Raw genomic sequence first — 56,015 nt, 5'->3', positions numbered from 1 at the left:
GGTCGAGGGTGTGCCGGAGTCGGTGCGCGCCAGTGCCGGGCGCAGCGCGCGGCCGACGCCCTTGAAGCAGGCCTCGACCATGTGATGCGTGTTTTCGCCAGTGACCTGCACGTGGATCGCGGCCCGCAGGGTCTGCGAAAGCGACGCGAAGAAGTGCGTGACCATTTCGGTGTGCAGGCCGCCAACCGATTCGCGTGGAAACTCGCCCTTGATCACGCAGGCCGGTCGACCGGAAAGATCGATGGAAACCTGTGCCACGGCTTCGTCCATGGGCAGCACAAAGCCGTAGCGACCGATGCCGGAACGATCGGACAGTGCCTGGTCCAGAGCGCTGCCCAGGGCCAGGGCGCAGTCTTCCACCGTGTGGTGTTCATCGACTTCCAGATCGCCGCTGCACTTCATCTCCAGGGCAAAACCGCCGTGGGCGGCGATCTGTTCGAGCATGTGGTCGAAAAAGCCGATGCCGGTGCTGATGTTCACCGGGCGGGTCTGGTCGAGATTGACTGAAACATCGATGGCGGTTTCGCGCGTCGTGCGCGAGACGTGGCCGCGCCGGTCGCTGTCGAGAATGGCGCGCACGATTTCGTCCCAGGACTGGCCCAGGGGGCCGACCCGGTATCCGGGCAGGCCCATGTTGGCCGCCAGTTCCAGGTCGGTCTCGCGGTCGCCGACCACGGCCGAGCGCTGACGATCCAGCGTGGGATCGGCCAGGTAGTCGAGCAACATGCCGATGCCGGGCTTGCGCGTGGGTGCGTTGTCCTCGGGCCGGGTCGGGTCGATGTGCTCGGCGTCGAACTCGATACCCTGCGAGCTGAAGATCTGCTTCATCAGTGCATGCGGCTTCTCGAACTGCTCGTGTGGGAAGTCGTCGGTGCCCAGCCCGTCCTGGTTCGACACCATGACCAGGCGGTAGCCGGCCTGCCTGAGGGTGAGCAGGGCCGGTATCACGCCCGGCATCAGGCGCAGCTTCTCCAGCGAGTCGACCTGTTCGTCGGCGGGTTCCTCGATCAGGCAGCCGTCGCGGTCGACAAATAGAATCTTCTGCAGGCTCATGTCTGCCACTCTCCAAGAAAAGTCATCAGTTGTTCGTTTTCGCTCGGGCTGCCCACGGTGATGCGCACGCAGTCGGTCAGGCCCGGCTGGGCCGACTGGTCGCGCAGGCGGATGCCGGCAGCGGCCGCGGCCTCGACCAGCCCGGCGCCGGGCCGGGTGCGCACCAGCACGAAGTTGGCCGCCCCCGGCCATACCCTGAGCATGGCGGGGTGCTGTTCCAGGGCTTCGACCAGCCGGGACTTTTCCGTGGCCAGTCGGGCCAGTTGCTTGTCCCTTTTGTCCCGGCCTTCCGGGCTCAGGGCGGCCAGCGCCGCTTCCACGGCCGGTGTGGGCAGTGGATAGGGCGCTATGATGCGCCCAAGAATACCGATGACCTCCGGGTGGGCAATGACCACGCCGATGCGGCAACCGGCCAGACCAAAGGCTTTCGAGAGTGTGCGCAACACCACCAGGTTGCTGGAATGCTGCACCTGTGCCGACAGCGATGGCCGGGTGCCGAACTCCTGGTAGGCCTCGTCGACCACTACCAGCCCATGCCCTTTGACCTTTTCGGCCAGGGTCGTGACGGCCTCGGCGGGCAGCTCGTTGCCGGTCGGGTTGTTGGGCGAGCAAAGAAAGTAAAGCCGACAGGGCGATTCGGAGGCGATGCGATCGAAGTCGGCCTGGAAGTCGCCATCGGTTTCGATCAGCGGCACTTCGCGGACCCGCGCGCCCTGGACTCTTGCACTCAGGGCATACATGCCGAAGCAGGGCGGGCAGATCAGCACGCGATCGGTGTCGGGCCGGCAGAAACTGCGTACCAGCAGGTCGATGCCTTCGTCGCTGCCACGGGTGATCAGCAATTGCCCGGGGTCGACGCCGTACTCCGTGGCCAGCGCCTGTCGCAGATCCTCGGGTTGCGGGTCGGGGTAGCGATTGAGCGGCAGGCCTTCGGTATTGGGCGCCCACGGGTTCTCGTTGGCATTGAGCAGAATGCCGTCGCTGTCGGCCAGGCGTCGCGCCGAGGCGTAGGGCTGCAGTGCCAGCACTTCCGGCCGCGCCAGGTTGGCAATACTCATGCGCCTTCCCCGGCCAGCCGTTCGAGGCGAAGCGTGATGGCCCGGCGGTGTGCGTCCAGGCCTTCATGGGCGGCCAGGCGTGCCCCGGCCGGGCCGAGTCTGCCGAGACCTTCCGGCGTGGCGCGCTGCACGGTCATGCGACGCATGAAGTCGGTGATCGACAGGCCGCTGATGGCACGTGCCCAGCCGCCGGTGGGCAGAACATGGTTGGTGCCGGAGATGTAGTCGCCCAGCGCCTCGGGCGTGAAATGCCCGAGAAAGACCGAACCGGCATTGCGCACCTGGCGGCTGAGACTGTCGGCCTCGCGGGTGGCCAGGATCAGATGTTCCGGCGCGTATTCGTTGGCCACGGCCACGGCTTGTTCGAGATCGGCGGTCGTAAGAATGGCGCCGCTTTCCAGGGCCTGGCGTGCGACCTCGTGTCGCGGCAGCGTGGGCAGCAGCCGGGAAAGAGCAAAGGCGGTTTCGCGCGCGATGCGGTCGGAGTCGGTCACCAGGAAGACCTGCGAATCGGGGCCGTGTTCTGCCTGGCTGAGCAGGTCCATGGCGACGAACTCGGCATCGGCTGAATCATCGGCAATGACCATGACTTCCGAGGGTCCGGCCGGCAGATCGATGGCGGCTCCGGCGGCGGTGCCGGCCACCTGGCGCTTGGCCTCGGTGACAAAGCGGTTGCCTGGGCCGAAGATTTTGGCCGTTTTCGGCACTGATTCGGTACCGAAAGCCATGGCGGCCACGGCCTGTGCGCCACCGGCGATCACCACGGTGTCGATGCCCAGACGACGGGCAATGTAGCGCACGGCGGCGTCGGCACGCCCGTCCGCGCCCGGTGGCGTGGCCAGCACGATCTGTTCGCACCCAGCCAGTCGCGCCGGCACGGCCAGCATGATGGCGGTCGATGGCAATGGCGCGCTGCCGGCCGGCACATATAATCCGACCGGATCGATGGCCTGCCAGCGCGCCTGGCAGGTCACGCCGGGCGCGGTCTCGACGATCTGGTCGCGCGGCCGGGCCGCGGCGTGAAAGGTTTCGACCGTGGCCATGGCGGTATCGATGGCCTCGATCAGTTCCGGATCCAGCTCCCCGGCGGCCTCAGTCAGGGAGGATGGATCGGCCAGCAGCCGCTCCGGTGATTGCGGGTCGAAGCGTTGCCCGTACTCGCGTACGGCGGCATCGCCGCGGGCGCGCACCTCGGCAATGATGTCGGCCACGGTGGCGCGCAGTTCCGCGCCCGTTTCCATTTCGGGTCGGGCCAGCAGCTTCTGGCGCTCGCCTGCATCCAGCGTGTCGAGAGCAATGATCTTCATGCCAGTATCTTCTCCACCGGCAGCACAAGCACCGCCGAGGCGCCGGCTTCCTTGAGTTCTTCCAGATGCTCCCAGAACACCTGCTCGGTGCAGACCGCGTGTACGGCCACCCGGTCTTCCTGGCCTTCGAGGTCCAGGATGGTGGGTGATTCGGCACCCGGCAGGATGGCCGATATTTCGGCCAGGCGCGACCTGGGGGCATGCAGCATCACGTACTTGGACTCGGCGGCCTGCTGCACCCCCTGGATGCGAGTCAGCAGCTTGCCGATCAGTTCCTCACTTTCGGTACCCAGAGCGGCCGGGCAGCGATAGAGTGCAGCCTGGCTTTGCATGACCTCGGCCACGGGGCGCAGGTGATTGGCGCGCAGGGTGGTGCCGGTGGAGACCAGGTCGACAATGGCATCGGCCGTACCCAGGCTGGGGGCGATCTCGACCGCACCGTTGAGGGTGACGATGTCGGCCTGAATATCGTGCTGGTCGAGGTAGCGACGCACCAGCCAGGGATAGCTGGTGGCCAATCTGCGACCGGACAGGTCATTGATGCTTTCGAAGCGTGCTGCTTCGGGCACTGCGAGTTTCAACCGGCAGTGGCCGTAGTCCAGCCGCAACAGCGACTCGAGTGTGGCGTCCGGCCGCTGCTGCTGCACCTCCAGCAGTTTTTCTTCGGCCACGTTCTCGCCGACGATGCCGAGTTGGCAGACGTTCTCGATGAGCAGGCGCGGAATGTCGTCGTCACGCACCAGCAGCAGATCGACCGGCAGGTTGCGCCCGAACCAGAACAGCTTGTCCTTGCTGCGGGCGAATTGCAGGCCGGAGCGCTCCAGCAGGCTCAGCGACTTGTCGGCCAGGCGGCCGGACTTCTGGATGGCGATTTGTATCCGGTTCATCAGTTTGTCTCGATGTCTGAAGTGTGGGTGTCGTCGGCGCGGGCCTTGATGCGTTCCAGTGCGAGCTGGTAGCCACCATTGCCCTGTTCCAGAAAGCGAGCCACCCGGCCAATGGTGGTCACGCTGACCCCGGTCAGGTCGTGAATCTCGCGGTAGGGCCGGCCCTCGTCGAGAAACTTGACGACCCGCCAGCGATCGACCAGGGCTTCGAGCTCGGCCGGGGTGGTGAGGTCCTTGAGCAGGGCGCGCATCTCCTCGGCCGTTTGCATGCTCAGAAAGGCTTCGGCCAGGCTGGAGCGGGCGGCGCGATTGGCCGCGATGTGTTCGGGGTCGTGTTGTTTCATGGCCGGGGTGATGTATTAGCGTGCTAGTACGTTAACACGTTGGGTGTTGTGGGGCAAGACGGAAAGACGGAAAGACGGGAGACGGAAAAACGGGAGACGGAAAGAGGGAAAGACGGAAAGAGGGAAAGAGGGGAAGAGGGAAAGAGGGGAAGAGGGGAAGAGGGGAGACGGGAGATGGGAGATGGGGTGGCTGGTTATTTGTAGGGGCGGCCTGGGGGTGGTTGGCGGTGTTCGCGGAGTTTGCGGGCGCGGCAGCGGGCGAGGTGGCGGTCGCGTTGGTCGATTTCGCGGTAGACGCGGTTGGGGTTGGCGCGCAGCGCCCAGCGGTAATGCATGTCCCAGTCCAGTGCCCAGCGCTGGCCGGTGAAGCCGCACACCATCTGGCGGGCTTCTTCGTTCTGGCGCATGGATTCGCCGGCATACCAGCGGGCCAGGCGCTGCCTGGGGTGAGGGTGGTGGTCGTGCCCGTACTGCGGGCCGGCGACGGAATGCATCGGATGCGGTGGCCCTGCTTGAGCCAGAGATGCCAGCAGGACGATGGCCAGGATGGAAACAAGGCGTGTCATCAGGGTGGCCCGGACGGTTGATGATGACGGCCATTGTCGCGCATTGGCCTGAATCCTCTCTGAATCGGGATTACGGGGACGGCGGTGCCGGTTTGGGAATGCGCGGGCGGCGGCGCCAGCGGGCCCTGAGGGTGATCCACAGGACACCGGCAAGCACCAGGGCACCACCGCTGAGCAGGCGCGGCCCGGGGCGATCACCCCAGAACAGCACACCCAGCAACACCGCAAGAATGGGCACCAGCAGCAGGTAGGGCGTGATGCGGTTGACTTCATGGCGCTGGATCAGCCAGTAGAAACCGCCATGGCCGATGATCGAGGCGCCAATGGCCGAGTAGGCGACGGCCAGCCAGACATCCGGTGCGCTGAAGCTGGCCGGGATACCCTGGATCGGATCCTCGAACCAGAGTGCCAGCAGGGCAAGTGGTACGACCGAAAGCAGTGCGTTCCAGGCCTGAAAGTTGAGCACGCTGATGCCTTGCAGCCGGCGCATGAGTATGGTGCCGGTGGCCAATGACAGGGCCGAGGCCAGCACCAGCAGCAGAACATCGATCTGCGCGAGCACAAGCGGGTCCAGCCCCATGATCAGTACGCCGGAAAACGACACCAGAATGCCGGTCGTGGTCCGCCAGCCGATGCGTTCGCCCAGCACCAGCACGGCCAGCAGGGTCGACATGGGAATGTAGATCTGCATCAGCAGCGCGATCGAGGAGACATCGGCGGAGCGCCCCAGGGCAAAAAAGATCAGCCCGAAATGAATCGCACCCATGGTCCAGCAACAACTGACCAGCAGCAGCCACTGCCGACGCGCCGGAAAACGCAACAGCGGCAGCAGCAGTAACAGCACCAGCGAGAACCTTACTACCGTGAAGGTAATGGGCTCCATGGTCTGCACCGCCCAGGCCGCGGCAATAAAGTTGCCGGCCCAGACCAGACAGATGAACAGCAGTAACAGGAAATGCGAGGCGGGCATGAAGGCAACCAGGCAAAACAGCCGACATTGTGCCTCAGATCGTCTCCATGAAGGCGACGCAAGCTGTCACCTGGCTGACGAAATCTGTCACTTTGGCCTCGACCGGGTCTTCCGGATTCGGTCCCTTTTCCCCGTTTTGCGGTTCTCGCGCCCGTTTGGCATGCCTCGTGCAAGATAGAAACCACGAAAGGAACAGAATGGAACAAGATCATGGCCGAACTCAATCTTATCAGCGTCAGCGAAGGTCCCGACCTGCGCGTGGACGAACCGGTGGCCGACCAGGAATTCGAAAGCCTGCTCGCCGACGAAGTGGTTGTCGAGTGGCTGCAGAGTCTCGATCGGGCTGATCGAGCCGTTCGGGCCGAGTAAGGCCCTATAGGTTGTGGGGGTTGTGATGGTTACAGGAATTCGGGAAGGGGAACCCGCGGTGTCAGCAACATTCGACACCTGATGCGTCAGTCGAGCAACATGGATTGACGCACGGCGCCCGCCGTCACGGCGGGCGTTCGTTATTTCGGATACAGTGAATCGGTCGTTCCAGGCTGAGTTCATCGTTCATGCTGCTGTTATTCACCTTTTTGCTCTGCTTGCTGGTCATGCTGCTGTTGTGGGCCTGGCAGCGCCGTTCTGGTCGTGCCGACTGGGTGGATGCGGCCTGGTCCGGCCTGATTGGCGTACAGGCGCTGGCTTGGGCCGTGTTGGGAGATGGTGCGCCGGAAAAGCGCGTTCTTGCCTTTCTCCTGGCCGGAACCTGGTCGATACGACTGACCCGGCACCTGGTGGTTCGACTGGCCAGCGAGACCCGTGAGGATGGCCGCTACCGGGCCATGCGCGAACACTTCGGGAAGCGTCAGCAGTCTTTCCTGCTGTTTTTCTTTATTCTCCAGGCCGTGGTTGCGTGGCTGTTTTCACTGCCCGTCTGGGTGGTGGCGAACGATCCTTCTCCTGCCCTGTCAGGCTGGGTGATCGCTGGTGTTGCCATCTGGTTTGTCAGTCTGGCCGGGGAATCCATTGCCGATCGTCAGCTGGCCGCCTTCAAGGCCGATCCCGAGCAGGCCGGGCGGGTCTGCAATACCGGATTGTGGCGCTATTCACGCCATCCCAATTACTTTTTCGAGTGGCTGCACTGGTTCAGCTACCCGCTGGTGGCCATCGGCGCCCCCAATGCCTGGGTGGCCTGGCTGGGGCCGGCGGTGATGCTGCTGTTTCTCTATCGCCTCAGCGGCATCCCATATACCGAGAAACAGGCGCTGAAATCGCGCGGCGAGGTGTATCGGGAGTATCAGCGGACGACTTCGGCGTTTTTCCCCTGGCCGTGGAAAAAGGAAAAAGGTAAGAGGTGAAAGGTTAAAGGTAAGAGGTAAGAGATGAAAGGTGAAAGGTGAAAGGTGAAAGGAAGGGCGGGTTGAGGTCATTGCCTACGCCTTGGAATATTCTCAGTGCGGCATTCACCGGCCTACGGGATCAAGCCTATTGCGCCCCATCATTAAACCGGCAACGAAATACCTATGGTATTCGTTGCACGGCATTTGCGGCGCATGTCCGCAAATACCTTCGCTTCGCGGCCCCGGCCGTACCGGCCGGGCAATAACCCGGCAACCTGTTTGGTTGCCGGGTTAATAGAACTGGAAGTCACCTCACCTTTCACCTTTCACCTTTCACCTCTTACCTTTCACCTCTTACCTTTCACCGTCTTCAAGCCGAGGTGAATATCAACCGCGGCCGGTTATACAGCGTACCGGCGATGAGGGCCAGTGCGAGGGCCAGGGCCGTGGTTGACAGCAGCGACAGCCCGACCCAGACGAGGTTGATCGGTTCGCCGCGGACCAGTTCCAGGATCAGCACGTTCTGGCTGAGCAGTGGCACCAGGGTCATCCAGGATTCGGCCCGGGCCGGGTCGACGAGCATCCACAGGGAGGGGATCATCGGCACGATGATGACCATGCCCATGTAACTCTGGGCTTCGCGAAAGCTCTTGGCGAAAGAGGCCAGGATGGTGAGCAGGGCGGCGGCGAGCAATGCGGCCGGCGCGACCAGCAGGAAGGCCCAGGCGGCCACGCGGAAGTCGAGATTCAGTGCCATGTCCATGTCGGCCACCGGGAGAAAGCCCATGGCATAGACGAAGGCGATCAGCCCCAGGCCCAGCGTGGCCATGGCAAAGAAGGTAGTGGCCGCGAGTTTGCCGGCCATGATCTGCCAGCGGGGTAGCGGGTTGATCAGCAGGGGTTCCAGGGATTTGCGTTCCCGCTCACCGGCGGTGGTGTCGATGGCCATGTGCATCGAGCCCATGAATACGGTGATCAGGATGAAGTAGGGCAGGAAGGCCAGCAGCATGCCGCCGCGCGATTCCGGGGTGGACAGGTCGGTCACCTGGATATGAACCGGCCGCGTCAGTTCCGGGTGCACGCCGCGCAATTGCAGTCGGGCCTGGCTGATCTGGGTGGTCCACGCATTGAGATACCCGCGTACGCGCGACACGGATGCCCCGGCGTAGCGGCGCGACTGGTCGGTGATGATTTCCAGCGGTGCCGGGCGCCCCTCACGCCAATGCTCGCCGAATTCCGGGCCGAAGCGCAGGATGACCTCGTACTCTTCGTCGCGCACGGCCTGTTCGGGATCGTCAGGCGCGTCCAGAATCTCCACGCCCTGGCGCTCCAGAAACCCGACCAGCTCGGCGGCATGTTCGGCGCCGACCACGGGCAGCTCCAGCGGTGCTTCCATGCGTTCGGTGGCCTGCCGAGTCATGAATGAAATCATCAGCGCGAAGATCACCGGCCCCATCAGCGGGCCCAGAATCAGGGTGTTGATGACCACCCGACGGTCGCGGAAGTTGTCCAGCAGTTCCTTGGTGAATACGGCCTTCATGCCAGCAGCCCCTCGTCGGTGCCGATCAGGCGCACGAAAGCGTCCTCGAGGTTCTGTTCGCCTGATCGTTCCAGCAATTGTTCCTTGCTGCCTTCGGCGGCCACCCGGCCGTCGGCAATGATGACGATGTGATCACACAGGGCGGCGACTTCCTGCATGATGTGTGTCGACAGCACCACGCAGCGACCTTCGGCACGCAGTCGCTGTAGAAAGCCGCGCAGGGAGCGGGTGGTCATGACATCGAGTCCGTTGGAGGGTTCGTCGAGCAGAATGGTGCGCGGCTCGTGGATCAGGGCGCGGGCGATGGCCACCTTGACGCGCTGACCCTGCGAAAAGCCGTCGGTGCGCCGGTCGATGAACTCGCCCATATCCAGCACCTCGGCCAGGCGGTCGATACGCTGGTTGATGGTGTCGCGACTCAGCCCCTGCAGGTCGCCGTAATAGCGAATGTTCTCGCGCGCGGTCAGCCGGTCGTACAGCCCGCGCGAGTCGGGCACCACGCCCAGGGCGCGCTTGATGTGAAGCGGATCGCTTTGCGGATCAATGCCGTCGACGCGCATGCTGCCGGCGTCGGGCTGCAGCAGGGTGTAGAGCATCCGCAACGTTGTGGTCTTGCCGGCGCCGTTGGGCCCCAGCAGCCCGGTGATCTGTCCGTCGCGGGCGGTAAAGCTGACATCGTCGACTGCCACGACCCGGCCCTTGTTGAAGGTCTTGCGCAAGCCCTGTGCTTCAATCATGGTGCCGGTCCCAGCAGGTCGAGGAAGAATGGTTCGGGGCCGATGGCACTCATGCAATCGGTGTCGAGCTCGTCAACCGAGTGAGTGCGTATGAACTCCGTGGCGATGCGGCTCATGCAGCGGTTGGTCAGCACGATATGGCCGCGGCCGCTGGCCACGAGATGCTTGCCGTTGGGGTACTGTTCCAGGGCCTCGTCTCCGTAGGACGGGGGTGTGACGGGGTCGAGTTCACCCGACATCAGCAGGGCCGGTACGTCCGATTCGAAAGGCTGGTGAAAGTCGTCCGGTCGGTCGCCGGCCGGCCACCACTCGCACACATCGTCGTAGGCCTCGGTGAGGCTGTCGCCCAGCAGCGTGTGAGACTGGTCGATGTCCCGCGGCCAGCCCGGCCAGTCCTCGCTGCAGCCCACGCTGAAATTCAGACCCACCGCCATCATGTCCATCATGCGGTCGGTGACGATCAGCGCCTGGCTGGCCAGACGTTCCGGGCTGCCGCTGGACGCGGCTTCGTGGACCAGGTAGGGAATCATCATCTGGCTTTCCGCACCGTAGGCAAGAAACCTGAGCGCGCTGGCCAGGACATCGCGGTTGAACTCCATCTCGAAACCGCGACCGGTGCGCGGATGGGTAACAAAGACCGATTGATTGTTGTTGCGGTAGCGGGCCTTGAGATCTGCGAAGGCCTGCTCCAGGTCCGGGAAGTGCTCGGAACAGGCCGGGTCTTGATTGCAGGCTGCAAAAATGCGTTCAAGGGCGCGGTCGAGCATCAGGCCGTGTTCGGAGCCCAGGTGCAGGCGCACTGGCACCACGCCATCGAGGATCACGCTGCGCACACGGTCGGGGTAGTTGCGCAGGTACACCTGCGCCATGCGAGTGCCGTAGGATCCGCCGACCAGGTTGAGCTGGTCGAAGGCGAAGTGTTCGCGAAAATGCTCCAGGTCGGCCGCGCCGTCGCTGGTGGTGTAGAAGCGCAGATCGGCGTCCCATTCCCGCATGCAATCGCGCAGGTATTCGCTGGCGAGCTGCCCGTCGACCTCCATCCACATCTCTTCCGGCGCGCCGGCCTCGCAGTCGAGTGCATTGGACCCGCCGGTGCCGCGCTGGTCGACAAAGACCAGATCGCGATCGCGATTGACGTCGCGCAGCGTCCGCTTCATGACCGGCAGCAGGTCGCGTGCCGACTGACCGGGCCCACCGGCCAGAAATACCACCGGGTCGGGTTCGGCGCGACTGGCCCGGGCCGGCGACACAGCAAACGCCAGGTCGATCTGCCGACCTTCGGGCGCGGCCGGATTCTCGGCCACGGGCAGCGTCCCGCACAGCGCATCGGCCGACAGCCGACCGCCGGCAATCGAGATCTCGCAGTTCTCCAGCCCGTCCCAGCGTTCGTTTTCGGCCAGCAGCACAGCGCTGCCGGGCAGCAGGAGCAGTCCCATGAGCAAATGTCGTTTGATTCCCACCCGGATCAACCCAAGATGAATGTGGTTATACAATCGGCCTGCTATTGTGCCGGCCCCGACCAAGGAATCCAATAGGCGATTAGTCATGAAAGCCCTGGACATTCGAGGACTCCAGAAGACCTACAAGAATGGCGTGCAGGCACTCAAGGGTGTCGACCTGGCGGTCGAGGAGGGTGATTTCTTTGCCCTGCTTGGCCCCAACGGCGCCGGCAAATCCACGCTGATCGGCATCGTCAGTTCGCTGGTCAACGCCACTGCCGGCGAGGCGAAGGTATTCGGAACCAGCGTTCAGACCCAGCGCTCCCGGGCCATGGCCGAGATTGGGCTGGTGCCGCAGGAGGTCAACTTCAATCAGTTTGAGAAGCCCTTCGATATCGTCGTCAACCAGGGCGGTTACTACGGCGTGCCCCGCCGCATTGCCAAGGAACGCGCCGAGTATTACCTCAGGAAGCTCAGCCTCTGGGACAAGGCTTTCGGACCCTCTCGCCAGCTTTCCGGCGGCATGAAGCGACGCCTGCTAATCGCCCGCTCCATGGTGCATCAGCCCAGGTTGCTGATTCTCGACGAACCCACCGCCGGCGTGGACATCGAAATCCGGCGCTCGATGTGGCGCTTCATTTCCGAGATCAACCAGGCCGGCACCACGGTCATATTGACCACTCACTACCTGGAAGAGGCCGAACAACTGTGTCGCAACGTGGCCATCATCGATCACGGCCAGATTGTCGAAAACACCTCGGTCAAGGCATTGCTCGATAAGCTGCAGGTCGAGACCTTCGTGCTGGATCTGTGTGAACCGATTGATCAGGCGCCCCGCGTCGACGGCATGGATATTCACCTGCGCGACTCGTTGACCCTGGAAGCCAGTATCCCCAAGTCGCAACGGCTGAATCGCCTGTTCAGGGTGCTCGAGGATGAGGGCATAGAAATCAAGTCGATGCGCAACAAGGCCAATCGTCTCGAGGAGTTGTTCGTCCGCCTGGTCGGCTTTGAAGAGGGGCAGGCAGCGTGAGCGACAAGGTATCGGCAAGAACATTCTGGATTGGCTACCAGACCATCCTGATCAAGGAAATTACGCGCATACTGCGCATCTGGCCGCAAACCCTGTTGCCGCCGATGATCACCATGAGCCTGTATTTCGTGATCTTCGGGGCCATCATCGGTCGGCGCGTGGGCGAGATGGGCGGCATGCCTTACCTGGATTTCATCGTGCCGGGGCTGATCATGCTCAGCGTGATCACCAATTCCTACGGCAATATCACCTCGTCGTTTTTCGGCGCCAAGTTCGGCAAGCATATCGAAGAGTTGCTGGTTTCGCCGCTGCCGCCATGGATCATTCTGGCCGGCTATGTTTCCGGCGCCGTGTTCCGCGCCCTGACTGTCGGCATCCTGGTCTGGCTGGTCGCGATCTGGTTTTCCGGCTTTCACATACACAACGTGGCCATCACGCTGTCGATGCTGCTGTTTACGGCCGTCACCTTCGCCCTGGCCGGATTCATCAACGCGGTCTACGCGCAGAAATTCGACGATATCTCCATCATTCCCACCTTTGTCCTGCAGCCCATGACCTACCTGGGCGGCGTGTTCTTCACCGTCGGCCTGCTGCCAGGCGTGACGGAGCAGATTGCCATGGGCAACCCCATTCTCTACATGGTCAACGCCTTCCGCTACGGCATGCTGGGCGTCAGCGACGTTTCGCTGTGGCTGGCCTACGCCATCGTGATCGGGTTCGGCTCCGTGCTGTTCTGGGTCAGTCTGACCCTGCTCAAGCGCGGGGTGGGGCTGAGGAGCTGAGGTCGGTCCGGCCCAATACTGGTACCCGGAATGCGCCTTTCCATCTCTTTCGGTTAGGGCTTGTGTTTCGCCTCGCTTGGCGCTAGTCTCAGCGCTCCCCATGCTGGTCGTCAGGGGGAGACGATCGCCGCACGGGCAACATGACTGTCACACTGAAGCCTGACACACAGGGAGGTCAAGAACTCATGTCATCCATCAGATTTTCACTGCGCCCCGGCGGCGCCATAGCGGCGGTGCTGGCTTTTGCCATGACCGCCGGCGTGGCCGCCGACACGGACGCGCTGACGGCGGAGGATGTCTCTGCCTCCATGGAAGTGACCAGCAGTGGTCAGATCGCACCCGCCGACCGGCAGGGTCGTTATCTCTACATTGTCCGCTTCGAAGAGCCGTCACTGGCTCGCTACGAGGGTGGAATCCGCGGCCTGGCCCCGACCAGCCCACGCGCGACCGGCCAACGCATCAATACCCGCAGCTCGGCCGCCGTCGCCTATCGCGAGTTCCTGGCCGAGCAACAGGAAAGTTACCTGCAGGCCATGGGGCAGACATCGCGCCGTTCGCTTACCCCTGAGCGTCAGTTCCTGAACGTACTCAATGGCATGACCCTGCGGCTGACCCAGGAAGAAGCCGAGGCGGTCGCCCGACTGCCATTCGTGGCTGGAATCGAGCCAAATCGCATTGATGAGCTGCATACCGATGAAGGCCCGGACCTGATCAATGCGCCCGACGTCTGGGCCGGCAGCACCATCAGCGGGCTGCATAACCGTGGTGAAGGCATCATCATCGGGATCCTCGACACGGGATTCAACTTTGATCATCCGTCATTCGCTGAGGAGGCCGACGATGGCCATGTGCATGACAACCCTTATGGCGACGGCGTGTTCACGGGCCTCTGTGCCGACCCCAGTGCATCGGATTACGAAGATGTCTGCAACAACAAGGTGATCGGCACCTACAATCTTCACCCGCTCAGCACCAGCTCTGACGACACGGATAACCATGGTACCCACGTCGCCAGTACGGCAGCCGGCAACCCGCTGGATATCGTCTTTCCCTTCAATTACCTCGATCTGGATGTCGATATCAGCGGTGTCGCGCCACGCGCCAATCTGATCAACTACAAGGTTTGTGAGCCGACCTGCCCAGCGGATGTCCGAATTGCAGCGGTTGACCATGCCGTTAATGACGGGGTCCATGTGCTGAATCATTCCATTAGCAATAGCGAGCCACCCTGGGCCAGCGCCGTCAGCCTGGCCTTCCTTGACGCCAATGCGGCCGGCATTGTCGTGGCGGCATCGGCCGGCAACTCCGGTCCCGGCGCTTCTACCGCAGCTTCGACCGGCCCGTGGAATATCGCGGTCGGCGCCAGCACCCACCAGCGGCTTTTGGCCGTTTTGGCGACCATCGGCACTGATACGGAGGAATACAGGGGATCGCCATTTGGCGCACCCCTGACTGGTGCGTACAGCGGTGACCTGCGCTACGCTGGAGATGTGGATTCAGAAAACAGCGAGGGCTGCGACGCTTTTCCTGCCGATGCGTTTGATGGCGAAGCCGCACTGATTCGTCGCGGCGGTTGCACCTTTGCAGAGAAAGTGGACAACGCCGTTGACGCCGGCGCCAACTTCGTTGTGATTGCCAACAATGAGTCTGGCATTGCGTCTCTAGGTGGCCTCGGAGACGCACCGGTGCCGGTGCTTTCGGTTGCCGATTCCACTGGCGATGCATTCATCGACGAGATTGATGGCGACGTGGCCGTTCTCGATGTCGAAGCCATTATCGAAGTCGATTCGGACAATGCCGATATCATGGCGAATTTCAGTTCGCGTGGCCCGGCGTCCCACAACGTGATTGCCCCGGCCGTTACCGCACCGGGTGTGCAGATCCTGGCCGGCGCCCGAGCGGAAAGCGATGATTTTGTTGCCATCAGTGGCACCTCGATGTCATCGCCCCACGTGGCAGGAGCCGCCGCCCTGCTCGCACACGAGCGTCCGACCTGGACACCGACAGAAATCAGGTCTGCCCTGACGCTGTCGGCAAACCCGGATCACCTCAAGGAAGACGGCAGCACGCCAGCCGATCCGTTTGATATGGGGTCCGGGCGCATTGACGTGGCCGCGGCCGCCGATGTCGGATTCGTCATGGATGAGTCCATTGCCAACTTCGAGGCTGCCAATCCGGCCGATGGAGGGAATCCAGCCACGCTCAACCTTTCCTCCATCAAGGAGAGCGAGTGCTTTACCGAGTGCAGTTTCCAGCGCACCATACGCAGCGTGGTTGCCGATCCGGTTGAGTACACCATCACGACCACCGTGCCATCGGGCATCAGCATTGATGTGACGCCTAGCAGCTTTACGCTGGGAGCAGGCGCGACACAGTCCCTGAACATCGAGATCGATGTCACCGGTGTGCCCTTCGATCAATGGAACTTCGCCGACATTCACATCGAGGAGGATGGAACCACCGTGGGCGTGTCCAACGCCCGGATGCCGGTGGCGCTGATCTCCCGTGAGCCTGCCCCGGCCATTGCCTTCTCTCCGGAATCGCTGTCCGTGGGCCTGGCGAGCGACGCGGTGGCCTCCCACCAGTTTGACATTCTAAATGTGGGCCAGGAACCGCTGGAGTGGGAACTGAGCGAGCAGGGTCCGCAGAATGTGCCGGGCCCGGTGGTCAGTACGGTGATCTGGGATAACCCGCAAGCGGGCACCTCAGGCAGGATCAACAACTTCGCCACGGCCGAGGATACCGGTATCTACCAGACTGATGCGTTTGTCCTTCTGGCCCCGTCTAGTATTGAGACCATTTTCTCGGTCGGCTTCACCCTTGGCTCGCCGGATGTGAGTGGTCTGAACTGGATGGTCTTTGCCGACGACGATGGCGTCCCCGCGGGCCACCCCGAAACCGATCCGGGAAGTGCCATTTGGTCGTTTAGCGCAGAAGTTGGAGATCCAGGCGTGGGCTTTGTCGATGCAAATATGTCGCTGGATCTTGACACTGCAGGCGCTCCGCCGCTGGAACTGGAGCCGGGAGTGTACTGGCTGACTGCCTACCCGGATGTCGACGAGTTCTCGCTGGGGCCCAACAACCTGTATGCATGGTTCCACGGTGAGAGCGGGGCAGGACGTGAGATTGGCCCAGGCGGCTTGGCCGGCTGGCCTCCCTTCTGGTTCCCGGTTCCGGAAGGACGGGCCTTCACGCTGACAGGTACGGTTGATTGCAGTGAGCAGTTCAACCCGTGGACCAACGTGTCGCCGACCAGTGGCACGATTGATCCGGACGAGCATGAGACGGTCAACGTGGATTTCTATGCCACCGGTCTGAAGGACGGCAGCTACCGATCGGCCTTCTGCGTCCTCAGCAATGATCCGGAACGTCCGGTCACGCTGATGCCGGTGCAGCTCAATGTCGCTCCGGACATCTTCCACGATGCTTTCGAGGCCGACCAATAAGGCGGCAAATCTTCCGCCCGCAGATGCTGCAAGTCAGAAGGCCGCCCACCGGGCGGCCTTCTGCTTTTCAATCAGAGCTTGATGCCGCCGCCGGGCATGCCGCCGGCGCCCGGGCCGCCCATGTTGCCCATGCCGCCGCCGCGGCCGCCTTCCTGGCCGGGCACCATGATCGAGGACTGGGCTTCGCGCTGCAGGCGCTTGAGTTCTTCCATGGTGTCCTCCAAGGCCTTCTTGGCCGCATCGCCGAAGGCATCGCAGGCCGCTTCCAGGCTGTCGACTTCCAGCTCGAAGCTCAGTGGCAGGGCGCCGGCGTTGGTCATGACCTGGGTCTGGCCCACGTAGCGTACCGGCTGGCTGGTGTCGACTTCGCCGCTGACGGTCAGGGGCGTGAGACGGCGGATCTGTCCGGAACGCATGTCGGTAAACACTTCCTCTTGCACGAGGGCGGACTTGTCGAACTGAAACTGCTCTTCGTCGGGCATCTGACTCATGGCTGTCGGCCTTTATCTGTCATGGGACTGCCCTCATGGTTTGGGGCAATGGCCGGCGAATCAACCGATGACCGGCCGCCGACAACATCTTGTCCCCGACGGTGGTAATCTCGGGACCAGTGGTTCTGGGGTTGCGCGGTGGTCTTGTCGGCGCTGCCTGCCAGATGAAGCAAGTGCTTGAAGGATGGTGGCATGAAGGATCGAAGCAAGCCTGTGAGAAGCCATGTGCGACGCCTGCTGGTGGCTCTGTGTCTTTCGCTCGGGGTGTTGATGCTGTGGGGTGGGGCGGCCACGGGCGGCGGTGGAGGCGCGGTCTATGTGCTCGACATCGACGGTCCCATCGGCCCGGCCACACGGGATTACGTGCTGCGTGGCATCGAGCAGGCCGAGGCCGAGGGTGGCGAACTGGTGGTGTTGCGCATGGACACGCCCGGCGGGCTGGATGCCTCGATGCGCGACATGATCAAGAAGATCCTCAACGCCGATGTGCCCGTGGCGACCTGGGTTGGCCCGCCGGGTGCGCGTGCGGCCAGTGCCGGCACCTACATGCTCTATGCCAGCCACGTTGCCGCCATGGCACCGTCGACCAACCTGGGTGCGGCCACGCCGGTGCAGATCGGTGGCGGTGGTGGCCAGGAGGATGCCGAGCGTCCGCGGACCCCGGCCGAGCGCGCCCGTGACGCTTTCGATGATCGTGACCGGGACAACGGCGAGGAAGCAAACGGCGAGGAAGCAAATGGCAATGGCGAGGCCGACGAATCAGCTGACGAGCCCGCGGAAGTGGCGGAAGAAAGGCCCGGGCCGGCCGGCACGGCCACGGAACGCAAGGTGATCGAGGACGCGGTCGCCTACATCCGCGGCCTGGCCGAGCGCCACGGCCGCAACGCCGACTGGGCCGAGAAGGCGGTGCGCGAGGCGGTCAGCCTGACCTCCAGCGAGGCCCTCGAGATCAACGTCATCGACCACATCGCCGAGGACATCCCCGAATTGCTCCAGGCGGTCCATGGTCGCGAGATCCGGCTGTCGGTGCGTAACGTCACGCTCGACACCGAGGGCGCCAGTGTCATCGAGCTCGAGCCGGATTGGCGCAGCGAGTTCCTGAGCATCATCACCAACCCGACGCTGGCTTACATCCTCCTGATGATCGGCATCTACGGCCTGATACTGGAAGGCTACAACCCCGGGGCCCTGGTGCCCGGCGTCATCGGCGGCATCTGCCTGCTGCTGGCGCTCTATGCGTTCCAGATCCTGCCGGTCAACTATGCCGGTCTGGCCCTGATGCTGCTCGGCTTCGCCCTGATTGCCGTCGAACTGTTCGTGCCGTCGTTCGGTATTCTCGGCATCGGCGGGGTGGCCGCCGTGGTCTTCGGGTCGATTATCCTGATGGATACCGATGTGCCGGGCATGGCGGTCAACCCCGGGCTGATCGCGGCCATGGGGCTGGCGTCCGCCCTGGCCTTTTTCGCCGTCGTCTACCTGGCGGCCCGATCACACCAGAATCCGAAGGTCAGCGGCACCGAGTCGCTCATTGGCCGCGAAGCCGAATCGATCGCCGATTTTGCCGATGGGCGGGGTCGGGTACACATAGAAGGTGAAGACTGGACGGCCAGCTCGGACGAGCCGGTCGGGCGCGACGACCGCGTCGAAATCGTGGCGGTCGAAGGACTGACACTGAAAGTACGTCCCGTCAGGGACAAAGGAGAGTCAAGCTCATGAATATTGATTTCTTGTATTTCATGACCACCATCGTGGTGGTCCTGGTGTTGCTGATTGCCAACACCATCAAGATCCTGCGCGAGTACGAGCGAGGCGTGATCTTCACCCTCGGGCGCTTCTACAAGGTCAAGGGGCCGGGTCTGATCATCGTCATCCCCTTCATCCAGCAGATGGTGCGCGTGGATTTGCGGACCATCGTGCTCGACGTGCCGACCCAGGACGTGATCTCCATGGACAACGTCTCGGTCAAGGTCAACGCCGTGATCTACTACCGTGTGACTGATCCGCAGAAGGCGATCATCAACGTCGAGCGCTTCATGGACGCGACCAGCCAGCTCGCCCAGACCACGCTGCGTTCGGTGCTGGGCAAGCACGAGCTCGATGAAATGCTGGCCGAGCGCGACAAGCTCAACGAGGATATCCAGAAGATCCTCGATCGCCAGACCGACGGCTGGGGGGTCAAGGTGTCGAACGTCGAGATCAAGCATGTCGACCTGGACGAGTCGATGATCCGCGCGATTGCCAAGCAGGCCGAGGCCGAGCGTCAACGGCGCGCCAAGGTCATTCACGCCGACGGCGAACAGCAGGCCTCGGAGAAGCTGGTCGAGGCCGCCAACAAGCTGGCCGAGGCGCCCGGTGCGCTGCAGCTTCGCTACATGCAGACCCTGGTCGAGATCGGCGGCGAGCAGAACTCCACCATCATCTTCCCCATGCCGCTGGACTTCGTCAAACCGTTCCTGGGCATGATGGGTGCCGTCGGTGAGGACAAGAAATCCAGGGGAGAACAGTCATGAAAGTGAGTGTGTGGTTGACGGTGCTGATGGTCGCCGGGATGATGAGTGCCGCGACCTGGGCAGGTACCTGGTACGGAGAGACAGGCGACGCGGCCATGGAGACGCAGTCGGTCGCCGAGGTCATGGCCGATCCCGATGCCTGGCTGGACAAGCCGCTGATGGTTTCCGGCCGGATCACCGATGTCTGCACCCATCGCGGCTGCTGGGCCGTGCTGGAGGAGGACGGCCACATGCTGCGCATCCAGACGCTGGATCACGCCTTCGAGATGCCGGCGGATGCCCGCAGCATGGCGCGGGCGCACGGTGTGCTCGAGCGACTGGAAGACGACGACGGCGATTCGACCGCCGACGAACCGGCTTATCGATATCGCCTGGATGCCAGCGGCATCTACATCGAGTAGGTCAGTCGTCCCAGGCCGGTGACAGGCCTTCCGGCTTGCAGATGCGCCGCTTCTTTTCCAGCCCGGCGATTCTTTCCTGATCGGCCGCGCTGAGGCTGAAGTCGAAAATGTCGATGTTGGACGCGGCATGGTGCGGGTTGGACGTGGCCGGTATGGCGGCCACCCGGTCCTGCTCGACCAGCCAGCGCAGGGCCACCTGGGCGGCGGTCTTGCCGTACTGCTCGCCGATCTGCCACAGCACCGGGTCATTGACCGTGCGTGCCTTGGCCAGCGGCATGTAGGCGGTCAGCACCAGGTTGTAACGGGCCAGCACGCGCCGCAGTCGGTCCTGGCCCAGGTAGACGTGGTACTCGACCTGGTTGGTCGCCAGTTGCCCCTCTCCGCAGAACGCCACGGCCTGTTCGGTCTGGTCGATGTTGAAGTTGCTGATGCCGATATTGCGTGCCAATCCTTCGCGCCTGGTCCGCATCAGGGCATCCAGCGTCGGATTCATGCCGCGTCCGCCGAACAGCGGCCAGTGCAGCAGCAACAGGTCGACATAATCCGTGTTCAGGCGCTTGAGGCTGCCGTGCACCGAAGCAATCAGGTCGTCGGGTGAAAAGCGGTCGACCCAGACCTTGGTGGTGAGGAAGAACGACGAGCGGTCAATGCCCGAATTCGCCACCGCCCGGCCCACGGCCGCTTCGTTGCGATAAATCTGCGCGGTGTCGATGTGTCGGTAACCCAGCTCGATGGCCCTGGGCAGGATGTCCTCCACCGTGTCCTCGTCGAGTTCAAACGTGCCGAAGCCAAGTGCCGGCATATTCAGGCCGTTGGCCGAGATGACCGGAATGTCGGTCATGAATCCCTCTCCTTGCAGTGACAGTCATCAGTCGAACCCGCCGAGTGTAAGGGAATCGACGGCAAACCGAAAATGATGGCCCGGATGTGGTGCATCCCCCCTGTTCCGGATGGTTCGATCATCGGGGCTCCGCGGGCTCGTCGAGATACTCGTTCTTGAGCCGAACGTAGTTGGCTGCCGAATAGCGCAGCATCTCCAGTTCACGTTCGGTCAGCTCGCGTGTCGGCCGGGCCGGTTGGCCACGATACAGCCAGCCCGACTTCAGGGTCTTGCCGGGGCTGACCAGGCTGCCTGCAGCCAGCATGACATCGTCTTCGATCACGGCACCGTCGAGCACCAGTGCACTCATTCCGATCAGGCAGCGATCGCCAATGCGACAGGCGTGGAGAACGGCCCCATGGCCGACCGTGATGTCCTCACCCAGCACCAGTGGTTCGCCGCCCGGCGTATAGGGGCCATCGTGAGTGACATGACAGATGCTGCCGTCCTGGATATTGGTTCGGTGGCCCACGGTGATCCGGTTGACGTCGCCGCGCAGAACCGCGCCCGGCCAGATCGAGACATCGTCGCCCAGCTCTACGTCGCCGATGACCGTTGCGGCCGGGTCAATCCAGACATGTCGTCCAATCCTGGGTTGATGTTTCTGGAAGGCTCTGATAGGCATTCGACGTCCTCGTGCCGGCAAGTTATTCACATGCCGGATTGTTAACGGTGAAACAACCCTTTAGCGTGGCCAGTATAATCCAGCGCTAACAAATGCGCCACAAGTGATTGATTTAATGTGCTTTATCAAAGTGTCACTTTTTGCTCAATCTGCTGTCTGGTTTGTGCCCCGGCGGTCTGACGGCCGCATTCCCACATCTGTTCACACGGTTATCCACAGGTTTTGTGGATAACCCGCCGTTCGCTTGCAGGCCGGGCCCCGTTACAATACCCGCTGTTTCGTCCCTTTGGCAAAGCATGCGTGCCCATATCGAGGAACTGATCAGCCAGGCGCTGGGATATCTCAAGCGCGAAGGCGAACTGCCGGCCGGCCTGCCGACCGGTTTTGACGTCGAGAATACGCGTGATCGAATGCATGGCGATTATGCCTGCAATGTCGCCATGCGTCTGGCCAAGCCGGCGGGCATGAAACCGCGCGAGCTGGCCGAGCGCATCATGGATCGACTGCCGAAATCCAAGCGGGTCGAGCGGGTCGAGATCGCCGGCCCGGGGTTTCTCAATTTCTTCGCCAGCCCGCATTATTTCCGGGTCGTCCTGCGCTCGGTGCTGGCCGACGGAGACGCCTATGGCTGCGAACCGGCCGGCAGCCGCGAGGATGTGCTCGTCGAGTTCGTCAGCGCCAACCCGACAGGACCGTTGCACGTCGGCCATGGTCGTGGCGCGGCCTACGGTGCCAGCCTTGGCAATATCCTCGAAGCCGCTGGTCATCGCGTGCATCGCGAATACTACGTCAACGATCACGGGCGCCAGATGGATATCCTCGCCGTCTCGGTGTGGCTGCGCTATCTCGAGCTCAGCGGCGAAGGGGTACGATTTCCCGACAACGGTTATCGGGGCGATTACGTCTACGATATTGCCCGCGAGGTGCGAGCCCGGCATGGCGACGACCTGCGCCACTCGCAAACGGTGGTGTTCGATGGGCTGCCCCCCGACGAGACGGATGGCGGCAATCCGGAACGTCATATCGATGCGCTGATCAAACGCACTCGCCAGCTGCTTGGCGCAGAGGGTTACGAGGCCTGCTTTGGCATTGCCCTGGAAACCATGCTGGACGATATTCGTGACGACCTGGCCGACTTCCGGGTGCGCTTCGACCAGTGGTACTCGGAGCGCAGCCTGGAACGATCCGGCGCGCTGGCCCGTGCATTGGAGCGCCTGGAGAAAGAAGGCTGGGTCTACGAGCGCGATGGCGCCCGCTGGTTCCGGGCCACCGAGCTGGGCGACGACAAGGATCGGGTCGTGGTGCGCGACGACGGCCGGACCACCTACTTTGCATCCGATGTGGCCTACTTGCTGGACAAGCTGGAACGCTGCCGGGGCACCTCGCTCTACATTTTCGGTGCCGACCATCACGGCTACGTGCCGCGCCTGAAAGCCGCCGCCCGCGGCTTGAATGAGGACGCCGATCGGCTCGAGTTCCAGCTGGTCCAGTTCGCCGTGCTCTACCGCGGCGGCCATAAGGTGCAGATGTCGACCCGCTCGGGCAGCTTTGTCACGCTGCGCGAGCTGCGTGATGAGGTCGGCAACGATGCGGCGCGCTACTTCTACATCATGCGCTCGCATGAACAGCATCTTGATTTCGATCTCGATCTGGCCAAGTCGCGGGCCAACGAGAATCCGGTCTATTACATCCAGTACGCGCATGCACGGATCACCAGCGTGTTCCGTCAGCTCGACAGCCGTGGTCTCCGCCACAACCAGGCCATTGGCGAAACCTCGATCGAGCGGCTTGACAGCGATCACGAACAGGATCTGCTGCGGGCGGTAGGCCGCTATCCGGAAGTCATCGCCAGTGCCGCCCGTCAGCGTACCCCGCACCTGGTGGCGCATTACCTGCACGATCTGGCCTCGAGCTTCCACACCTATTACAACGCCAGCGTGTTCCTGGTCGACGATGAAGATCTTCGCAATGCGCGGCTCAATCTCGTGGCTGCTGTCGGCCAGGTGCTGCGCAATGGCCTGAGGCTGCTGGGCGTTTCTGCCCCGCAGGAGATGTAGTCCAGTGGCGCGCAGACAAGCCAGACGCGGCAGCGGTGGTTCGGCCCTCAATGGCCTGATGCTGTTCGGTGCCGGCGTGATCTGTGGCCTGGGCGTGGCCACCGTGGCCTGGATCGGTGGCTACCTGCCCAGTGGCAGCGAGACGCCGCCCGGTCTGCCGGCCGGCCACGACGAACCGGCCATCGCCGAACCCGAAGAAGAGCGACGCAGCCGCCAGTACGACTTCTTTACCGTACTGCCCGAGATCGAGGTGGTGGTGCCCCAGGAAGAGTTCGAGGAACGGGCCCGGGAACGGCCCGAGCCCGAGGAGGCCGCCGGCAGCAACTACCTGCTGCAGGTCGCCTCGTTTCAATCAGAAAATGACGCCGAGTCCCTGCGCGCCGAGCTGACCTTGCTGGGCCTGGATGCCCGGGTACAGGCCGTTACGGTCAATGATGCAACCTGGCACAGGGTGCGGGTCGGTCCTTTCGATACGGCACGCGAAGCCAATAGCGCACGCCGGCGGCTGCTCGACAACGGCCACGAGGCCATGGTCCTCAGCGGAGGTTGAATCGGCAGGCTTCAAGGGACTATGCGCAGGCGGGTACTTTCGGCTAGGCTTGGGGCCGGATAAATCGCAAGAAAAAACAATCAGAGGGAGCCAGCACCATGCTTGATTTCATCATCCGCGCCAATGACCTGATCAACGGCATCGTCTGGGGCCCTCCGTTCATGATTCTGCTGGTCGGTACCGGCGTGTACCTGACCATCCGCCTGGGTTTTTTCCAGTTCCGCCATCTCATTCATGCCTGGAAGAACAGCTTCGGCGAGATCTTTCGCCGCAGCGGCACCAAGGCCAAGGGCACCATTACACCCTTCCAGGCCGTGACCTCGGCCATGGCCGCGACCATTGGTGTGGGCAATATCGCCGGTGTGGCCACCGCCATCGTCATGGGTGGCCCGGGTGCGGTGTTCTGGATGTGGGTCGTGGCCCTGGTGGGCATGGCCACCAAGATGGCCGAGGCCACGCTGGGTCTGAAGTACCGCCAGGTCGACAGCGACGGCCGGGTCTCCGGCGGGGTGTTCTACTACATCGAGCATGGTCTGGGTGGCAACTGGAAGTGGCTGGCGGTGCTGTATGCCTTCTTCGCCGGCCTGGCCGCCTTCGGTATCGGCAACATGGTGCAGTCCAATACCCTGGCGCAGTCGGCCGAGGCCGGGTTCGGCATTCCCACCTGGATCACGGGCCTGGTGCTGGTTGTGCTGGTCGGTGCGGTGACGCTCGGCGGCATCAGCCGCATCGCGGCCACGGCCGAGAAGATCGTGCCGATCATGGCCGTGGCCTACCTGGTCGGATCGCTCGGCATTCTGGCCATTCATGCCACAGAGATCATTCCTGCCCTGCAGATGATCTTCGTGCACGCCTTCCAGCCGATGTCGGCGGTCGGCGGCTTTGCCGGCGCCACCGTGGCCATGGCCATCCGCTACGGCATCGCCCGCGGCATCTTCTCCAACGAGGCCGGGTTGGGTTCGGCGTCCATCGTTCATGCCCAGGCCCGTAACCAGCCCTTCCGGCAGGGCTTTTGGGGCGTGTGGGAAGTATTCATCGACACGCTGGTGGTCTGTACCATGACCGCGCTGGTCATTCTCGTGACCGGTGTGTTGGGCACAGTCGACGAAAGTGGTGAAGTGGTCACCGGGGCGGTGCTGACCAGCCAGGCCTTCACCCAGGGCCTGCCCGGGCTGGGTGGCTATGTGGTCATCATCGCCATCATCTTCTTTGCCTACACCACCATGCTGACCTGGAACTTCTACGGCGAGAAGAGCTGGGAGTACCTGTTCGGACGCCGGGTCGTGCTGCCCTACCGGGCGCTGTTCCTGGTCTTCGTTTTCCTGGGTGCGGTGGGTGCGCTGGAGTTGATCTGGGATATCGCCGACACTTTCAATGGCCTGATGGCAGCCCCCAACCTGGTGGCCCTGATCCTGCTGGCCGGCGTGATGGCGAAAGAGAAGCTGGACTACTTCAACCAGTTGCGCGACAAAGCCGCCCGCGACCTGGACCGGGACGGCGATTAAGCGCTGAACGTAAAGAAGGACACGAAGATGCGATTCGAGGACTTCTCCTCATTGGCCATCTTCGTGTCCTTTGCTAAACCTTTCCGCCAGGTCTGGGCTCGCGCTTGAGGCGGATCAGTGACGAGATGTCGCCTTCGCCGGAACCCTGATCGATCAGACGGGAGTAGTCGGCGATGGCCTGGTCGACCACGCCGGAGTCGAAGCCGGCCTCGCTGCACAGCGTCTGGCAGATGCGCAGATCCTTGAGCAGCAGTCGCGGGTCGAAGCCGACCTCGAAGCTGTCGTCAAGCATGGTCGCGGCGCGCTTTTCGAGAAACCAGTTGCCGGCGGCGCCGCTGCCCAGCAGTTCAAGCATGGGTGTGGCCGGCAGTTGCAGTTTTTCCATCAGTGCCAGCGATTCGCACACGGCCTCGGCAATGCCGGCAACCAGGAGCTGGTTGACGGCCTTGGCTGCCTGGCCGCTGCCCGAGGGCCCCAGGTGGTGGATGATGCGGGCGTAGCGCCGCATGACGGGTTCGACCTCGTCCAATGCCCGGTGATCGCCCCCGGCCATGATGGCCAGTTGGCCATTGATGGCACCTTCCACGCCACCGGTGACCGGCGCATCGATGAAAGCCACGCCGATTTCCTCGAGCCGGCCGGACAGCTCCTGCGCCGTGGCCGGCGCCACGGTGGAATGGTCGACTATGATCTGTCCGGCCGCCAGGCGGTCTTCAACCTGGCCGATCAATGCTCGCAGGTCATCGTCGGCCGATACACACAGGAAGATAATGCCGGCATCCTGAACAAGTTCGATGGGGTCGGATGCCACGCGCGTGCCCGGAAACTGCCCGGTAAATTCAGTTGCCTTCCGCCGGGTTCGGTTCCAGACGCTTGACAGCAGATTGTCACCGGCCAGGTGGCCGGCCATCGGCGCACCCATCGCGCCCAGTCCGATCCATGCCGTGTTCATGATTCAGTGCTCCAGGTAGGTGTAGGCAGACAGGCCCTCGGTCAACAGCCGCTCCAGGGCCTCGGCTTCGGCACGATCCAGCCCGGCGGCCGCAACCCGTGCGCGACAGGCCGTCATCAGCGCTCGCGGATCGTAGCCGACCAGCTCAAGCAGCATGTCGGCGGTATCACCGCTGCGGGCGTGGTCGAGGTCGAAGCCTTTCGGGCCCAGGCGCACGTCTACGCTGTCGGTGTCACCGAACAGGTTGTGGATATCGCCCAGGGTCTCCTGGTAGGCGCCGGTCATGAAAAAGCCCAGCAGGTAGGTTTCATCCGACCCAATTCGGTGAACGGGGAGCGTGGGTTCCAGCAGCCCGCGGTCCACGTAGTGATCAATGCGCCCGTCGGAATCGCAGGTCAGGTCTTCGAGTACCGCGCGTTCTCCGGGCACTTCGTCCAGCCTTGTCAGCGGCATGATGGGGAACACCTGATCGATGGCCCAGATGTCGGGCAGCGACTGGAAAATCGACAGGTTGATGAAATACTTGCTTGAAAGCTGATAGCGGATGCGGTCGCGCAGCTCGCGGTGGCGCCGGTGGTCGGGATCGAGCCGATCAACCAGTGCGGCCAGTATGGCGTTGAACAGCGGCTCGAGCCGGGCACGGTCGGGCAACGGCAGGTCGCCATAGAGAAACAGGTTGCGGCCCTCTTCCAGCAGGTGTTCGGCTTCCAGAAAGCTTTCTTCCGGTTCCCGGTGTTCGACCTGGTCGAGCACTTCGGCCAGGTGGCGGATCAGCGAATGATCGTCCTGAGCGGTCTGTCCGTCGTCGCGGGGCAGGGTTTCGGTGGCGGTGACGTTGGCCACCAGCACGGCATGATGCGCAGTCAGCGCACGCCCGGATTCCGAAACCAGGTCCGGCATGGCCAGCTCCCGCTCCCGACACAGCTCGGCAATGCCGCCGACAATGGCCTGTGCATACTGGTCCAGGGAATAGTTCATCGAGCAGTAGCTGCGGGTGCCGCCACCCTCGTAGTCCACGCCCAGCCCTCCGCCGATATCGAGCAGGCGGACGTCGACACCGACATGGTCGAGTTCGGCATAGTAGCGAGCCGCTTCGCGGACACCACGCTGGATATCGCGCAGGTTGGAAATCTGTGAGCCCATGTGAAAATGCAGCAGAGCCAGCCAGTGCAGACAATCTGCCTGGCGCATGCTTGCGACCAGTTCCAGTACCTGGCTGGCGGCCAGTCCGAACTTGGCGCGCTCGCCCCCGGTATTCTGCCAGTTGCCGCTGCCCAGCGAGGACAGCCGCAGGCGCACCCCCAGCATGGGTTCGACACCGAGCCGCTGGGCTTCCCGACGGACCAGCGGCCATTCGGCGGGCTTCTCGATCACGATGACCGGACTCAGTCCCAGCTTCTGGCCGCTCAGGGCCAGCCGGATGTAGGCGGCATCCTTGTATCCGTTGCAGATGATGGTGCTGCCGGGACGACCGACGGCCAGCGCCGTGATCAGTTCCGGCTTGGAGCCCACTTCCAGGCCCATGCGATCGACTGCCGCCAGGGTGCGCACCACGCTGGCCTGCTGGTTGACCTTGATCGGATAGACCGGTGCGAAGCGGCCCTGGTAGGCGTGCTCTTCGATGGCCTGGTCGAATGCCTGTATCAATCGTCGGGCCCGGCTTTCCAGGATCTCCGGAAACCGCAGCAGCAGGGGCAGGCGCAGGCCCTGCTGACGGGCGGCCTCTACGACCTCGACCAGGGTTGCAGAGTGCCCGGCGCGGGGGCAGACTGTCACGCGTCCGGTCCCGTCGATATCGAACAGCCCCTCCGACCAGCGCTCGATGGCGTAGCGTCGCCGCGCGCGGCCGATGACGTCCTCGCTCATGTTCACCGGGTCCTTCGTCTACGATGGAATCGAGACCCGGATTGTAACCCCCACCGGTCCACGAGCTCGTTGGCTGCAGATAATCCTGCTAACATCAGCGGCCGGTCCGACGGGAATGATTCGAGTCACCAATATGCTGCCATCCAGCCATAAGTGGTTTACCGAGCCGTGCCTGGAGGCCGGCGTCGCGCTGTCCTGGTCTGTCGATCAGCACCTGGCGCATGAGGTCACGGACTACCAGACCATCGATGTCTACCAGACCACGCACTGGGGCAACCTGATGGTCATTGATGGATTCGTGATGCTGACCTCGCGTGATAATTTCCTGTATCACGAGATGCTCTCCCATCCGACCCTGTTCAGCCATCCGGAACCTCGGAGAGTAGTCATCATTGGCGGTGGGGATTGCGGCACGCTGCGCGAGGTGCTGGCCCACGATGCGGTCAGGCAGTGCCAGCAAGTCGAGATCGACGAACAGGTCACCCGCCTGTCCGAGCGCTTCTTCCCGGAGCTGTGCGAGCGAAATTCCGACCCGCGCGCCGAGCTGATCTTCGACGATGGCCTGGCCTTCATCAAACAGCTTGATGCAGGCAGCGTCGATGTCATCATCGTCGATTCCACCGATCCCATCGGGCCGGCAGAAGGTCTGTTCGGGCCCGATTTCGTCGCCGACTGCCACACCGCGCTGGCCGACGGCGGCATCCTGGTCCAGCAGAGTGAATCCCCGCTGATTCACCAGAAGCTGATCGCTGGCGTGCGTGCCAACATGGAACAGGCCGGATTCGAAACCATCCGCACCCTGGGATTTCCCCAGCCCTGCTATCCCTCGGGCTGGTGGTCAGCTACCCAGGCCAGAAAGGGCGGCCCACTGGAGCCGGTGGCCCCGGTCCGCTTCGAGGCCAGCGGCGTCAAAACCCGCTACTTCAACCCCGGCGTCCACGTCGGCGCCCTGGCCACGCAGATTCCCTGAACCGAACGGGCAGCCCGCAGGCTGCCCGATTCGATCATTGCGCGCTTGCCCGCAGTCCGGGCAAGTCGCATCATCGTGCGAGTCCCGACCAATCAGCAATCGCCGATGCGCTCGCCGGTCAGTTCGATCGTCATCTGCATCGGTCCCATCGGCGTATCCATCTCACCGTGAATGGTGCCGGTGGTGCGGTCGCCGTAGAACTGCATTGATGCATCCATGGTCATTTCCGTGCCATCGGGGCCATGGCAGCTCATGGAGTAATCCATTCCGTCGCTGCGAATTTCCTGATTGGTGATGTCGCATTCCTCGACGTCCTCGAGAAACGCGTCGCCACGCTCGATGTCTTCCAGCGTGACACATTCCTGGTTGGTGTGTTCCTGGTCGGGAATCGGCACGTCAGACTGGAACGTCATCTTGTTGTGGTACTCCCACATGCCCGGTTCGATATTGGGCGTTTCGGCAACGGCCGAAAGGCCGAACAGCAGCAGGGTCGCAGTTGCAATTACTTTCAGGCGCATGAATGATTCCTCCGTCAATGCCGGCCCAGCCGGCCGGCGTGAATTCTCAAGTATGGGTCGATGTTAATCAGTACTACGGGACCGGGCCAGGAAATCTGCCAACCTGACCGTCACATGGCATTCTACCCCCACTGGCTGCAAGTGGCCTGAATCGGCGAAGAATCACGCACCTTCGCCCCCTCCAGCCCACAGGAAAAATGCAGTCCGATGTCATATTGATAGAGCGATTGCCGTAATAAGCTGTACAAGAGATGGGCTGGATGGGCCGGCCCCAAGCAGGGAGTCATTCTGATGAGCGAAGAAAACAAACCGGAAGAACACGAAGCCGGCAAGCCGGAGTCGGAACCACAGGAGTCGGTAGTCGAAGACAACAGCGGTGCCGGTGACACAAGCGGCAATGGCAAAGCGGGAATGAGCTACCCACAGTACCTGGCGGCCCTGTACAAGCGCCCCGACGAACTGCTCGACGGCACGATGCGGGGTCTCAGACTTTTTGGTCTGATCAACATGAGCGCCCTGCTGGTGCTGATCGCCTTGTCGTCATTCGTGCAGCGCATCGCCATGACCACGACCAGTGGCGTGCGCTTTTCCTGGCTGCTCAATGGCATCAAGTTCGGACTGTCGTTCGCCATCCCCATCGCCATCGTGCTGTTCGCCTTGCAGTGGTATGCGAAGCGTCAGGAGCGCGAGTACAGCCTGGACTTCTTTATCGAGAAGTTCGGTACCGCCATGGCATTGCCGGCGGTGCTGGTGGCCATTGCCATTCCCCTAAACCTGCTTGGCGTGACCATGCATTCCTGGTTCCGGGGCGCCGGGCTGTTCTTTATCTATATCGGCGTCTTTCTGATGAGCTACCTGTTCGTCGCCCCGCAGCGCCTCAAGGTGGCAGTGGTGTTCACCCTGGCCTTCTACTTTGCCTACCGACTGATCTGGTTGCTGATGTAGGCGATAGTGCCGCACGGCAGTGAAGCCGGGCGGCGAAACGTTATATTATTGCGCGTGATGACACGCGCGAACGCGACAACTCCCGCGGCCAGGATGCCGATCCTGGCCGCTCTTTTCTTTGCCTCCGGCTTCGCCGCCCTGGTCTACCAGGTGCTGTGGGTGCGCGAACTCGGCCTGTTGTTCGGCTCCACCGCCCAGGCCGCGGCGCTGGCTATAGCCGTGTTCTTTGCCGGCATCGCCGCCGGCGGCTGGTTCTGGGGCCGGCGCGCGCGGCGGCTGGCCAGCGGCCTGGCCGCTTTCGGCTGGCTGGAGGTTGCAGTGGCGGCCACCGCGCTGGGGCATTTCGTGCTCCTCGATGCCTACCAGGCGCTGTATCCGGCGCTGTATCCGGTCATTGGCGACGTGCCCATTGCCGATACGCTGTTCAAGATCCTGCTGGCCGCGCTGATTCTCTTCCCGGTCTCATTTCTCATGGGCGGCACCCTGCCGGTGCTGGGCCAGTATCTGATCCGCCAGCCGGCCGAGCTGGGTCGGCTGGGCAGTCTGCTTTATGCCGTCAATACCGGTGGCGCCGCGTTTGGAGCGCTGGCCGCCGGGTTCGTGCTGCCGGTGTGGTTGGGTTTTGCCGGTGCCTATGGCGTGGCCGTGTTGCTGGATCTCACCGTCGGCCTGCTCGCACTGTGGCTGGCCCGGCGCTGGGTCGAGGCCGCACCTCGACCGGTTGAGCAGGACGCGCTAAAGGCTCCGGGCCGGGAGCCGGGAAGGGCGTCATCTTTGCTGTGGGCGCTGGCGTTCACTTCCGGGTTGGTGGCCATTGCCGTGGAAGTGGTCTGGACGCGCATGTTCGCGCAGGTGTTGCAGAATTCGGTCTATACCTATGCCCTGGTGCTGGTGGTGTTCCTGCTGGCGCTGACCCTGGGCGCGACGCTGGCCAATCGCCTCAGCCGGGTTCGACGGCTGGCCGCCGATCGCATCATTCTGGGGCTTCTGGCCACGGCTGCCGTGCTGGTGGCGGCTTCGGCCTGGTTGTTCCAGGCCGCGACCGGCGGCCTGGGTTACATCGGCGCCGGGCGCGACTGGTGGGAATACCTCACCAGTGTGATCACCGTGGCGGCCGTGGTCATGCTCGTGCCGGGCATCATGCTGGGCACGGTGCTGCCCTACCTGTTGCGATTGCTTGAGAGCAGTACCGCGAGCACCGGCGAAATCATCGGCCGGCTGGTGGCTACCAACACGGTGGGCGCCATCGCCGGTGCGCTGATCGCCGGATTCGTCTTGCTGCCACTGGTCGGTCCGGCCGGCAGCCTGATGATTCTCTCGGCGGTCTACCTGCTGGTCATGGCGGGTTTCATGGTGCTGCGCGAGCAGGGCGGTGGTCGGGCACTGGCATTGGCACCCGCCGCATTGGCGCTGGCTTTTCTGTTTGCGCCCACCGACTGGGTCACTCGCGTCTACCTCAACCCGGGTCACGGCGAGCGTCTGGTGGAATTGCGCGAGGGCAGTCACGCCGCCGCGGCGGTGATTGAACGGGACGACCATCTGCTGATCCGGGTCAACAACCATTACACCCTGGGAGGCACCGGTGCACTGGAGTCGGAGCGCAACCAGGCGCTGATTCCGATGATGCTGCACCCGGACCCGCGCGATGTCTTCTTTCTCGGCATGGGCACGGGCATCACCGCCGGGGCATCGTTGCTGTTTCCGGTCGAGCGGGTGGTGGTGTGTGAGATCCTCCCGGAGGTCGTGCACCTGGCCACTGCCCATTTCGGCCCTTGGACCGAGGGGCTGTTCGAGGACGAGCGCGTGACCATTCACGCCGAGGATGGCCGCAACTGTCTCAGGCGCAGCCGGCAGACCTTTGATGTCATCATTTCCGACCTGTTCACGCCGTGGAAGGCCGGCACCGGCAATCTGTATACTCTGGAACATTTCCATACCGCCGCCGCCCGCCTCAACGAGGGCGGGCTGTTCGTGCAGTGGGTGCCGACCTACCAGGTCTCGGAGAAGGAATTCGGCATCCTGGCGCGCACCATGGACGAAGCCTTCGACCAGGTCGTGCTGTGGCGCGGCGACCTGTTCCCCGACCAGTCCATTGTCGCGCTGGTCGGGCAGAACCGGGCCGAGCCGCTGGACCCACAGGTGCCCATCGCCCATGGCCGCGCCCTGGCCGGCAATCCCGATCTGCCCGATGACCTGCTGGCCGCGGTCAACCTGCGCTTCTATGCCGGCAACATCACTGCCTCGGGCCTGTTCGACGAGGCGGCCATCAACACCGACCGGCGCCCGCTGATCGAATACCAGGCGCCCCGGACGCAGCGTGCCGTGCAGGCCGGCCTGGCGCGCTGGCTGACCGGAGATCAGCTGGGCCTGCTCTACGAGCGCCTGATTCAGAATCCGGGCCTGGACCACGATCCCTACCTGGCTCGCCTCGATGCCGCCCAGCGCGACTACGTGCTTGCCGGGCGCAGCTACTTCCACTACGGCGTCTACCGCCGGGCCGGTCGCGAGGAAGAGGCGGAAATGCTGCTGGCCGACTTCATCGCCCGCACGCCCTTCGAGCGGGCGCCGCCCGAGCCGGAGCAACCCGAGACGCTGTCGGGCTGGGAGGAATCCGGGCGACGTTGAGCTCTCTCCATTCTGCTCTTAGTGGTTCCTGATTACGTATGGTTCTCAGCCATGGTCCTGACTTGAATTATGAAACCGCAGATGAACGCCGATAAACGCAGATTGTTGATCTGACGCATGGATCATCGATAGGCGCTGGGGTCAGCGATTCATAGAACGGCCCAGGCTTTCATCCGTCCACGAGCTGAGACACATGAGTGCGAACGTCTCGGGTTGCGGACGATTACAGCTGCTATTCCTGCTGTAATCCCTTGAATCTGCGTTAATCCGCGTTCATCTGCGGTTCCAAAAAATCCGACCGAAATATGGCTGAATCATCTGAGTAATCAGTTGGTGGTTTGCGCAGGGCATGGTGGCTTCGAGGCCGCAATGTGAAGGTGGTGTCTGGAGGCGTTCGGGCTTGCGGTTGGGTCTGGACATGCACCAGAAAAGTTATGTTATATTATTTCGTTCCGGTCAGTCATACCGCCAGCGGGCGGGTGCTGGCATTCATTGACGCAAACCACAGAGTTTCAGGAGATCCTGAGATGAGAGCATTCTGGATACTGGCCCTGACCGCCGCATTCGCCAGCGGCAGCGTCGTGGCCGAGGAACCGACACTGGAAGAGCTGATGCGCAAGATCGAAGCGCTCGAAGAGCGTGATCGCGAGCGTCAGGGGCGTATCGAAAACCTTGAAACCGAGTTGCGTGCCGCGCAGGCGCTCGAGGAAGATGAAGCGCGGGAAGACGATGACGAACGCGCCACGCCACGCCCGGCGGCCACCGGTGCCGGACCGCAGGCTGACCCGCTCGACCCGACTCCGGCACGCATGCGTGCCCGTCCCATGGCCACCGGCGAGGTGACTTCCGGCACGGCGTTCAATCCGGCCATTTCGGTGATTCTCGACGGCTACTACGCTCATTTCAGCGATCACCTGGACGATCCAGCCGGCTTCGACTCCGGTCACAGCCATGCTCATGGGGGCCATGGCCATGGCATCGAGGAGGGCTTTAATCTGCGCGAGGCCGAAGTGACCTTCACCGGCAGTGTCGACCCCTACTTCGACATGATGGTAATGGCCGCCATCAGCGACCACGGCATCGAGCTGGAAGAAGCCTACATCACCACCCGCTCGCTGCCGCAGGGCCTGCAGGTCAAGGCCGGCAAGTTCTTCAGCGATGTCGGCTATATCAACAAGCAGCATCCGCATGACTGGTTCTTTGTCGACCAGCCCTGGTTCCGGGAGCTGATCTTCGGCGAGGAAGGCCTCAGCGAGACCGGTGTGCAACTGTCCTGGCTGGCACCATTCGACAGCTACACCCGTTTCGGTGTCGAGGTGCTCGAAGGCAGCAGTGACGGCGTGGCCAGCTACCTGGGCGACAGCCGGCACGAGATGGTGACCGTCCTTCCCGGAGAGAATAATGAGCCGGTCCGCAATCGCTGGCGCGCCGACAAGAACCTGCGTGACCGTGACGGGCCGCGCCTGTTCACCGGCTTCGTCAAGTGGGCGCCCGACCTGGGCTTCGACCACGCCATGCAACTCGGCGCCTTCGGTGGTGTCAGCCAGGTGTGGCAGGACGAGACCGCGCATTCCTCCGGCCGCCTGGAAACCTGGGACGGCGACAGCCAGTTCGTTGGTGCCGATCTGGTCTACAAGTACGGCCGTGGCGGTCTGATGGGGCACGGCAATTTTGTCTTCCAGGCCGAATATGCATTGCGCGAGCGTGATGTCGAGTTCCAGAGCCGCCAGTTCACCGACTTCTCCAACCTGGTCCCGACCGGTCCGGCCGATGATCCCGATCGTCGCGATCAGACCTGGCGCCAGGATGCCTTTTACATGCAGGGCGTCTACGGTTTCGCACCGCGCTGGAATGCCGGCCTGCGCGTCGACGGCGCGGGTCTGACCAACCGCGCCTACGATGGGGGTACGGATAGCCTGGGCCGGCGCGGCATGCGTGAGGATCTCGATGCCTCCTGGCGCTACAGCGGTCAGGTGACCTATGCCCCGACCGAGTTCTCACGCCTGCGTGCGCAGGTCAGCTACAACGACATCGCCGACGGACACGATGCCTGGCAGTTCATGCTGCAATTCAACATGAGCCTGGGCGTGCATGGTGCCCACGCCTTCTGATCGCTGCCCGGAGCAGGACCTCACCGGCAGGCAATGACCTGCCGGTGAAGTCAGATCGATCAGAAAGCTGTCAAATACCGGGAGAATGAAATGAAGAGACTGTTCCTGACACTGATTCTTTTGCTGGCGTCCATGGCGGCCAGTGCCGAAGTGCGCGTGGTCGCCACCGTGCCCAACATGGGCATGCTGGCCGAAACCGTTGGCGGTGATGCCGTGCATGTGACCGTGCTGGCGCCACCGGATCGCGACGCCCACTACCTGGAAGCGCGTCCGTCCATGATGGCCGCGCTGCGCCGGGCCGACCTGGTGGTCGCCGTCGGCGCCGAACTGGAAGTGGGCTGGCTGCCGGCCGCGCTGCAGGGCGCGCACAACCCCAACGTTCAGGTCGGGCGCCAGGGCTACTTCGAGGGCGCGGCCCAGATCGACCTGATCCAGGTCGGACTTGTAGCCGACCGGGCCCATGGTGATGTCCACCCGGCGGGCAATCCGCACTACTACTTCGATCCCATTCGCATGGGCGAGGTAGCCCAAGCCCTGGCCGAGCGTCTGACTGATTTTGCGCCGGACCATGCCGACCAGTTCCGGGCCAATGCCCGTGAATTCGCCGAGCAGGCCGCCGAGCACGTCGAGCGCTGGCAGGGCATGACCGAAGGCGCTCCGGGTGCGGTGTTCTATCACAAGGATGTGGACTACCTGGCCGAGTTGATGGGTATCGAGATTCTCGGCTACATCGAGCCGCTGCCTGGCATTCCGCCGACCGCGCGTCATCTGAGCGAACTGGTGAGCAGTCTGCGCGGCGAGGAAGGTGTTATTCTTTACGCCGATTTCCAGCCCTCGCGCGGACCGGAGTTTGTCTCGCGCGAGTTGGGCTGGTGGCAGCAACAATTGCCCAACCAGGTCGAGATCGGTGCTGACAGCGATGCCTATTTCGACCTGATCAACCGCTGGGTGGAGGCTTTCAAACCCTGACTGCAGCCGACTCTCCAAGGTCGCTGATCACGCTCGATGAGCTGATCGCAGGTTATTCGGGGCCCGTCGTGGGCCCCGTTTCTTTGTCCGTGCGCGCAGGCGAAGTGCTGGGCCTGGGCGGTGCCAACGGCGCCGGCAAGTCCACCCTGCTCAAGGCGCTAACTGGCGCGGCGAAGATTCATTCCGGGCGAATCCTGCGTGACCCGGCGGTGCGTCTCGCACACCACCGCCAGCGCCCCGAGCGTCCACCGGAGCTGCCGCTGCTCGGCCGGGAGCTGCTCGCCCTGCTTGATGCCGAGGGCAATCCGCCGGCACTGATCCGTCCACTGCTCGACCGTCCCATCGCAGAAATGAGCGGTGGACAGTACCAGTTCCTCCAGGCCTGGGCTTGTCTCAACAGTCCGGTGGACGTGGTTCTGCTCGATGAGCCCACCAACAATCTCGACGGCGAGGCCATCGAGGCACTGGGCGAGGTGCTGGGGAGCCTGTCGCCCGAACGTGCCGTGGTCCTGGTCAGCCATGAGCAGGCCTTTCTCAACAAACACTGCCATCGCCGCCACGATATCGAGCCATGGGTGAGCTGATCTTTCTCGACCCGATGTTCCGGGTGCCGTTTTTCAATGGCCTGATCCTGGCCGTGGTGCTGTCGCTGATGGGTGCCTACCTGCGCTTGCGTGACGAGTGGCTGGCGGCTTTTGCGCTGTCACATGTCGCAGCGGCCGGCGGTGTGCTGTCCCTGCCGCTGGGCTTGCCGGTGGTGGTCACCGCCTCGATGGCCGCCGGCGTGGTCGCCTTGCTGCTCAACCTGTTGCCCCGGGCCAACAATAATCACTATGCCTGGACCATCCTGCTGGGCTGGTCAGCGGCCCTGATCTTCGCGGCCAACACTCACCAGGGTTCGGTGGTGGCGGAAAGCCTTTTGCGAGGGCAGCTTTACTTCAGCCATCTCGGTCACCTGTGGGCGGCCGGAGCGTTGCTGCTATTGCTGCTGGTCAGCCTGCCCTGGTTATCCAAACGGCTGATGACCGGGCGCTTCTTTCCTGATTTCTTCACTGCCAACCGCCTGCCGGCCTGGCGTCACCGCCTGCTCTTTGGTGCCCTGGTCGTTTTTGCCACCGTGCTCGGCACCGTCGCCATGGGGGCAGTACCTGCTTTTGCCATGTTCTTCGTGCCTGCCTGGGTAGCCTTTGCCCTTTGTCGTGGATGGAGGAAGGCGTTGCTCGTCACCGTGGCACTGGGCGTGCTGGCCTACCTGGCTGGATTTGGTCTTGCCATGCAGTTTGATCAGCCATTTGGAGCCACCCTGGTGGTGCTGCTGGCCATGTTGGCGCCGCTCAGGCTTCTGGGTCGATTGGGCAAGATCTGAAACCACACCCCGTACAACCCCGACCGGCTGCATGCGATCTACATTCGTGCCGCTTGGATCCAAGCGGGCCAATAGTTGATCCTTGTCAAAACCATGCAGGTAGTTTGCCTGTTAAATGGTAGCCGTATTCAAAGGCCAGCCTGGCTGGTGTCCGGGACACATCGTGACAATGACTGGCTCCCAGGCTACAACCGACGATCTCAGGGTATTTCCTCTGCTCAACGCGCTCGAAGCCGAGCAGAGAGAAGAGGCGCTGGCGCACTCCCGCATTGTTCAAGTCGAGCGCGGCGAGCAACTTTTCCGGCAAGGAGAGCCGGCCCGGCGCATCTGGCTGTGCCGTTCGGGACAACTCAAGCTGTTTCGCCTGTCCAGTGACGGCCATGAGAAGATCGTGGCCATCATTCAGCCCGGGAGAAGTTTCGCCGAGGCCACGATGTTTCTGCCCGAGCGCCGTTACCCGGTCAACTGTGCGGCACTCAAGCCCAGCGAACTGGTCGGATTCGATGCCGACGCGCTGGTGGCCACGCTCAGGGAGTCCCCGGATGCGTGCTTTCGTCTGCTCGGCACGCTCAGTTGCCGGATTCAGGAAAAGATCAACCAGATCGAATCGCTGGCATTGCAGAACGCCCATTTGCGTGTCGCTCACTACCTGCTTGACGTCTATCGCCAGCAGGAATCGCGGGGTCCGTTCCGGCTGGAAGCGAGCAAGAAGCATATTGCCGGATTGCTCGCCATTCAGCCAGAAACCCTTTCGCGCAGCCTGGCTATTCTGCAGAACAACGGGGTGATCGACATGCAGGCCCGCCGCATTACCGTGCGGGCGCCCGAGGAGCTTCAGCAGATTGCCCGGGGCTCGTCCCAGCCCCGGGCATAGATCTCGTCTCAGGCCGTGGTCAGACGGGTCTCGTGCGCGGTCTGGCGCTCACCCGACGGGTCGCGGTCGGCCAGGTAGTCGGCCCCGATGACTGCCGCCAGCACCAGCACCGCCACACCCTGATGAATCGTGCCCAGAGTGACCGGGACATACGTCAGCAGGGTGGCGATTCCCAGGCCCACCTGTATGGCCACCACCGCAAACAGAGCGTGAAAGGTCCACCGGATACGGGCATCGGGTTCTCTCTTCCAGACCCGCAGCCAGGCGACCAGGGCGATGACAAAAGTGACCACGGCCAGTACGCGATGAATGAATTGCACGGTGGCCGTGTTTTCAAACAGGTTCCGCCAGGTCGGCTCCAGCCCCAGAATCCCATGCGGGATCCACTGGCCGGCCATCAGCGGGAATGTGTTGTAGACCAGCCCGGCGTTGAGGCCGGCCACGAAAGCGCCCCAGATGATGGTGACCGAAACCATGGCCAGCAAGGCGATGGTCCACGGCCGCCAGCGCCGAGGAGCCGGTCTCCGGGGCCCCGGCCAGAGCAGGCTCAGCGCCAACCGGAACATGATCGCGAATATCACCAGGGCCACGCCCAGATGAGCGGCCAGGCGATAGGGGCTCACGCGCGGGATGTCGACCAGTCCGCTCTGCACCATGTACCAGCCCAGCCAGCCCTGAAAGCCGCCCAGGGCCAGTAGGCCGAGCAGAGGCCAGCGCAGCCGCACGGGCACCATGCCGCGTACCCAGAAAAATAGCAACGGCAGGGCGAAGACCAGGCCCAGTCCGCGAGCCAGCAGGCGATGGCCGAACTCCCACCAGTAAATCACCTTGAATTCCGACAGCGACATGCCGTAGTTGATCTTCTGGTACTCCGGGCTGGCGCGGTAGGCGTCGAACTCCGCCATCCATGACTCCTCGTTCATGGGCGGAATCACTGTCAGCGGCTGCCACTCGACCATGGACAGGCCCGAACCGGTCAGACGGGTGGCTCCGCCCACGATCACCAGGATCAGGAGGACCAGGCAGCAGGCCATCAGCCAGCGGCCGAGAATGCGCTCGTTACGTCGTTCAATAAAATTCATCCATCAATCTCCTGCGCCGGTGTCCGGTGCTGCCGCACCAGGCGAACCGCCTTGACTTCCTTCTTGTGATCGGCGCGATCCAGTCCGTGGCGCATGTCCACGGCCCAGGCGCTTTGCGGATACAGTCGGAAGGTTTCACTGGCCCAGTATTCCCCGGCCTTGACATGGGGAAGCCAGGCCGGGTCGACGATCAGGCCGGTTTCGTCCATCAAACGCCGGTCGCCCAGTGTCATCATTTCATTGCGGGTCGGCACGCGCCAGTCGTGAAAGCCGCACAAGCCGGCCTCGTTGACCGCGCTGGCAAAGCCTTCCGTGTCACAGCGCGAGTTTACACAATCGCCGTCATCGCGGGCGCCCGGTTCACCCATGTTGATCTGCTCATCGGCAAAGTACCAGGAATACTGTTGGCCGGGCTGATGCAGCCCGGCATCCTCGCGCTTGACCTCCCACATCAGGCCGGTGCGCTCGTCGAAGATGCAGTGGTGGTCCGGGTCGTTGTCGGCCAGTGTCTCACCGTCCGGTCCAATGCGCGACCAGGAGTCTGAAACCGGCGGCGCATCGTCCGCGCCGCCACAGGCCGCGATGATAAGGGTGACGGCCAGAGCCGTCGGAATGGTCAATCTTGCAGGCATGGAAATCATTGGCGCGGCCCTCCCGAGCTTAAGGCGCATGTTGAATGCATGAATCATGAGGCAAAGATATACCGGATCGGGGCGGGTAAAACTGATTGGGATCAATTTGGGGGAGGTAAAAGGTGAAAGGTGAAAGGTGAAAGGATAAACCCTGGCCACCTTGCCTCTTACCTTTTACCTCTTACCTTTCACCTAAAACCCGAATTTGATCTACATCAATGACCAGCGCCAACCCCCGGCGCTAGACTGCCAACCACGCACCATTGCACCCACAAACATGCATCTTGCACGCATGTTAAGTACGGAAACCCGATAGCAGGAGGGTCCGCCATGACCGAACAAGACCAGAACCGGCAAGACCACGAACACGCACCCGATGATGAGTCCGAAGAACGCCTCCCGATGATGCAGCGCATGCTCGACAACCCGTTTTTGCTGCTGTTTCTCGGCGTCACCGTTCCTTCGGTCAGCTACATCATCTGGGGCGTGATGGAAATCGTCACGATCCCCATCGGACGCTGATTCAAGGGAGCCATCACCATGACTGCATTGCAACCCCCATCGAAAAAGATCTGGTGGAAACAACCCGTCGACCGGGTCGAGATCGTCTGGATCGGCATCGCCCTGGTGTGGTGCCTGATCATGTTCTTCTTCATGCCCTTCTGGCATGTCTACGGCGATCAGAACTACTCCGGCGAGGCCTACCGCGTACAGCCCGAGCGCTTCGCCGAGAAGGTCAACGAGTTCGTTGCCGAGCACACCGTGCGCCACGAGACCGACCGCCAGATCCCGGTCGTCAGGCCGCCGGCAGGCTCGGACATTTATCTGCTTGGCCGCCTGTGGGACTGGTACCCAATTCTCGAGCTCGAGAAGGGCGAGACCTATCGCCTGCATGTCTCTTCCACCGATTGGCAGCACGGCCTGTCGATTCAGCCGATCAACATCAATTTCCAGGTGCTGCCCGGCTACGAGATGGTGCTGCAGATCACCCCCACCGAAACCGGCGAATACGCTGTGGTGTGCAACGAGTATTGCGGAATCATGCACCACGCCATGCTGAGCAAGCTCTACGTCGTTGAAAGCGGTCGCAACCAGGGAGAACCGTCGTCATGAAACCCGAATTCAGAACCTGTCCGGACTCGGGCCTGGTCTTGCACCGCCCGGCCGAAAACCTGATCAAGGCCAATGCCATCGCCGCGGTCGTCTTTCTGGCCGTCGGTGGCCTGCTTGGCCTGCTGGTGGCGCTGACGCGCTGGCCGGCCGTGCAACTGCTCGATGCCGAGCTCTTCTACACGGTGCTGACCGGCCACGGGATCGTCACCCTGCTGGTGTGGATCCTGTTTTTCGAAATGGCACTGCTGTATTTCTGCTCGTCGGTGCTGCTGCGCTGTCGCATCGCCACACCGCGCCTGGGCTGGGTCGCTTTCGGCCTGATGACCGTCGGTGCGGCCATCACCGCCGTGGCCATTCTGCAGGGCGGCTCGAGCGTGATGTTTACCTCCTATGTGCCGATGCCGGCCGAACCGCACTTCTACCTCGGATTGATATTGTTCGCGGTGGGGGCGCTGATCGGTACCTTCATCTTCTTCGGTACGCTGGTCATTGCCAAAGACGAGAAGACCTACGAGGGCTCCATTCCGCTGGTGACCTTCGGCGCGCTGACCGCGGCAATTATTGCCGTGTTCACCATTGCCTGCGGCGCGATCATCCTGATCCCCACTTTCCTGTGGTCGATTGGCTATATCAGCGAGATCGATGCCTTGATGTACCGCCTGATCTGGTGGGGCATGGGCCACTCCTCGCAGCAGATCAACGTCGCCGCCCACGTGGCCGTGTGGTACGCCATCGCCGCGATTGTCTTTGGCGCCAAGCCGATGTCGGAGAAGGTCAGCCGCGGCGCGTTCTTCCTCTACATCCTGTTCATTTCGATTGCCTCGGCCCACCACCTGCTCGGTGACCCGGGCCTGTCGACCGAATGGAAGATCTTCAATACCTCCTATGCCATGTACCTGGCCGTACTCGCCAGCCTGGTCCACGGCCTGACCGTACCCGGCGCCATCGAGGTCGCCCAGCGCGAGAAGGGTCACGACAAAGGCCTGTTCGAGTGGCTCAGGAAAGCACCCTGGGGCAATCCGGTGTTCTCCGGCATGTTCCTGTCGCTGGTCGGCTTCGGCTTTATCGGCGGCATCTCCGGCGTGGTCATGGGCGCCGAGCAGATCAACTTCCTGATCCACAACACCATCTACGTGCCCGGTCACTTCCACGGCACGGTGGCGCTGGGTACCACGCTGGCGTTCATGGCGCTGTCGCTGTGGCTGGTGCCGGTGCTGTTCCGGCGCGAGCTGATCTGGCCGAAGCTGGCCATGTGGCAGCCGTGGCTGTTCGGTATCGGTACCGCGTTGCAGGCCTTCTTCATGATGGGCGCGGGCACGCTGGGTGTATCGCGTCGCCACTGGGACATGGCCTTTGCCGGTTCGGCCTTTGAATGGGCCTACCCGGGCATGGCCTACACCATGATGGCCCTCAATGGTGTCAGCGCCATCATGGCCGTGGCCGGCGGCGCCATCTTCGTACTGGTCATCGTCGGCACCATCCTGTTCGGCAAGAAGAAGGGCGCGGCGGAGTACTCGAGCAGCAAGCCGGCGGTCCTGACCGGTCCGGCCGAGTCGCTGACCGGCCATGGCAACATCGGTCTGGGCATCAAGGGCTTCCCGGCACCGGGGACCTTCATCCTGGCGATGTTCCTGCTGCTGGTGTTCGTCGTCTACTACTTCATCAACTACGGCTACCTGGCCTCGGTCTGGAAGTTCAGCTGATGAGCCGGCGTCCCCTCGACACCACCCAGGCCCTGCCGGCGGTTGCTCCGCCGCCGGCAGTCTCCCTGGTCGCACTGTGCACCGCGCTGTTCAAGGTGCGCATCGGCTTTGCCATCACCCTGGCGGCCTTGGGCGGCGCGGTGCTGGCCGCGGGCCAGTGGCCACCGCTGCTCGATACGCTGATCCTGTCGGTGGCGGTGCTGCTGGCCGCGTCGGGGGCCGGCGCCTACAACCACTACTATGACCGCGATATCGACGCGGTCATGGGCCGCACCCGCGGCCGTCCCTTCGTCAACGGCCTGATCAGCGCCAGAACCGCCTGGCCGGTGCTGTTTTTCGCCATGATTGCGGCTGGTTCCGGCCTGGCCGCCTGGCACTTCAACCTGGCCGCGGGGCTGTTCACCGCCGCCGGCGCGCTGACCTACGCCATCGTCTACACGATGTGGCTGAAGCGGCGCACCGACCTCAATATCGTCATAGGCGGTGCCGCCGGCAGCTGGGCCGTGCTGGCCGGCGCCGCGGCAACCGGCGAATTCGGTTCCACCGCCGTGTTGTGGCTGGCCCTGGTGCTGTTTCTCTGGACCCCATCGCATTTCTGGAGCCTGGCCATCGCCCTGGCCGACGATTACCGTCGCGCCAAGGTGCCGATGCTGCCGGTCACCCGGGGCGTGACAACCGCCGTGCGCTGGAACTGGATCAACACGCTGCTGCTGGCTGCCAGTACTGTGGCGCTGGCCGTGGTCGTGAACACGCCGCTTCTGTGGCTGGGTGCACTGGCCGGTTCGGGCTGGCTGCTGTGGACCACCTGGCAGATGGTGCGCGACCCGGTGCGCGGCAAGGCCATGACCGCCTTCAAGGCCTCGCTGATTCAACTGGGTGCGCTGCTGGCCGGCCTTTTCACCGCCTTCATGGTGCCGGGATGAACGCCTGGGCGCGCGCAATCGCGGCGGCCCTGGCGCTGTTGCTTGCCGCAACCGCCGAAGCCGACATCAATCGCGAAGCCATCGAGGTCAGCCAGGCCGCCCTGGGGCGTGAAGTGCGCGATATCGAACTGATCGATACCAACGGCGAGGCCCATCGACTGGCCGACTTCTACGGCGCCCCGCTGGTCATTTCGGTGATCTACACCGCCTGCGTGCATTCGTGCAGCGTCAGCACGCAGCACATCAACCGCGTCGTCCAGATCGCGCGCAATGCCCTGGGCGATGCCAGCTTCAACTTTCTCACCATCGGCTTCGACTACCCGGTCGACACCCCGGATGCCATGAAGCACTACGCCCGCCGGCACGGCGTGCGCGACCCGAACTGGCACTTCATGGCCAGCCGCAATCCCGATGAACTCGAACAGCTCATGGAGGATGTCGGCTTCATCTACCAGGAGTCCTCACGCGGCTACGATCACACCGTGCAGGTCACCATCATCGACCAGGAAGGCCGTGTCTACCGCCAGGTCTACGGCGAGATCTTCGATACGCCTTTGCTGGTCGAGCCGATGAAAGATCTGGTGCTGGGTCGGCCCTCGCCCGACGACGGCCTGCTGACCCGGGTAGCCAACCGCGTGCGCCTGTTCTGCACCGTCTACGACGCCCGCGGCGACCGCTACTACTTCGATTATTCCCTGTTCATGGGCATCTTCATTGGCACCGTCATTCTCGCGCTCGCGCTGGGCTGGCTGGGCGTGGAGATTGTCCACTACCGTCGCCGGAGAACGGTATGACTACCCCGCAAGCACACGCGCTGCCAGGATCGGCCAGGCGCCTCCTGGCAAGGCTGGAAATGCCGTTGTCGCGGGCCTTCGACGGCGTGCACAATCCCATGCATCACCTCGGTGCGCTGACCATCTTCTTTTTCTACGTCGCCCTGGTCACCGGCATCTACCTGTTCATCTTCTACCGCACCAGCCTGGAAGGGGCCTGGGAATCGGTGGAATATCTCACGCACGAGCAATGGTATGCCGGCGGCATCCTGCGCAGCCTGCACCGCTATGCTTCAGACGCCGCGGTGATCACTCTGGGTCTGCATATCGTTCGCGAGATGATACGCAGCCGCCACAAGGGCCCACGCTGGTTCTCCTGGCTGACCGGTGTGCCGTTGATCTGGATCGTGCTGTGGTTCGGCATTTCCGGCTACTGGATGGTGTGGGACGAGCTGGCCCAGTACGTGGCCGTGGGTAGCGCGCGGCTGATGGACTGGCTGCCGATCTTCACCGACCCGATGAGCCGCAACTTCATCAGCAATGAGGCGGTCAGCAGTCGCCTGTTCACGCTGATCGCCTTTATCCACTTGGTCGGCCTGCCCATCATCGCGGTGCTGGCGATCTGGTTCCACCTGCTCAGGGTTCGTCGCCCGCGCATCAACCCGACGCGCAAGCTGATGCTGGGCAGCCTGGTCGCACTACTGGTGCTGTCGGTGCTGGTGCCGGTCTACAGCCACCCGCCGGCCGATCTCGACCGCGTCCCGCTGTCGCTGGACATCGACTGGTTCTACCTGGCCATCTTCCCGCTGATGTCTCTGACCTCCGAGGGCTTCGTGTGGCTGGTCGCCGGTGGCGGCACCCTGGTGCTGGCCGCCCTGCCGTGGCTGCCGCCGGCCAAGAAGCCGCCTGTCGCCGAAGTGCACCTGCCCGACTGTACCGGCTGCGGTTTCTGTGCCGAGGACTGCCCCTACGGCGCCATCGACATGGTCGAGCGCAGCGACGAGCGCAATTTCAAACTCGAGGCCAAGGTCAATCCCGACCTGTGCGTGTCCTGCGGGATCTGCACGGGATCTTGCCCGTCCTCCTCGCCGTTTCGCCAGCGCCGACCGCTGACCACCGGCATCGAGATGCCGCACTTCACCATGGAAGATTTCCGGCTGCAGATCGATGTGGCGGCAGACAAGGCGCGCGGAGCGGTGCTGGTGTTCGGCTGCGACCACGGCCCGCGGGTCGAACGCGTGGCCGGTCCGAAGACCCATACCGTCAGCTTGCCCTGCGTGGGTATGATTCCGCCCGCGGGCATCGACTACGCCATGCGTTCGACGGGCTATTCCGGGGTGGCGATTGCCGGCTGCGAGGGCTGCGACTGTCACCACCGCCTCGGCGATGATTTCACCCGCCAGCGCATCGAACGCGAACGCCAGCCCGGCCTGCGCAAACGGGTGCCGCGCGAACGTCTTTTGACGGTATGGATGAAGACAGGTGACGAAACCCGGCTGGATCAGAAACTGACCGAATTCGGTAAACACCTGGCCGACCTTTCCGGCGAAGAAGAGCAAACCGACCCGCAGGAGTCGGGCCGGCGCGAGGAAGTGCAATGAGGCGCCTGGCACGTCATGTCGGCCAGTTGGCGGCCTGGACCCTGTTCCTGGTCGTGATTGCCGCTTTCGCCATGGGCCCTGCCTTCTCGCCCGTGCCTGAAGGCTACGGCGAACTGAAGATCAGCATGGCCCACCTGGCCGAACGCGTCGAGCCCTGCCGCCCCCTGACCGAGGAAGAACAGACCGATCTGCCGCCCACGCGGCGTGTCACCGAAGTCTGCCCGCGCGGGCGCGTTCCGACCCTGGTGCGGGTGCGCCTGGACGGTGAGCTGATCATCGACCGGCGCGTCAAGGCCGCCGGATGGCAGGAAGACGGACGCGCCTACCTGCTCGAATTCGAGCCGCTGCCGGCCGGACATTACGAACTGGAACTGGCCCTGCGCGACAGCCCGCGCGAGGAGGGCTATGACATGCAGCGCCAATTCAAACTGGCACTGGAACCGGGCCACTCGGCCCTGCTGGAGATCGGCGACGGTGACGTCGCCCTGCGTCTTCCGCAATAGCGATGAGGCCCTGGTACAAGGAGAACATCATGCAACAGCAATCCTGGCAACTGACCGTACCCGACGACTTCCGCAAGCCCCTGGCCAATGCCTGGATGCAGGCGGCGGTGATCGCGCTGTTGCTCTCTGGCGTGTTCGTCATCCTCATCGTGGCCTCGCGCACGCCGGGCGTGTCCACGCTGTTTCCCTATGAAAACTTTTTCCACCTGGCTATCGTCGCCCACGTCGATTTCTCGGTGCTGGTGTGGTTCGGCGCCTTCAGCGCGATTCTTTGGACGCTGGCCAGCCGGCCGGTGGCGGCCATCACCGGGTGGGGTTCGCTGGTCGTGATGGCGGTCGGTTCGCTTCTGATCGCCATCGCCCCGTTCCAGCAAGGCCAGGCCATCATGAGCAACTACGTACCGGTGCTCGACAATGCCCTGTTTCTCGGTGGCCTGGCCATCTTTGGTCTGGGCCTGCTGATCAGCGCCATGCGTTCGATGGTCAACCCGTTGGCCGCATCCGGCCAGCCGGCCGAGGAGGGCGTGATGCGCTTTGGCGTGCACACCGGGGTGATCGCGCTGGTGCTGTCGTTCGGTGCGCTGATCTGGTCGTTCCTGGCCATGCCCGAATACCTGTTCGGCCCGCAGTACTACGAGGTGCTGTTCTGGGGCGGTGGCCACATTCTTCAGTTTGCCTGGGTGCAGTTCATGCTGGTGGCCTGGCTGTGGCTGGCCTCCAGCTCGGGCATCCGCATCCCCCTGAGTCCGCGCCTGGTCATGGCCTTCCTGCTCGCGGGCGTGATCCCGGCCTTTTTGGCCATCTGGGGCTACCTGTACTTTGATGTCGGCAGTCCCGGCCACCGCACCTTTTTCGTCTGGCTGATGGCCGCCGGCGGCGGACTGGCGTCCGGACCGATCGGGCTGGCGTTGCTGATCGGCTGGTGGAAGAGCGACCGGGCGAAGAATATGACCGAAAGTGCGCTGCGCGCCGGGCTGGTCTTTTCCATCGCCCTGTTCGGTTTTGGCGGCGCGCTGGGCTTTCTGATTACCGACTCCAACACCATGGTGCCGGCCCACTACCACGGCTGCATCGTCGCCATCACCCTGACCTTCATGATGCTGGCGCTCTACCTGCTGCCCAAATTCGGATTTCGGCCGGCCAGCCTGAAGATGATGCTGGCCCTGCCCTGGATATACGGGACGGGTCAGTTTCTGCATGTCATCGGGCTGGCGTTTTCCGGCGGTCACGGCGTTCAGCGCAAGACCGCGGGTGCCGACCAGATGCTCGAGACCATCGCCCAGCTTGGCGGCATGATCGTCATGGGGATCGGCGGCCTTGTCGCCATCATTGGCGGCGTGCTGTTCCTGGTCGCCTACGGCCAGGCCGTGCTCACCCGCCGCCGTCCCGTTCTGGCCGGCGCGACCTGATTCACTATCCTGACAACGCATGTTTCTCGGTCATGGTCCGGATTGGGATCATTCGACCGCAGATGAACGCAGATGGACGAGGAGTTTATGTATTACGGAAAAAACGGCTCGGAAGTTCCGAGCGTCTGCTCATTAGTGAGCACATTTCTATCCGCGTTTATCCGCGTTCATCTGCGGTTATTTCAAGCCCCGATGGAACAATGGCCAAAGCATGCAAATGATCCGGTTCACTTTTGCGGAGAAATAACGACATGATGGAAATTCTGCTTTTCGGACTGGTCGTGGTGGTGGTGTACTTCATCAGCCACCACGCCGTCATGGCCATCGAGCGCCGCCACGGCAAGCCGCTGGGTGGCTGGCGCTCGGCCTGGTTCTTTCTGATCTTTCTCGGGCTGGTGATCGCAGCCCAGTTGATCATGCGCGCGCTGACCGGAGGCTGAAAGACATGATTCATGACCTGGAACGATTCTTGAGATGTGCCGCCATGCTCGAGGCTGACGCGGCCGCCGGCTACGACCAGCTGGCGCAGAAGATGGACGAGCTCGGCGATGAGGAGGTCACCGCCCTGTTCGCGAAGTTCGGCGAGTTCTCGCGCTTGCACCACAAGGAAGTGCGCGAGATTCAGGAGCGTGAACTGGGCAAGGTTTTCGAGGACGATCTTGACGATGTCACCTGGCCAGACCGGTGGAGCCCGGAGAATCCACTGGCCCACGCCGAACTCGACGGTATCACACCGAAAAAGGCCATCGAGACTGCCCTGGAAACCGAGCGCCGTGCCTGCGACTTCTATTCCATGATCGCCGGAGAAACCCGCTCGGAACGTGTCCAGGAACTGGCCCAGGAGTTCTCGGAAGAGGAAGCCGAGCATGTCGAGCACCTTGAAAGGTGGCTCGGGAAGCTCTGAAGAACTACTGCGCGTGCGCCTGACGGCGTCCGGCGGTGCTCAAAATCCTCATGTATTTCACATATACACGCGCGACGGCTCCGACCCGGCGCTGCGGTTTCTGCGCTCCGGCGGCCACCGTCAGGCGCCCGCTCGCTACGTTCTTCAGAGCTTCCCCCAAGACGAAAGCTTGCGCGAAATCAAAAATGCATTCGGGAAACTTCTTTATACTGAACGCATCCAAGTAAAGGACCGCGTTGGCGGCCCTATAACCAACAAGACGATACAATCGAACTGCAATCCAAACCGAGGAAACGGAAATGCGCCTTATTTTCAATGCCCTGTGTGTCGCCGCCCTGGCCGTGGCGGTTCAGCCGGTCTCCGCCGCCGATGTCGAAGCCGGCGAGACCAAGTTCAAGCAACTCTGTGCCACCTGTCACGGTGATTCCGGCAAGGGTGACGGCCCGGCCGGCCGTGCCTTGCGTCCGGCACCGCCTGACATGTCGGACCCGGCCTGGCAGGAGGAAACCACCGACGATCATATTCGCCTGGTGACCGAAAAGGGTGGACCGGCTGCCGGTCTGGCACCGACGATGACCGCATTTGGTCACACCCTGGATGATGACGACCTCGACAACGTCGTTGCCTTCATCCGCAGCCTGGCCGATTGAGCCAGTCATGACCACCCGCCGCCGGCTGCTGATTCCGTTTCTGCTGCTGGTCATGGCGGGTTCGCTGCTGGCCGGAATCTGGCTCAGCCAGCAACCGACAGGGCGCACTGCCTGGGGCAGTGCGCCGCCCGAGGTGCAGGCCGTGATGTGGCCGGAGCCGCGTTCACTGGCCGAGTTCCAGCTTCATACCCAGCACGGACGGCCCTTTGGTCGCGACCAGTTCAAGGGGTACTGGAGTTTTGTCTTCTACGGCTACATGGCCTGTCCCGATGTCTGCCCGATGAGCCTCCATGCATTGCGCGGCATGCATGATTTTCTCGAAGCACAGGGAGCCGCTGACAACCTCCAGGTACTGTTTGTCTCGCTCGACCCGGACAATGACAGTCCCGCGGAAATGCAGGAATACCTGGACTGGTACCACGAGGACTTCATCGGGCTGCACGGCGAACTCGAGCAGATCGATCGCCTGGCTGCTCCCATGGCGATCAAGTATGCCGAGCATGTCGACGAGACAGGCTATCGCAGCATCGACCATACCTCGTCGGTGATGATCGTCGATCCACGCGGTCGCGTGGTCGGGGCGTTGTCACCGCCACTGGAACCGCAACGCATGGCCGAACAATTTCAGAGGCTGCGCGGCCACTTCGAACGAAACCGGATCTGAAACATGCCGCCTGAAGTACTGCTGAACCTGGCTGCCCGTCGCATGCCGCCGCCTGAACGGGTGGGGTTGCCGCTGAGACTGGTGCCAACGGCACTGGAGCATCGAGTTGTTTCCGGGCTGCTCAATCGTGTGCTGGCCGAGCAGGCCGCAGAGGGAGAGTTCGATTTCCTGCAGGGGCGCTACCTGGCCGTGGAAGTCAGCGACATGCAGTTGCGTCGCGTGTTCACCGTCAACGATGGACGCTTGCTCGCGGCATCACGTCGACAGGCCGCCGACGCCACCATTCGCGGCCGCGCCGTGGAATTCCTGCTGTTGGCCGCCCGCCTGGAAGACCCCGACACGCTGTTCTTCCAGCGCCGCCTGGAAGTCACCGGCGATACCGCCCTGGGGCTGACCGTTCGCAATCACCTCGACCGCCTGCCGCTGGAAGCCATACCTTTGCCAGCGCGCATCCTGCTCAACCGAGTGGCGCGATTCGGAAAGCGGGTACGACAGGTGAAAGGCTAAAGGCCAAGAACGGCTTGGCCCCAATATTTCCTTTCACCTTTCACTTTTCACCTCTCACCTTTCACCTCACGCCACACCCGTCAAGCGCCCGGACCGATAGTCCGCAATCGCCTGCTCGATCTCCTCGCGCGTATTCATCACGAACGGGCCGTACTGGGCCACCGGCTCGCCGATCGGCTTGCCGGCCAGCAGCAGGGCGCCCGCGCCGTCTGAGCCGGCATGGAACACGACCCGGTCTCCATCGCTCAGCACTCCGGTGGAGCGATGCGGCAGGGTGCGTCCGCCGATGCTGGCCTCGCCGTCGTAGAGGTAGACGAACACGTTGTGCCCGGCACTCACCGGGATCTCGACCTCGCGGTTGGCATCCAGGCGCAGGTCGACGTAGAGGGGGTCGGTGCTCAAGGGTTGGTCTGCGGAGTTGACCGGCCCGGTCGCCGACTGGTCGTTGAGGTGCAGCGTGCCGGCAATGACCCGTGCCGACCCGCCTTCGAAGTCCAGCCTGGCAATATCGGAGGCCGGGATGTCGCGGTAGTCGGCCGGCTTCATCTTCTCGCTGGACGGCAGGTTGATCCAGAGCTGGAAGCCGCGCATGCGCCCCTCGTTCTGTTTCGGCATTTCCGAGTGGATCACGCCGCGGCCGGCGGTCATCCACTGCACCGAACCCGGGCCCAGGTCGCCGGTGTTGCCCAGATGGTCCTTGTGCTCCATGCGCCCGTCGAGCATGTAGGTCACCGTCTCGAAACCGCGGTGCGGATGCGGCGGGAAGCCGGCGATGTAGTCGTCGGGGTTGTCGGAGTAGAACTCGTCGAGCATCAGGAACGGATCGAGCCGCGCATGCGGGTTCGAGCCCAGGCTGCGCCGGAGCTTGACCCCGGCGCCATCTGAGGTCGCGATCGACTCGATGATTCGGGTCAGCTTGCGTGCACTCATGGCTGTTGCTCCTTACGCCGCGTCGCGGGCCGATTCGATGACATGATCGATTTGACCGCGCGCCTTGAGCAGAGATTCTTCACGCGCCTCGTCCCCAAGGGCCAGGCCCTCGGCATAGACAAAGCGTATGTCCCTGATGCCCAGCATGCCAAAGAACGACACGATCAGCGGAGACTGGGTGTCGGCCGACGTACCTGCGTACTCGCCACCGCGGGCACAGAGCACGTGTAGCGGCTTGTCATCGATCAGACCTTCAGGGCCGTTTTCGGTATAACGGAAGGTCACGCCCGCCCGCGCCACGTAATCCATCCACGCCTTGAAGGTCGACGGCACGGTAAAGTTGTACATGGGCAAGCCGATAACCACTTCGTCGGCCTGCTTGAGTTCGGCAATCAGGGCGTCGGAGACCGCCACCGCTGCCTGCTGTGACGGGCTGCGCTCGGCCGCATCGGCAAGAAACCCACCAAAGGCCTCAGCGCTGAGGTGCGGCACCGGATCGGATGCCAGATCACGGCACATCACCCGGCCGTCCGGATGATTCGCCTTCCACAATTCGACGAAGTCATCAGCCAGCTTGCTCGACTGACCCGACCCGTTGAACAGACTTGATTTGATGACCAGCAAAGTTCGCATTCTATTGCCTCCAGTTAGTATGTTCGGTTTGTCATGTCACCAGGCCGGCTTTGTTGCCGGCTGATGGAGTTCCCGGATCGGCGCTTTGCGCTGTCGGTTTCAGGGCTCAGGTTTCGATCTATCCATTCACCCTTTCTTTCACCTTTCACCTTTCACTTTTTACCTTTCACCGCCACAATACATTTGCCTGGATCGAACAAAAAGCGCAAAATATAGCCTCAACCATTCGATTAGATCGAATCATGAGCGATCCCCGGATCAGTCTGGAGCAATGGCGGGCGCTGGTGGCGGTCGTCGAGGAAGGTGGCTACGCGCGCGCCGCCGAGGCCTTGCACAAGTCGCAGTCCACCGTCAGCTATGCCGTGCATCGCATCGAGGAGCTGCTGGAGTTGAAGGTGCTGGAAGTACAGGGCCGACGCTCGGTTCTCACGCCGGCCGGCCAGGTGCTTTACCGGCGCGGCCGGGCGCTGGTTGACGAGGCGGCCCGCTTGGAGCGCGCCGCAGCAAAGCTTGCCGAAGGCTGGGAGGCGGAGCTGCGGATTGCCGCCGAGATCATTTTCCCCACCTGGCTGTTGCTCGAATGCCTGGGCCAGATCTCGGCCGAACAGCCGCAGATGCGCGTACAGTTGCATGAGTCAGTGCTCGGTGGCACCACCGAGCTGCTTACCCAGGGTCGGGTCGACCTGGCGATTACCTCGACGATTCCCGGTGGCTTTGTGGGTGACGCCCTGATGCAGGTTCGGTTCGTTGCGGCTGCCGCCCCGACGCATCCACTGCACCGGCTGGGCCGACCCGTGACCAGTGACGATCTGCGCCAGCACCGACACCTGGTGGTGCGGGATTCCGGTGCCCAGCCGGCCCAGTCGGCCGCGCTGCAGGTGACCGAACAGCGCTGGACGGTGACCTCCAAGGCCACCTCCATTCGGGCAGCGTGCATGGGCCTGGGATTTGCCTGGTATGCCGAGGACATCATCCGCCGGGAGCTTGATTCCGGCGCACTCAAACCCCTTCCGCTAGTCGAAGGTGCAGAGCGCTGGGCCGCGCTGTATCTGGTCCTGGCCGATGCATCGTTTGCCGGCCCAGGTGCCAGACGTCTTGCCGACTTGCTCAGACGGGCCGTGGGGGGGCATCCTCCAGCCGCTGAGGCGCCCTGAATCGGCCGGGACACGCCTGGCTTGCAGTACACTGTTCATTCAGTCATCGAGGGCCGTCCATGGCAGCACAGCGCAAGACGCAGCAGTCCGCTTGGTGGTCCCCCCGGGATGTCTCCGGGGGCCAAAGCCTGCAATTCTCGCTGGGGCCGCTGGCCATGATGCTGGGTCATGGCGAGGACGAGTGGTCGCTGAAGATCGAATCATCCGAGGAGTCGGCCGACGATGGCGACAATACCCGGGTACGCGTCAGAAAAGGCCTGCCCGATGAGGCCGACGAACGTTTCGTTCACGCCGGTCAATCCGACCAGGTCGTGCTGAGCCCGCGACTGGCTGATCGTCCGGTCGTCATCCGGCCGCGCCAGCCCGTCTACCTGTTGGCCGGCCAGCAGATCACCCTCTACCTGTCGACCCCGATCTGGTTGCGCGTGGAAGTCTCCGACCCGCCCGTGCTGCTCAAGGAGTTTCCGGTCCTGCGCATGTCCGACACCTGGTTTGGACCTTCGACACGCGAGGGAGAGCTGTGCTACGCCGGACGCACCCAGGCGCGCCACAATCTGGCCGAACTGCCGCAGCGTCCCCACCGGGCGATCACGCCGATGACCATTCACAACGAATCCGCCCAGCCGGTGCCATTGGAGAAGATCAGCCTGCCGGTGCCGATGCTTTCCTTGTACGGCGCCGGGGACGGCAGCCTGTGGACCCAGCGCGTCACCCTGACCCTTGAGGACCAGGCCGAGCAGGCGCGCGTCAAGGTCGACTCCAACCTGCCCGAGGTGCAACGCAAGCTCGATCGGCTGGCCGGCCCCCGTATCGAAGGGGGTCGATCGGGCATGACGCGGGCTCTGAACCTGTTGTTGGGGAACTGACATGCTCGATACGCTATCCGGACTGATCGAATTCGAAGGGCTGCTGACCTTCGGCCGCGCCGTCATCCTGGTGGCGCTGGGCCTGCTGCTGGCCTCGCTGTCGGCCCGGCTGACCGCGCGTGCGCTACGTGCGCGGCTGACACCACAACTGCTGCAACTGGCCCGGCGGGGCATTTTTTATGGTCTGCTTGGCGTGTTCGTGGCCGCCGCCCTGGCCGAACTGGGATTCAGCATCGGCGTGATCATGGGCGCAGCCGGCGTGCTGACCGTGGCGCTGGGCTTTGCCTCGCAGACCACGGCCTCGAACCTGATCAGCGGGCTGTTTTTGATCGGCGAGCGCAGTTTCGAGATCGGCGACATCATTCGGGTGGGCGAGACCACCGGTGAGGTGCTGTCGATCGACGCCCTGTCGGTCAAGCTCAGAACCTTCGACAATCTTTATGTGCGCATTCCCAATGAAACCCTGATCAAAAGCGAGGTGACCACGCTCAGCCGCTTTCCCATCCGACGTCACGACCTGATGCTGGGCGTGGCTTACAAGGAAGACATCGACCACGTACGCGAAGTGCTCATGGGCGTGGCCGAGGCCAATCCACTTTGCCTGGACGAGCCGGCACCGCTGTTCATTTTTACCGGCTTCGGCGACTCGGCGCTGGAGATCCAGTTTTCGGTGTGGGCCAAGCGTGAAAATTTCCTGGCATTGAGGAACGGTATTGCCGCCGAGATCAAGGTGGCTTTCGATGCTGCCGGCATCGAAATTCCGTTCCCGCACCGATCGATCTACACCGGCGAGGTCAGCAAGCCCTTCCCGATCCGGCTGGTTGACGATGGCGGCGACAGCGCCAAGGTTCAGAGAGAGGCCCCTGCTGAAAGCGACGCATCATCCAAGGAGGACTGAATGGCCAAAACCGAATCCACCATGCTGCCGCTGGGCACCCCGGCGCCCGACTTCAGGCTTCCCGATACCGTCAGCGGCAAGGATTTTTCGCTCGACGATGCCGCCGGCGAGAAGGGCACGCTGGTGATGTTCATCTGCAATCACTGTCCCTTCGTCAAGCACGTGCTCGACGAGCTGGCCCGGCTGGGTCGGGATTATCCAGACCGCGGCATCGGCGTGGTCGCGATCAGTTCCAACGATGTCACCGGCTACCCGCAGGACCGGCCCGAACGGATGGCCGAGCTTGCCCAGGCTAAGGGTTTCTCCTTTCCCTATCTTTATGACGAATCCCAGAACACGGCGCGCGCCTATGATGCCGCCTGCACGCC

At 63.0% G+C, this 56,015-nt stretch carries 56 protein-coding genes (2 of these 56 only partly in view); 36 read left to right on the top strand and 20 right to left on the bottom strand.

What is annotated here, in order from left to right; all coding sequences use genetic code 11:
* From hisB to IC757_RS16250, 7 genes are all read right to left on the bottom strand, one after another.
* A protein-coding gene (gene hisB / locus IC757_RS16280; protein WP_190975325.1) for a bifunctional histidinol-phosphatase/imidazoleglycerol-phosphate dehydratase HisB crosses the window boundary here: on the bottom strand, positions 1-1,053 show its 5' portion. It extends 15 nt beyond the left edge of the window; only the first 1,053 of its 1,068 coding nucleotides appear in the window; it begins with the start codon at positions 1,051-1,053; its stop codon lies beyond the left edge, outside the window.
* Positions 1,050-2,111 carry a histidinol-phosphate transaminase gene (gene hisC / locus IC757_RS16275; protein WP_190975324.1) on the bottom strand — a complete coding sequence of 354 codons (1,062 nt, stop codon included), beginning with the start codon at positions 2,109-2,111 and terminating at the stop codon, positions 1,050-1,052. The genes hisB and hisC overlap by 4 nt, the downstream gene beginning before the upstream one ends.
* Positions 2,108-3,418: a histidinol dehydrogenase gene (gene hisD, locus IC757_RS16270; protein WP_190975323.1), complete on the bottom strand. Its 1,311-nt coding sequence runs from the start codon at positions 3,416-3,418 to the stop codon at positions 2,108-2,110. Before hisD ends, hisC begins: the two co-directional genes overlap by 4 nt.
* A complete protein-coding gene (gene hisG / locus IC757_RS16265) occupies positions 3,415-4,305 on the bottom strand; it encodes an ATP phosphoribosyltransferase (protein WP_190975322.1) in 891 nt (296 codons plus the stop codon). Before hisG ends, hisD begins: the two co-directional genes overlap by 4 nt.
* Complete coding sequence (locus IC757_RS16260) at positions 4,305-4,649, bottom strand: YerC/YecD family TrpR-related protein (RefSeq protein WP_190975321.1); 345 nt, start codon at positions 4,647-4,649, stop codon at positions 4,305-4,307. The genes hisG and IC757_RS16260 overlap by 1 nt, the downstream gene beginning before the upstream one ends.
* A 194-nt stretch (positions 4,650-4,843) precedes the next feature.
* Positions 4,844-5,215 carry a hypothetical protein gene (locus IC757_RS16255; protein WP_190975320.1) on the bottom strand — a complete coding sequence of 124 codons (372 nt, stop codon included), beginning with the start codon at positions 5,213-5,215 and terminating at the stop codon, positions 4,844-4,846.
* A 70-nt stretch (positions 5,216-5,285) separates the two neighbouring features.
* Positions 5,286-6,185 (bottom strand): DMT family transporter, encoded by a 900-nt coding sequence (locus IC757_RS16250; protein ID WP_190975319.1) that lies wholly within the window; start codon positions 6,183-6,185, stop codon positions 5,286-5,288.
* A gap of 210 nt (positions 6,186-6,395) precedes the next feature.
* Here IC757_RS16250 and IC757_RS16245 point away from each other — a divergent pair, with 210 nt between their 5' ends.
* Positions 6,396-6,554, top strand: a complete 159-nt coding sequence (locus IC757_RS16245; protein ID WP_190975318.1) for a hypothetical protein — start codon at positions 6,396-6,398, stop codon at positions 6,552-6,554.
* Positions 6,555-6,742: 188 nt separating this feature from the next.
* A complete protein-coding gene (locus IC757_RS16240) occupies positions 6,743-7,528 on the top strand; it encodes a DUF1295 domain-containing protein (RefSeq protein ID WP_190975317.1) in 786 nt (261 codons plus the stop codon).
* Positions 7,529-7,880: 352 nt separating this feature from the next.
* Here the strand turns inward: IC757_RS16240 and IC757_RS16235 are convergent, their stop codons facing one another.
* From IC757_RS16235 to IC757_RS16225, 3 genes are read right to left on the bottom strand one after another with little or no spacing between them, the layout of a single operon-like run.
* Positions 7,881-9,050, bottom strand: coding sequence for an ABC transporter permease (locus IC757_RS16235; RefSeq protein WP_190975316.1), 1,170 nt, complete (start codon positions 9,048-9,050; stop codon positions 7,881-7,883).
* Positions 9,047-9,787, bottom strand: a complete 741-nt coding sequence (locus IC757_RS16230; RefSeq protein WP_190975315.1) for an ATP-binding cassette domain-containing protein — start codon at positions 9,785-9,787, stop codon at positions 9,047-9,049. Before IC757_RS16230 ends, IC757_RS16235 begins: the two co-directional genes overlap by 4 nt.
* Positions 9,784-11,223, bottom strand: coding sequence for an alpha/beta hydrolase (locus IC757_RS16225; protein ID WP_190975314.1), 1,440 nt, complete (start codon positions 11,221-11,223; stop codon positions 9,784-9,786). The genes IC757_RS16230 and IC757_RS16225 overlap by 4 nt, the downstream gene beginning before the upstream one ends.
* Positions 11,224-11,332: 109 nt before the next feature.
* Here IC757_RS16225 and IC757_RS16220 point away from each other — a divergent pair, with 109 nt between their 5' ends.
* The 3 genes from IC757_RS16220 to IC757_RS16210 all read left to right on the top strand — a co-directional run bounded on the left by IC757_RS16220 (position 11,333) and on the right by IC757_RS16210 (position 16,487).
* Positions 11,333-12,259 carry an ABC transporter ATP-binding protein gene (locus tag IC757_RS16220; RefSeq protein ID WP_190975313.1) on the top strand — a complete coding sequence of 309 codons (927 nt, stop codon included), beginning with the start codon at positions 11,333-11,335 and terminating at the stop codon, positions 12,257-12,259.
* The gene (locus IC757_RS16215) at positions 12,256-13,041 is read left to right on the top strand and encodes an ABC transporter permease (RefSeq protein ID WP_190975312.1); all 786 of its coding nucleotides are present in this window, start codon (positions 12,256-12,258) and stop codon (positions 13,039-13,041) included. The genes IC757_RS16220 and IC757_RS16215 overlap by 4 nt, the downstream gene beginning before the upstream one ends.
* 185 nt (positions 13,042-13,226) lie before the next feature.
* On the top strand, positions 13,227-16,487 hold the full coding sequence (locus IC757_RS16210) for a S8 family serine peptidase (protein ID WP_190975311.1): 3,261 nt from the start codon (positions 13,227-13,229) through the stop codon (positions 16,485-16,487).
* Between the two features lie 71 nt (positions 16,488-16,558).
* Here IC757_RS16210 and IC757_RS16205 read toward each other — a convergent pair whose 3' ends face one another.
* Complete coding sequence (locus IC757_RS16205) at positions 16,559-16,978, bottom strand: hypothetical protein (RefSeq protein ID WP_223846170.1); 420 nt, start codon at positions 16,976-16,978, stop codon at positions 16,559-16,561.
* A gap of 192 nt (positions 16,979-17,170) precedes the next feature.
* Between IC757_RS16205 and IC757_RS16200 the strand changes: the two genes are divergently transcribed.
* Genes IC757_RS16200 through IC757_RS16190 form a run of 3 tightly spaced genes read left to right on the top strand, consistent with a single transcriptional unit; the run spans position 17,171 to position 19,889 of the window.
* On the top strand, positions 17,171-18,694 hold the full coding sequence (locus IC757_RS16200) for an NfeD family protein (RefSeq protein WP_190975310.1): 1,524 nt from the start codon (positions 17,171-17,173) through the stop codon (positions 18,692-18,694).
* A 2-nt stretch (positions 18,695-18,696) separates the two neighbouring features.
* Positions 18,697-19,488, top strand: a complete 792-nt coding sequence (locus tag IC757_RS16195; RefSeq protein ID WP_411913482.1) for a slipin family protein — start codon at positions 18,697-18,699, stop codon at positions 19,486-19,488.
* The gene (locus tag IC757_RS16190; RefSeq protein WP_190975308.1) at positions 19,485-19,889 is read left to right on the top strand and encodes a DUF4920 domain-containing protein; all 405 of its coding nucleotides are present in this window, start codon (positions 19,485-19,487) and stop codon (positions 19,887-19,889) included. The genes IC757_RS16195 and IC757_RS16190 overlap by 4 nt, the downstream gene beginning before the upstream one ends.
* A gap of 1 nt (position 19,890) precedes the next feature.
* Here the strand turns inward: IC757_RS16190 and IC757_RS16185 are convergent, their stop codons facing one another.
* Together IC757_RS16185 and IC757_RS16180 are read right to left on the bottom strand one after the other, a co-directional pair.
* Positions 19,891-20,730 (bottom strand): aldo/keto reductase, encoded by an 840-nt coding sequence (locus IC757_RS16185; RefSeq protein WP_190975307.1) that lies wholly within the window; start codon positions 20,728-20,730, stop codon positions 19,891-19,893.
* 118 nt (positions 20,731-20,848) lie between these two features.
* The gene (locus tag IC757_RS16180; protein ID WP_190975306.1) at positions 20,849-21,394 is read right to left on the bottom strand and encodes a gamma carbonic anhydrase family protein; all 546 of its coding nucleotides are present in this window, start codon (positions 21,392-21,394) and stop codon (positions 20,849-20,851) included.
* A 296-nt stretch (positions 21,395-21,690) separates the two neighbouring features.
* Between IC757_RS16180 and argS the strand changes: the two genes are divergently transcribed.
* From argS to IC757_RS16165, 3 genes are all read left to right on the top strand, one after another.
* Positions 21,691-23,451 carry an arginine--tRNA ligase gene (gene argS, locus IC757_RS16175; protein WP_190975305.1) on the top strand — a complete coding sequence of 587 codons (1,761 nt, stop codon included), beginning with the start codon at positions 21,691-21,693 and terminating at the stop codon, positions 23,449-23,451.
* A 4-nt stretch (positions 23,452-23,455) separates the two neighbouring features.
* Entirely contained in the window at positions 23,456-24,001 is a 546-nt protein-coding gene (locus IC757_RS16170) for an SPOR domain-containing protein (protein ID WP_190975304.1), read from the top strand.
* Between the two features lie 98 nt (positions 24,002-24,099).
* Entirely contained in the window at positions 24,100-25,506 is a 1,407-nt protein-coding gene (locus IC757_RS16165) for an alanine/glycine:cation symporter family protein (protein WP_190975303.1), read from the top strand.
* A gap of 73 nt (positions 25,507-25,579) precedes the next feature.
* On the opposite strand, the gene IC757_RS16160 is transcribed toward IC757_RS16165, so the two are convergent.
* Together IC757_RS16160 and speA are read right to left on the bottom strand one after the other, a co-directional pair.
* Positions 25,580-26,458, bottom strand: coding sequence for an NAD(P)-dependent oxidoreductase (locus IC757_RS16160; protein WP_190975302.1), 879 nt, complete (start codon positions 26,456-26,458; stop codon positions 25,580-25,582).
* 3 nt (positions 26,459-26,461) lie between these two features.
* Positions 26,462-28,324: a biosynthetic arginine decarboxylase gene (gene speA, locus IC757_RS16155; protein ID WP_190975301.1), complete on the bottom strand. Its 1,863-nt coding sequence runs from the start codon at positions 28,322-28,324 to the stop codon at positions 26,462-26,464.
* A gap of 136 nt (positions 28,325-28,460) precedes the next feature.
* On the opposite strand from speA, the gene speE reads away from it, so the two are divergent.
* Positions 28,461-29,294: a polyamine aminopropyltransferase gene (speE, locus tag IC757_RS16150; protein WP_411913481.1), complete on the top strand. Its 834-nt coding sequence runs from the start codon at positions 28,461-28,463 to the stop codon at positions 29,292-29,294.
* Between the two features lie 92 nt (positions 29,295-29,386).
* On the opposite strand, the gene IC757_RS16145 is transcribed toward speE, so the two are convergent.
* Positions 29,387-29,812 (bottom strand): DUF3617 domain-containing protein, encoded by a 426-nt coding sequence (locus IC757_RS16145; RefSeq protein ID WP_190975300.1) that lies wholly within the window; start codon positions 29,810-29,812, stop codon positions 29,387-29,389.
* A gap of 291 nt (positions 29,813-30,103) precedes the next feature.
* Between IC757_RS16145 and IC757_RS16140 the strand changes: the two genes are divergently transcribed.
* From IC757_RS16140 to IC757_RS16110, 7 genes are all read left to right on the top strand, one after another.
* Positions 30,104-30,757 carry a hypothetical protein gene (locus IC757_RS16140; RefSeq protein ID WP_190975299.1) on the top strand — a complete coding sequence of 218 codons (654 nt, stop codon included), beginning with the start codon at positions 30,104-30,106 and terminating at the stop codon, positions 30,755-30,757.
* Positions 30,758-30,850: 93 nt separating this feature from the next.
* A complete protein-coding gene (locus tag IC757_RS16135) occupies positions 30,851-33,382 on the top strand; it encodes a fused MFS/spermidine synthase (protein WP_190975298.1) in 2,532 nt (843 codons plus the stop codon).
* A 527-nt stretch (positions 33,383-33,909) separates the two neighbouring features.
* Entirely contained in the window at positions 33,910-35,493 is a 1,584-nt protein-coding gene (locus tag IC757_RS16130; RefSeq protein WP_190975297.1) for a TonB-dependent receptor, read from the top strand.
* A 90-nt stretch (positions 35,494-35,583) separates the two neighbouring features.
* Complete coding sequence (locus IC757_RS16125; RefSeq protein ID WP_190975296.1) at positions 35,584-36,462, top strand: metal ABC transporter substrate-binding protein; 879 nt, start codon at positions 35,584-35,586, stop codon at positions 36,460-36,462.
* A gap of 68 nt (positions 36,463-36,530) precedes the next feature.
* On the top strand, positions 36,531-37,046 hold the full coding sequence (locus IC757_RS16120; protein WP_223846168.1) for an ATP-binding cassette domain-containing protein: 516 nt from the start codon (positions 36,531-36,533) through the stop codon (positions 37,044-37,046).
* Entirely contained in the window at positions 37,034-37,828 is a 795-nt protein-coding gene (locus IC757_RS16115; protein WP_190975295.1) for a metal ABC transporter permease, read from the top strand. Before IC757_RS16120 ends, IC757_RS16115 begins: the two co-directional genes overlap by 13 nt.
* A 169-nt stretch (positions 37,829-37,997) precedes the next feature.
* Positions 37,998-38,702, top strand: coding sequence for a Crp/Fnr family transcriptional regulator (locus IC757_RS16110; protein WP_190975294.1), 705 nt, complete (start codon positions 37,998-38,000; stop codon positions 38,700-38,702).
* An 8-nt stretch (positions 38,703-38,710) separates the two neighbouring features.
* Here the strand turns inward: IC757_RS16110 and IC757_RS16105 are convergent, their stop codons facing one another.
* Both IC757_RS16105 and IC757_RS16100 read right to left on the bottom strand, forming a co-directional pair.
* On the bottom strand, positions 38,711-39,784 hold the full coding sequence (locus IC757_RS16105; protein WP_190975293.1) for a COX15/CtaA family protein: 1,074 nt from the start codon (positions 39,782-39,784) through the stop codon (positions 38,711-38,713).
* The gene (locus IC757_RS16100) at positions 39,781-40,416 is read right to left on the bottom strand and encodes a DUF1566 domain-containing protein (protein WP_190975292.1); all 636 of its coding nucleotides are present in this window, start codon (positions 40,414-40,416) and stop codon (positions 39,781-39,783) included. Before IC757_RS16100 ends, IC757_RS16105 begins: the two co-directional genes overlap by 4 nt.
* Positions 40,417-40,746: 330 nt before the next feature.
* Between IC757_RS16100 and IC757_RS16095 the strand changes: the two genes are divergently transcribed.
* The 13 genes from IC757_RS16095 to IC757_RS16035 all read left to right on the top strand — a co-directional run bounded on the left by IC757_RS16095 (position 40,747) and on the right by IC757_RS16035 (position 51,166).
* Positions 40,747-40,938, top strand: a complete 192-nt coding sequence (locus IC757_RS16095; protein ID WP_190975291.1) for a hypothetical protein — start codon at positions 40,747-40,749, stop codon at positions 40,936-40,938.
* Positions 40,939-40,956: 18 nt separating this feature from the next.
* Positions 40,957-41,529, top strand: coding sequence for a cytochrome C oxidase subunit II (locus tag IC757_RS16090; RefSeq protein WP_190975290.1), 573 nt, complete (start codon positions 40,957-40,959; stop codon positions 41,527-41,529).
* Positions 41,526-43,232, top strand: a complete 1,707-nt coding sequence (locus IC757_RS16085; protein ID WP_190975289.1) for a cbb3-type cytochrome c oxidase subunit I — start codon at positions 41,526-41,528, stop codon at positions 43,230-43,232. Before IC757_RS16090 ends, IC757_RS16085 begins: the two co-directional genes overlap by 4 nt.
* A complete protein-coding gene (gene cyoE, locus IC757_RS16080; protein WP_190975288.1) occupies positions 43,232-44,155 on the top strand; it encodes a heme o synthase in 924 nt (307 codons plus the stop codon). The genes IC757_RS16085 and cyoE overlap by 1 nt, the downstream gene beginning before the upstream one ends.
* The gene (locus tag IC757_RS16075; RefSeq protein WP_190975287.1) at positions 44,152-44,949 is read left to right on the top strand and encodes an SCO family protein; all 798 of its coding nucleotides are present in this window, start codon (positions 44,152-44,154) and stop codon (positions 44,947-44,949) included. The genes cyoE and IC757_RS16075 overlap by 4 nt, the downstream gene beginning before the upstream one ends.
* Positions 44,946-46,529, top strand: a complete 1,584-nt coding sequence (locus IC757_RS16070) for a hydrogenase iron-sulfur subunit (RefSeq protein ID WP_190975286.1) — start codon at positions 44,946-44,948, stop codon at positions 46,527-46,529. Before IC757_RS16075 ends, IC757_RS16070 begins: the two co-directional genes overlap by 4 nt.
* Complete coding sequence (locus IC757_RS16065; RefSeq protein WP_190975285.1) at positions 46,526-47,032, top strand: hypothetical protein; 507 nt, start codon at positions 46,526-46,528, stop codon at positions 47,030-47,032. Before IC757_RS16070 ends, IC757_RS16065 begins: the two co-directional genes overlap by 4 nt.
* A 29-nt stretch (positions 47,033-47,061) precedes the next feature.
* A complete protein-coding gene (locus IC757_RS16060; RefSeq protein ID WP_190975284.1) occupies positions 47,062-48,441 on the top strand; it encodes a cbb3-type cytochrome c oxidase subunit I in 1,380 nt (459 codons plus the stop codon).
* 251 nt (positions 48,442-48,692) lie between these two features.
* Complete coding sequence (locus tag IC757_RS16055; RefSeq protein WP_190975283.1) at positions 48,693-48,881, top strand: hypothetical protein; 189 nt, start codon at positions 48,693-48,695, stop codon at positions 48,879-48,881.
* A gap of 5 nt (positions 48,882-48,886) precedes the next feature.
* Positions 48,887-49,345, top strand: a complete 459-nt coding sequence (locus IC757_RS16050; RefSeq protein ID WP_190975282.1) for a rubrerythrin — start codon at positions 48,887-48,889, stop codon at positions 49,343-49,345.
* Positions 49,346-49,644: 299 nt separating this feature from the next.
* Positions 49,645-49,995 carry a c-type cytochrome gene (locus tag IC757_RS16045; RefSeq protein ID WP_190975281.1) on the top strand — a complete coding sequence of 117 codons (351 nt, stop codon included), beginning with the start codon at positions 49,645-49,647 and terminating at the stop codon, positions 49,993-49,995.
* 7 nt (positions 49,996-50,002) lie between these two features.
* Entirely contained in the window at positions 50,003-50,659 is a 657-nt protein-coding gene (locus IC757_RS16040; RefSeq protein WP_190975280.1) for an SCO family protein, read from the top strand.
* 3 nt (positions 50,660-50,662) lie between these two features.
* Complete coding sequence (locus IC757_RS16035; RefSeq protein ID WP_190975279.1) at positions 50,663-51,166, top strand: SCP2 domain-containing protein; 504 nt, start codon at positions 50,663-50,665, stop codon at positions 51,164-51,166.
* Between the two features lie 66 nt (positions 51,167-51,232).
* Here the strand turns inward: IC757_RS16035 and IC757_RS16030 are convergent, their stop codons facing one another.
* Both IC757_RS16030 and IC757_RS16025 read right to left on the bottom strand, forming a co-directional pair.
* Positions 51,233-52,096: a pirin family protein gene (locus IC757_RS16030; protein ID WP_190975278.1), complete on the bottom strand. Its 864-nt coding sequence runs from the start codon at positions 52,094-52,096 to the stop codon at positions 51,233-51,235.
* Positions 52,097-52,108: 12 nt separating this feature from the next.
* Complete coding sequence (locus IC757_RS16025; RefSeq protein ID WP_190975277.1) at positions 52,109-52,729, bottom strand: FMN-dependent NADH-azoreductase; 621 nt, start codon at positions 52,727-52,729, stop codon at positions 52,109-52,111.
* Between the two features lie 242 nt (positions 52,730-52,971).
* Here IC757_RS16025 and IC757_RS16020 point away from each other — a divergent pair, with 242 nt between their 5' ends.
* The 4 genes in view from IC757_RS16020 to IC757_RS16005 are tightly spaced (at most 59 nt apart) and all read left to right on the top strand, a layout consistent with a single transcriptional unit that may run on beyond the window.
* Positions 52,972-53,883, top strand: a complete 912-nt coding sequence (locus tag IC757_RS16020; RefSeq protein ID WP_190975276.1) for a LysR family transcriptional regulator — start codon at positions 52,972-52,974, stop codon at positions 53,881-53,883.
* Positions 53,884-53,942: 59 nt separating this feature from the next.
* Positions 53,943-54,749 (top strand): DUF432 domain-containing protein, encoded by an 807-nt coding sequence (locus tag IC757_RS16015; RefSeq protein ID WP_190975275.1) that lies wholly within the window; start codon positions 53,943-53,945, stop codon positions 54,747-54,749.
* A gap of 1 nt (position 54,750) precedes the next feature.
* The gene (locus IC757_RS16010) at positions 54,751-55,647 is read left to right on the top strand and encodes a mechanosensitive ion channel family protein (RefSeq protein ID WP_190975274.1); all 897 of its coding nucleotides are present in this window, start codon (positions 54,751-54,753) and stop codon (positions 55,645-55,647) included.
* On the top strand, positions 55,648-56,015 hold the 5' portion of the coding sequence (locus IC757_RS16005; RefSeq protein WP_190975273.1) for a thioredoxin family protein. 190 nt of this gene lie beyond the right edge of the window; the window shows 368 of its 558 coding nt (coding positions 1-368); it begins with the start codon at positions 55,648-55,650; the stop codon falls past the right edge of the window.

Source organism: Wenzhouxiangella sp. AB-CW3, from assembly GCF_014725735.1.
Taxonomy (GTDB): domain Bacteria; phylum Pseudomonadota; class Gammaproteobacteria; order Xanthomonadales; family Wenzhouxiangellaceae; genus Wenzhouxiangella.
The sequence above is the reverse complement of the archived record's forward strand: the minus strand, read 5'-3'. Positions and strand labels throughout refer to the sequence as shown.

Bases quoted from the DNA above. Each gene is read 5' to 3' on its own strand.
- hisC (WP_190975324.1), bottom strand. From the start codon at position 2,111: ATGAGTATTGCCAACCTGGCGCGGCCGGAAGTGCTGGCACTGCAGCCC.
- hisD (WP_190975323.1), bottom strand. From the start codon at position 3,418: ATGAAGATCATTGCTCTCGACACGCTGGATGCAGGCGAGCGCCAGAAG.
- hisG (WP_190975322.1), bottom strand. From the start codon at position 4,305: ATGAACCGGATACAAATCGCCATCCAGAAGTCCGGCCGCCTGGCCGAC.
- IC757_RS16260 (WP_190975321.1), bottom strand. From the start codon at position 4,649: ATGAAACAACACGACCCCGAACACATCGCGGCCAATCGCGCCGCCCGC.
- IC757_RS16255 (WP_190975320.1), bottom strand. From the start codon at position 5,215: ATGACACGCCTTGTTTCCATCCTGGCCATCGTCCTGCTGGCATCTCTG.
- IC757_RS16250 (WP_190975319.1), bottom strand. From the start codon at position 6,185: ATGCCCGCCTCGCATTTCCTGTTACTGCTGTTCATCTGTCTGGTCTGG.
- IC757_RS16245 (WP_190975318.1), top strand. From the start codon at position 6,396: ATGGCCGAACTCAATCTTATCAGCGTCAGCGAAGGTCCCGACCTGCGC.
- IC757_RS16240 (WP_190975317.1), top strand. From the start codon at position 6,743: ATGCTGCTGTTATTCACCTTTTTGCTCTGCTTGCTGGTCATGCTGCTG.
- IC757_RS16235 (WP_190975316.1), bottom strand. From the start codon at position 9,050: ATGAAGGCCGTATTCACCAAGGAACTGCTGGACAACTTCCGCGACCGT.
- IC757_RS16230 (WP_190975315.1), bottom strand. From the start codon at position 9,787: ATGATTGAAGCACAGGGCTTGCGCAAGACCTTCAACAAGGGCCGGGTC.
- IC757_RS16225 (WP_190975314.1), bottom strand. From the start codon at position 11,223: ATGGGACTGCTCCTGCTGCCCGGCAGCGCTGTGCTGCTGGCCGAAAAC.
- IC757_RS16220 (WP_190975313.1), top strand. From the start codon at position 11,333: ATGAAAGCCCTGGACATTCGAGGACTCCAGAAGACCTACAAGAATGGC.
- IC757_RS16210 (WP_190975311.1), top strand. From the start codon at position 13,227: ATGTCATCCATCAGATTTTCACTGCGCCCCGGCGGCGCCATAGCGGCG.
- IC757_RS16205 (WP_223846170.1), bottom strand. From the start codon at position 16,978: ATGAGTCAGATGCCCGACGAAGAGCAGTTTCAGTTCGACAAGTCCGCC.
- IC757_RS16200 (WP_190975310.1), top strand. From the start codon at position 17,171: ATGAAGGATCGAAGCAAGCCTGTGAGAAGCCATGTGCGACGCCTGCTG.
- IC757_RS16190 (WP_190975308.1), top strand. From the start codon at position 19,485: ATGAAAGTGAGTGTGTGGTTGACGGTGCTGATGGTCGCCGGGATGATG.
- IC757_RS16185 (WP_190975307.1), bottom strand. From the start codon at position 20,730: ATGACCGACATTCCGGTCATCTCGGCCAACGGCCTGAATATGCCGGCA.
- IC757_RS16180 (WP_190975306.1), bottom strand. From the start codon at position 21,394: ATGCCTATCAGAGCCTTCCAGAAACATCAACCCAGGATTGGACGACAT.
- argS (WP_190975305.1), top strand. From the start codon at position 21,691: ATGCGTGCCCATATCGAGGAACTGATCAGCCAGGCGCTGGGATATCTC.
- IC757_RS16165 (WP_190975303.1), top strand. From the start codon at position 24,100: ATGCTTGATTTCATCATCCGCGCCAATGACCTGATCAACGGCATCGTC.
- IC757_RS16160 (WP_190975302.1), bottom strand. From the start codon at position 26,458: ATGAACACGGCATGGATCGGACTGGGCGCGATGGGTGCGCCGATGGCC.
- speA (WP_190975301.1), bottom strand. From the start codon at position 28,324: ATGAGCGAGGACGTCATCGGCCGCGCGCGGCGACGCTACGCCATCGAG.
- IC757_RS16145 (WP_190975300.1), bottom strand. From the start codon at position 29,812: ATGCGCCTGAAAGTAATTGCAACTGCGACCCTGCTGCTGTTCGGCCTT.
- IC757_RS16140 (WP_190975299.1), top strand. From the start codon at position 30,104: ATGAGCGAAGAAAACAAACCGGAAGAACACGAAGCCGGCAAGCCGGAG.
- IC757_RS16135 (WP_190975298.1), top strand. From the start codon at position 30,851: ATGCCGATCCTGGCCGCTCTTTTCTTTGCCTCCGGCTTCGCCGCCCTG.
- IC757_RS16130 (WP_190975297.1), top strand. From the start codon at position 33,910: ATGAGAGCATTCTGGATACTGGCCCTGACCGCCGCATTCGCCAGCGGC.
- IC757_RS16125 (WP_190975296.1), top strand. From the start codon at position 35,584: ATGAAGAGACTGTTCCTGACACTGATTCTTTTGCTGGCGTCCATGGCG.
- IC757_RS16115 (WP_190975295.1), top strand. From the start codon at position 37,034: ATGGGTGAGCTGATCTTTCTCGACCCGATGTTCCGGGTGCCGTTTTTC.
- IC757_RS16110 (WP_190975294.1), top strand. From the start codon at position 37,998: ATGACTGGCTCCCAGGCTACAACCGACGATCTCAGGGTATTTCCTCTG.
- IC757_RS16105 (WP_190975293.1), bottom strand. From the start codon at position 39,784: ATGAATTTTATTGAACGACGTAACGAGCGCATTCTCGGCCGCTGGCTG.
- IC757_RS16100 (WP_190975292.1), bottom strand. From the start codon at position 40,416: ATGCCTGCAAGATTGACCATTCCGACGGCTCTGGCCGTCACCCTTATC.
- IC757_RS16095 (WP_190975291.1), top strand. From the start codon at position 40,747: ATGACCGAACAAGACCAGAACCGGCAAGACCACGAACACGCACCCGAT.
- IC757_RS16090 (WP_190975290.1), top strand. From the start codon at position 40,957: ATGACTGCATTGCAACCCCCATCGAAAAAGATCTGGTGGAAACAACCC.
- IC757_RS16085 (WP_190975289.1), top strand. From the start codon at position 41,526: ATGAAACCCGAATTCAGAACCTGTCCGGACTCGGGCCTGGTCTTGCAC.
- cyoE (WP_190975288.1), top strand. From the start codon at position 43,232: ATGAGCCGGCGTCCCCTCGACACCACCCAGGCCCTGCCGGCGGTTGCT.
- IC757_RS16075 (WP_190975287.1), top strand. From the start codon at position 44,152: ATGAACGCCTGGGCGCGCGCAATCGCGGCGGCCCTGGCGCTGTTGCTT.
- IC757_RS16070 (WP_190975286.1), top strand. From the start codon at position 44,946: ATGACTACCCCGCAAGCACACGCGCTGCCAGGATCGGCCAGGCGCCTC.
- IC757_RS16065 (WP_190975285.1), top strand. From the start codon at position 46,526: ATGAGGCGCCTGGCACGTCATGTCGGCCAGTTGGCGGCCTGGACCCTG.
- IC757_RS16060 (WP_190975284.1), top strand. From the start codon at position 47,062: ATGCAACAGCAATCCTGGCAACTGACCGTACCCGACGACTTCCGCAAG.
- IC757_RS16055 (WP_190975283.1), top strand. From the start codon at position 48,693: ATGATGGAAATTCTGCTTTTCGGACTGGTCGTGGTGGTGGTGTACTTC.
- IC757_RS16050 (WP_190975282.1), top strand. From the start codon at position 48,887: ATGATTCATGACCTGGAACGATTCTTGAGATGTGCCGCCATGCTCGAG.
- IC757_RS16045 (WP_190975281.1), top strand. From the start codon at position 49,645: ATGCGCCTTATTTTCAATGCCCTGTGTGTCGCCGCCCTGGCCGTGGCG.
- IC757_RS16040 (WP_190975280.1), top strand. From the start codon at position 50,003: ATGACCACCCGCCGCCGGCTGCTGATTCCGTTTCTGCTGCTGGTCATG.
- IC757_RS16035 (WP_190975279.1), top strand. From the start codon at position 50,663: ATGCCGCCTGAAGTACTGCTGAACCTGGCTGCCCGTCGCATGCCGCCG.
- IC757_RS16030 (WP_190975278.1), bottom strand. From the start codon at position 52,096: ATGAGTGCACGCAAGCTGACCCGAATCATCGAGTCGATCGCGACCTCA.
- IC757_RS16025 (WP_190975277.1), bottom strand. From the start codon at position 52,729: ATGCGAACTTTGCTGGTCATCAAATCAAGTCTGTTCAACGGGTCGGGT.
- IC757_RS16020 (WP_190975276.1), top strand. From the start codon at position 52,972: ATGAGCGATCCCCGGATCAGTCTGGAGCAATGGCGGGCGCTGGTGGCG.
- IC757_RS16015 (WP_190975275.1), top strand. From the start codon at position 53,943: ATGGCAGCACAGCGCAAGACGCAGCAGTCCGCTTGGTGGTCCCCCCGG.
- IC757_RS16010 (WP_190975274.1), top strand. From the start codon at position 54,751: ATGCTCGATACGCTATCCGGACTGATCGAATTCGAAGGGCTGCTGACC.